Origin of the sequence: Micromonospora sp. NPDC049559 (genome assembly GCF_040676675.1) — a bacterium.
Classification (GTDB): Bacteria; Actinomycetota; Actinomycetes; order Mycobacteriales; family Micromonosporaceae; genus JBFAPK01.
This window is the reverse complement of the sequence record NZ_JBFAPK010000034.1, coordinates 1-57671: the sequence shown is the minus strand read 5'-3', so window position 1 is coordinate 57671 and position 57671 is coordinate 1. Positions and strand designations below refer to the sequence as shown.

50 protein-coding genes and 2 pseudogenes are annotated in these 57671 nt (G+C 73.3%); 29 read left to right on the top strand and 23 right to left on the bottom strand.

Annotated features, from left to right (window positions below):
* Nucleotides 1-160: 160 nt before the first annotated feature.
* Genes AB0J86_RS29410 through AB0J86_RS29400 form a run of 3 tightly spaced genes read left to right on the top strand, consistent with a single transcriptional unit; the run spans nt 161 to nt 2818 of the window.
* On the top strand, nt 161-967 hold the full coding sequence (locus AB0J86_RS29410) for an ABC-2 family transporter protein (protein ID WP_363860889.1): 807 nt from the start codon (nt 161-163) through the stop codon (nt 965-967).
* Nucleotides 960-1796 carry an ABC-2 family transporter protein gene (locus AB0J86_RS29405; protein ID WP_363860888.1) on the top strand — a complete coding sequence of 279 codons (837 nt, stop codon included), beginning with the start codon at nt 960-962 and terminating at the stop codon, nt 1794-1796. Before AB0J86_RS29410 ends, AB0J86_RS29405 begins: the two co-directional genes overlap by 8 nt.
* A gap of 2 nt (nt 1797-1798) precedes the next feature.
* Complete coding sequence (locus tag AB0J86_RS29400; protein WP_363860887.1) at nt 1799-2818, top strand: ATP-binding cassette domain-containing protein; 1020 nt, start codon at nt 1799-1801, stop codon at nt 2816-2818.
* A gap of 64 nt (nt 2819-2882) precedes the next feature.
* Here AB0J86_RS29400 and AB0J86_RS29395 read toward each other — a convergent pair whose 3' ends face one another.
* From AB0J86_RS29395 to nadA, 3 genes are all read right to left on the bottom strand, one after another.
* Nucleotides 2883-3485, bottom strand: a complete 603-nt coding sequence (locus AB0J86_RS29395; protein WP_363860886.1) for a DUF3043 domain-containing protein — start codon at nt 3483-3485, stop codon at nt 2883-2885.
* Nucleotides 3486-3715: 230 nt separating this feature from the next.
* Nucleotides 3716-5071 (bottom strand): UDP-N-acetylglucosamine 1-carboxyvinyltransferase, encoded by a 1356-nt coding sequence (gene murA, locus AB0J86_RS29390; protein ID WP_363860885.1) that lies wholly within the window; start codon nt 5069-5071, stop codon nt 3716-3718.
* A gap of 200 nt (nt 5072-5271) precedes the next feature.
* Nucleotides 5272-6486, bottom strand: a complete 1215-nt coding sequence (gene nadA, locus AB0J86_RS29385; RefSeq protein ID WP_363860884.1) for a quinolinate synthase NadA — start codon at nt 6484-6486, stop codon at nt 5272-5274.
* 89 nt (nt 6487-6575) lie between these two features.
* Here nadA and AB0J86_RS29380 point away from each other — a divergent pair, with 89 nt between their 5' ends.
* Entirely contained in the window at nt 6576-7721 is a 1146-nt protein-coding gene (locus tag AB0J86_RS29380; RefSeq protein WP_363860883.1) for a glycerate kinase, read from the top strand.
* A gap of 180 nt (nt 7722-7901) precedes the next feature.
* Here AB0J86_RS29380 and AB0J86_RS29375 read toward each other — a convergent pair whose 3' ends face one another.
* Nucleotides 7902-9326: an MFS transporter gene (locus AB0J86_RS29375; RefSeq protein ID WP_363860882.1), complete on the bottom strand. Its 1425-nt coding sequence runs from the start codon at nt 9324-9326 to the stop codon at nt 7902-7904.
* Between the two features lie 172 nt (nt 9327-9498).
* Here AB0J86_RS29375 and AB0J86_RS29370 point away from each other — a divergent pair, with 172 nt between their 5' ends.
* The 5 genes from AB0J86_RS29370 (at nt 9499) to AB0J86_RS29350 (ending at nt 14469) form a co-directional block, all read left to right on the top strand.
* Nucleotides 9499-9906 carry a MarR family transcriptional regulator gene (locus tag AB0J86_RS29370; protein WP_363860881.1) on the top strand — a complete coding sequence of 136 codons (408 nt, stop codon included), beginning with the start codon at nt 9499-9501 and terminating at the stop codon, nt 9904-9906.
* A gap of 107 nt (nt 9907-10013) precedes the next feature.
* Nucleotides 10014-10382 carry an iron-sulfur cluster insertion protein ErpA gene (gene erpA / locus AB0J86_RS29365; RefSeq protein ID WP_363860880.1) on the top strand — a complete coding sequence of 123 codons (369 nt, stop codon included), beginning with the start codon at nt 10014-10016 and terminating at the stop codon, nt 10380-10382.
* 284 nt (nt 10383-10666) lie between these two features.
* Nucleotides 10667-11644, top strand: coding sequence for a carbohydrate kinase family protein (locus tag AB0J86_RS29360; protein WP_363860879.1), 978 nt, complete (start codon nt 10667-10669; stop codon nt 11642-11644).
* Nucleotides 11641-12147 (top strand): ATP-binding protein, encoded by a 507-nt coding sequence (locus AB0J86_RS29355; RefSeq protein ID WP_363860878.1) that lies wholly within the window; start codon nt 11641-11643, stop codon nt 12145-12147. Before AB0J86_RS29360 ends, AB0J86_RS29355 begins: the two co-directional genes overlap by 4 nt.
* 429 nt (nt 12148-12576) lie before the next feature.
* The gene (locus tag AB0J86_RS29350) at nt 12577-14469 is read left to right on the top strand and encodes a Calx-beta domain-containing protein (RefSeq protein ID WP_363860877.1); all 1893 of its coding nucleotides are present in this window, start codon (nt 12577-12579) and stop codon (nt 14467-14469) included.
* A 164-nt stretch (nt 14470-14633) separates the two neighbouring features.
* Here AB0J86_RS29350 and AB0J86_RS29345 read toward each other — a convergent pair whose 3' ends face one another.
* Nucleotides 14634-14876, bottom strand: a complete 243-nt coding sequence (locus tag AB0J86_RS29345) for a sulfurtransferase TusA family protein (RefSeq protein WP_363860876.1) — start codon at nt 14874-14876, stop codon at nt 14634-14636.
* Nucleotides 14877-14931: 55 nt separating this feature from the next.
* Nucleotides 14932-16116 (bottom strand): aminotransferase class V-fold PLP-dependent enzyme, encoded by a 1185-nt coding sequence (locus tag AB0J86_RS29340; RefSeq protein ID WP_363860875.1) that lies wholly within the window; start codon nt 16114-16116, stop codon nt 14932-14934.
* Nucleotides 16117-16286: 170 nt separating this feature from the next.
* On the opposite strand from AB0J86_RS29340, the gene coxB reads away from it, so the two are divergent.
* Both coxB and AB0J86_RS29330 read left to right on the top strand, forming a co-directional pair.
* Nucleotides 16287-17234, top strand: coding sequence for a cytochrome c oxidase subunit II (gene coxB, locus AB0J86_RS29335; protein ID WP_363860874.1), 948 nt, complete (start codon nt 16287-16289; stop codon nt 17232-17234).
* A 10-nt stretch (nt 17235-17244) separates the two neighbouring features.
* Nucleotides 17245-17670 carry a cytochrome c oxidase subunit 4 gene (locus AB0J86_RS29330; protein ID WP_363860873.1) on the top strand — a complete coding sequence of 142 codons (426 nt, stop codon included), beginning with the start codon at nt 17245-17247 and terminating at the stop codon, nt 17668-17670.
* A gap of 351 nt (nt 17671-18021) precedes the next feature.
* Here AB0J86_RS29330 and AB0J86_RS29325 read toward each other — a convergent pair whose 3' ends face one another.
* The 5 genes from AB0J86_RS29325 to AB0J86_RS29305 form a co-directional block, all read right to left on the bottom strand.
* The gene (locus AB0J86_RS29325) at nt 18022-18342 is read right to left on the bottom strand and encodes a hypothetical protein (RefSeq protein ID WP_363860872.1); all 321 of its coding nucleotides are present in this window, start codon (nt 18340-18342) and stop codon (nt 18022-18024) included.
* 398 nt (nt 18343-18740) lie between these two features.
* Nucleotides 18741-19427: a DUF4142 domain-containing protein gene (locus AB0J86_RS29320; RefSeq protein WP_363860871.1), complete on the bottom strand. Its 687-nt coding sequence runs from the start codon at nt 19425-19427 to the stop codon at nt 18741-18743.
* A gap of 177 nt (nt 19428-19604) precedes the next feature.
* On the bottom strand, nt 19605-20663 hold the full coding sequence (gene trpD / locus AB0J86_RS29315) for an anthranilate phosphoribosyltransferase (protein ID WP_363860870.1): 1059 nt from the start codon (nt 20661-20663) through the stop codon (nt 19605-19607).
* Nucleotides 20664-20743: 80 nt separating this feature from the next.
* Nucleotides 20744-21154, bottom strand: a complete 411-nt coding sequence (locus tag AB0J86_RS29310; protein WP_363860869.1) for a hypothetical protein — start codon at nt 21152-21154, stop codon at nt 20744-20746.
* Between the two features lie 162 nt (nt 21155-21316).
* Nucleotides 21317-22279, bottom strand: a complete 963-nt coding sequence (locus AB0J86_RS29305) for a cytochrome c oxidase assembly protein (RefSeq protein ID WP_363860868.1) — start codon at nt 22277-22279, stop codon at nt 21317-21319.
* 109 nt (nt 22280-22388) lie between these two features.
* On the opposite strand from AB0J86_RS29305, the gene AB0J86_RS29300 reads away from it, so the two are divergent.
* The 5 genes from AB0J86_RS29300 to AB0J86_RS29280 all read left to right on the top strand — a co-directional run bounded on the left by AB0J86_RS29300 (nt 22389) and on the right by AB0J86_RS29280 (nt 28357).
* Nucleotides 22389-22988 carry a heme-copper oxidase subunit III gene (locus AB0J86_RS29300; protein WP_363860867.1) on the top strand — a complete coding sequence of 200 codons (600 nt, stop codon included), beginning with the start codon at nt 22389-22391 and terminating at the stop codon, nt 22986-22988.
* A gap of 74 nt (nt 22989-23062) precedes the next feature.
* Nucleotides 23063-23917 (top strand): cytochrome c, encoded by an 855-nt coding sequence (locus AB0J86_RS29295; RefSeq protein WP_363860866.1) that lies wholly within the window; start codon nt 23063-23065, stop codon nt 23915-23917.
* A 76-nt stretch (nt 23918-23993) separates the two neighbouring features.
* Entirely contained in the window at nt 23994-25064 is a 1071-nt protein-coding gene (locus AB0J86_RS29290) for a Rieske 2Fe-2S domain-containing protein (RefSeq protein ID WP_363860865.1), read from the top strand.
* A complete protein-coding gene (locus AB0J86_RS29285) occupies nt 25061-26680 on the top strand; it encodes a cytochrome bc complex cytochrome b subunit (RefSeq protein ID WP_363860864.1) in 1620 nt (539 codons plus the stop codon). The genes AB0J86_RS29290 and AB0J86_RS29285 overlap by 4 nt, the downstream gene beginning before the upstream one ends.
* Nucleotides 26681-26884: 204 nt before the next feature.
* Nucleotides 26885-28357 carry an MFS transporter gene (locus tag AB0J86_RS29280; protein WP_363860863.1) on the top strand — a complete coding sequence of 491 codons (1473 nt, stop codon included), beginning with the start codon at nt 26885-26887 and terminating at the stop codon, nt 28355-28357.
* A gap of 94 nt (nt 28358-28451) precedes the next feature.
* Here the strand turns inward: AB0J86_RS29280 and AB0J86_RS29275 are convergent, their stop codons facing one another.
* The 5 genes and pseudogenes from AB0J86_RS29275 to AB0J86_RS29255 form a co-directional block, all read right to left on the bottom strand.
* On the bottom strand, nt 28452-28739 hold the full coding sequence (locus AB0J86_RS29275) for an Lrp/AsnC ligand binding domain-containing protein (RefSeq protein WP_363860862.1): 288 nt from the start codon (nt 28737-28739) through the stop codon (nt 28452-28454).
* Nucleotides 28740-29087: 348 nt separating this feature from the next.
* Nucleotides 29088-29939 (bottom strand): sugar phosphate nucleotidyltransferase, encoded by an 852-nt coding sequence (locus AB0J86_RS29270; protein WP_363860861.1) that lies wholly within the window; start codon nt 29937-29939, stop codon nt 29088-29090.
* A gap of 215 nt (nt 29940-30154) precedes the next feature.
* A pseudogene (locus AB0J86_RS29265) lies at nt 30155-30661 on the bottom strand (NUDIX domain-containing protein); the annotation flags it as partial.
* A 54-nt stretch (nt 30662-30715) separates the two neighbouring features.
* Nucleotides 30716-32506: an HD domain-containing protein gene (locus AB0J86_RS29260; RefSeq protein ID WP_363860860.1), complete on the bottom strand. Its 1791-nt coding sequence runs from the start codon at nt 32504-32506 to the stop codon at nt 30716-30718.
* Nucleotides 32507-32638: 132 nt separating this feature from the next.
* On the bottom strand, nt 32639-34366 hold the full coding sequence (locus tag AB0J86_RS29255; RefSeq protein ID WP_363860919.1) for a DEDD exonuclease domain-containing protein: 1728 nt from the start codon (nt 34364-34366) through the stop codon (nt 32639-32641).
* Between the two features lie 202 nt (nt 34367-34568).
* Here AB0J86_RS29255 and AB0J86_RS29250 point away from each other — a divergent pair, with 202 nt between their 5' ends.
* From AB0J86_RS29250 to AB0J86_RS29235, 4 genes are all read left to right on the top strand, one after another.
* A complete protein-coding gene (locus tag AB0J86_RS29250) occupies nt 34569-36044 on the top strand; it encodes an NYN domain-containing protein (protein ID WP_363860859.1) in 1476 nt (491 codons plus the stop codon).
* Nucleotides 36045-36230: 186 nt separating this feature from the next.
* Complete coding sequence (locus AB0J86_RS29245) at nt 36231-36485, top strand: hypothetical protein (protein ID WP_363860858.1); 255 nt, start codon at nt 36231-36233, stop codon at nt 36483-36485.
* 362 nt (nt 36486-36847) lie between these two features.
* A complete protein-coding gene (locus tag AB0J86_RS29240; protein WP_363860918.1) occupies nt 36848-38107 on the top strand; it encodes a M48 family metallopeptidase in 1260 nt (419 codons plus the stop codon).
* A gap of 83 nt (nt 38108-38190) precedes the next feature.
* Nucleotides 38191-39318 (top strand): glycosyltransferase family 4 protein, encoded by a 1128-nt coding sequence (locus tag AB0J86_RS29235; RefSeq protein ID WP_363860917.1) that lies wholly within the window; start codon nt 38191-38193, stop codon nt 39316-39318.
* A 39-nt stretch (nt 39319-39357) separates the two neighbouring features.
* Here AB0J86_RS29235 and AB0J86_RS29230 read toward each other — a convergent pair whose 3' ends face one another.
* Nucleotides 39358-39741: a MerR family transcriptional regulator gene (locus AB0J86_RS29230; protein WP_363860857.1), complete on the bottom strand. Its 384-nt coding sequence runs from the start codon at nt 39739-39741 to the stop codon at nt 39358-39360.
* Between the two features lie 79 nt (nt 39742-39820).
* On the opposite strand from AB0J86_RS29230, the gene AB0J86_RS29225 reads away from it, so the two are divergent.
* Nucleotides 39821-41038, top strand: a complete 1218-nt coding sequence (locus AB0J86_RS29225) for an MFS transporter (protein WP_363860856.1) — start codon at nt 39821-39823, stop codon at nt 41036-41038.
* 267 nt (nt 41039-41305) lie between these two features.
* On the opposite strand, the gene AB0J86_RS29220 is transcribed toward AB0J86_RS29225, so the two are convergent.
* The 3 genes from AB0J86_RS29220 to AB0J86_RS29210 form a co-directional block, all read right to left on the bottom strand.
* On the bottom strand, nt 41306-43039 hold the full coding sequence (locus tag AB0J86_RS29220) for an Hsp70 family protein (protein WP_363860855.1): 1734 nt from the start codon (nt 43037-43039) through the stop codon (nt 41306-41308).
* Between the two features lie 83 nt (nt 43040-43122).
* Nucleotides 43123-44811: a bifunctional diguanylate cyclase/phosphodiesterase gene (locus tag AB0J86_RS29215; RefSeq protein WP_363860916.1), complete on the bottom strand. Its 1689-nt coding sequence runs from the start codon at nt 44809-44811 to the stop codon at nt 43123-43125.
* A 97-nt stretch (nt 44812-44908) separates the two neighbouring features.
* Nucleotides 44909-45718 (bottom strand): SAM-dependent methyltransferase, encoded by an 810-nt coding sequence (locus AB0J86_RS29210; protein WP_363860854.1) that lies wholly within the window; start codon nt 45716-45718, stop codon nt 44909-44911.
* A gap of 285 nt (nt 45719-46003) precedes the next feature.
* On the opposite strand from AB0J86_RS29210, the gene AB0J86_RS29205 reads away from it, so the two are divergent.
* Both AB0J86_RS29205 and AB0J86_RS29200 read left to right on the top strand, forming a co-directional pair.
* Nucleotides 46004-46564, top strand: a complete 561-nt coding sequence (locus AB0J86_RS29205; protein ID WP_363860853.1) for a thioredoxin domain-containing protein — start codon at nt 46004-46006, stop codon at nt 46562-46564.
* A 421-nt stretch (nt 46565-46985) separates the two neighbouring features.
* The gene (locus AB0J86_RS29200; RefSeq protein ID WP_363860852.1) at nt 46986-47423 is read left to right on the top strand and encodes a DUF4395 domain-containing protein; all 438 of its coding nucleotides are present in this window, start codon (nt 46986-46988) and stop codon (nt 47421-47423) included.
* A 163-nt stretch (nt 47424-47586) separates the two neighbouring features.
* Here AB0J86_RS29200 and AB0J86_RS29195 read toward each other — a convergent pair whose 3' ends face one another.
* From AB0J86_RS29195 to AB0J86_RS29185, 3 genes are read right to left on the bottom strand one after another with little or no spacing between them, the layout of a single operon-like run.
* Nucleotides 47587-48255: a response regulator transcription factor gene (locus AB0J86_RS29195; RefSeq protein WP_363860851.1), complete on the bottom strand. Its 669-nt coding sequence runs from the start codon at nt 48253-48255 to the stop codon at nt 47587-47589.
* Between the two features lie 7 nt (nt 48256-48262).
* Nucleotides 48263-49942: a GAF domain-containing sensor histidine kinase gene (locus AB0J86_RS29190; RefSeq protein WP_363860850.1), complete on the bottom strand. Its 1680-nt coding sequence runs from the start codon at nt 49940-49942 to the stop codon at nt 48263-48265.
* A 14-nt stretch (nt 49943-49956) separates the two neighbouring features.
* Nucleotides 49957-51756 (bottom strand): AMP-dependent synthetase/ligase, encoded by a 1800-nt coding sequence (locus AB0J86_RS29185; RefSeq protein ID WP_363860849.1) that lies wholly within the window; start codon nt 51754-51756, stop codon nt 49957-49959.
* 250 nt (nt 51757-52006) lie between these two features.
* Here AB0J86_RS29185 and AB0J86_RS29180 point away from each other — a divergent pair, with 250 nt between their 5' ends.
* The 6 genes and pseudogenes from AB0J86_RS29180 to AB0J86_RS29155 all read left to right on the top strand — a co-directional run bounded on the left by AB0J86_RS29180 (nt 52007) and on the right by AB0J86_RS29155 (nt 57532).
* Nucleotides 52007-52462, top strand: a complete 456-nt coding sequence (locus tag AB0J86_RS29180; RefSeq protein ID WP_363860847.1) for an SRPBCC family protein — start codon at nt 52007-52009, stop codon at nt 52460-52462.
* A 20-nt stretch (nt 52463-52482) separates the two neighbouring features.
* Nucleotides 52483-52875: pseudogene (locus AB0J86_RS29175) on the top strand (hypothetical protein); the annotation flags it as partial.
* Nucleotides 52876-53446: 571 nt separating this feature from the next.
* A complete protein-coding gene (locus AB0J86_RS29170; RefSeq protein ID WP_363860846.1) occupies nt 53447-54394 on the top strand; it encodes an ROK family glucokinase in 948 nt (315 codons plus the stop codon).
* Nucleotides 54395-54421: 27 nt separating this feature from the next.
* Nucleotides 54422-55153, top strand: coding sequence for an endonuclease/exonuclease/phosphatase family protein (locus AB0J86_RS29165; protein WP_363860845.1), 732 nt, complete (start codon nt 54422-54424; stop codon nt 55151-55153).
* 169 nt (nt 55154-55322) lie between these two features.
* Complete coding sequence (locus AB0J86_RS29160) at nt 55323-56723, top strand: NAD(P)-binding domain-containing protein (RefSeq protein ID WP_363860844.1); 1401 nt, start codon at nt 55323-55325, stop codon at nt 56721-56723.
* Nucleotides 56720-57532, top strand: a complete 813-nt coding sequence (locus tag AB0J86_RS29155) for an alpha/beta fold hydrolase (protein ID WP_363860843.1) — start codon at nt 56720-56722, stop codon at nt 57530-57532. Before AB0J86_RS29160 ends, AB0J86_RS29155 begins: the two co-directional genes overlap by 4 nt.
* Nucleotides 57533-57671: the final 139 nt, after the last annotated feature.

The window sequence follows — 57671 nt, the reverse complement described above, 5'->3', positions numbered from 1 at the left end:
GTCGCTCGCTCACGGGGTGTCACCTCGCCGGAAAATCTCGCTGCGCAGCCTGGGGTACCGGATACAGTCACCCGGCCCGGTCGCAGCGTGGTCGCGGAAGGAGGGTAACGGCGTGGGCTCAGTCGCCGCCACTGTGGGACGGCCCAACTGGAGAAACATTATGCCGTGGTTCCGGACATTTGCTGCGATAACCGGATCAGGGGTCCGTCGATACTCTACCTACCGCCAAGCGACAGTTGCCGGAGCTTTCACCAATACCGTCTTCGGTTTCCTCCGCTGTTACGTCTTCCTGGCCGTCGCGCACGGCTCCGGCGGCATGGCGGCCGGTTACGACGCGCCACAGCTCGCCACCTTCGTCTGGGTCGGGCAGGGGCTGCTCGCCGTCGTGCTCCTCTGGGGCTGGACCGATCTCGCCGACCGGATCCGCACCGGGGACGTCGCCAGCGACCTGCTGCGCCCGATCCATCCGGTGACCAGCTACCTCGCCACGGACCTCGGGCGGGCCGCCTACGCGGTGCTGACCCGCTTCGTACCGCCGGTGCTCACCGGGCCGCTCTTCTTCGACCTCTACCTGCCGACGCACTGGTCCACGGTGCCGCTCTTCGTGGTCTCCGTACTGCTCGCCGTCGTCATTTCGTTCGGTTGCCGCTACCTGGTCAACGCGGTCGGGTACTGGTTGGCCGACGTGCGCGGCCCGATGACCCTGTGGACGCTCGCGTCCGGGGTGCTGGCCGGGCTCTACTTCCCGCTGCGCTTCCTGCCGGACTGGGCCGTCCTGCTGCTGTGGGCGGCCACCCCGTTCCCGGGACTGCTGCAGACCCCGCTCGACGTGCTGGTCGAGCGGGATCCGCCGGCGACCCGACTCGGCCTGGTGGCGCTCCAACTGGCCTGGGCGGGGCTGCTCCTGCTGGCCTGCCGGGCGGTCCAGCGCCGGGCCGAGCGCCACCTGGTGGTGCAGGGTGGCTGAGCGCGGTACGGCGACGCGGGACGGGCCCGGCACGACCGCCGCGGCGTACCTGGCGCTGCTGCGCGGACAGGCCCGTTCCCAGGCCACCTACCGGACCTCGTTCGTCGTCGAACTCGTGGGCAACGTCGGCGCCACCGTCTTCGACGTCGTGACGGTGCTGGTGCTGTTCCGCGTCACCGGGACGCTGGGCGGCTTCGACGTGCGGGAGGCGATGCTGATGGTCGGCCTCTCCGCCGCCTCCTTCGCCACGGCCGACCTGACCGTCGGCAACATCGAGCGGCTCCGGCGGTACGTCCGCACGGGACTGCTCGACGCGGTCCTGGTCCGGCCGCTGGGCGCGCTGCCCCAACTGCTGCTGATGGACCTGCCGCTGCGCAAGGTCTCCCGGGCCCTGTTCGGGCTCGCGGTGCTCGTCGTCGCGGTCTCGTCGGCCCGGATCGACTGGACCGCCGGTCGGGTCGTGCTGCTCGTGGTGGCGCCGCTGGCCGGTACGCTCTTCTTCGCCTCGATCTTCGTCGGCTCGGCCACCCTCTCGTTCTGGTGGATCGACTCCGGGGAGATCGCGAACGCCTTCACCTACGGCGGGCGCGACTTCACGTCGTACCCGGTCACCGTCTACAGTGGCTGGTTCCGGACCGTCTTCGCGTACGGTCTGGGCTTCGCCTTCGTCGCCTACTACCCGGCCCTGGCGCTGCTCGGCCGGGCCGACCCGCTGGGCCTGCCGTCCTGGGTGGGCTGGGCCGCGCCGGCGGTCGCGCTGGTCGCGGCCGGGGGCGCCGCCGCCGCGTGGCGGGTCGGCGTCAGGCACTACCGGAGTACGGGGTCGTGAACATGTCCGGACGGCCGCCGTCCCCGCGCGCCGGGGAGCACGTCATCGAGGCCCGCGGGCTGCGCAAGGACTTCACGGTCCGGGTACGCGCCGGACGGCTGCGCCGCGAGCGGCGGGTCGTCTCCGCGGTCGATGGGGTGGACCTGACCGTCACCCGGGGCGAGATGCTCGGCTACATCGGCCCGAACGGGGCCGGCAAGTCCACCACCCTGAAGATGCTCACCGGCGTGCTGATGCCCTCGGCCGGTACGGTCCGGGTCTGCGGGCTGACGCCGGTGGCCCAGCGCACCCGGCTGGCGGCGCGGATCGGGGTGGTCTTCGGCCAGCGCTCGCAGCTCTGGTGGGACCTGCCGCTGCGGGACTCCTTCGCGCTGCTGCGGCACATCTACCGGGTTCCCGCGGCCGAGCACGCCGCCCGGCTGCGCCGCTGCCGCGACCTGCTCGACCTCGACGGCTTCCTGGACGTACCGGTGCGCCAGCTCTCGCTCGGCCAGCGGATGCGCGGGGAGCTGACCGCCGCGCTGCTGCACGGGCCGGAGGTGCTCTTCCTGGACGAGCCGACGATCGGCCTGGACCTGGTGAGCAAGCAGGCGGTCCGCGAGTTCCTCGCCGAGCTGGGGCGGTCCGGCGACACCACCCTGGTACTGACCACGCACGACCTCGCCGACATCGAGCGGCTCTGCCGGCGGCTGGTCGTCATCGACCACGGCCGGGTGGTGCACGACGGCACGATCGAGGAGCTGCACGCGCGGTACGGCTCGCGCCGGCTGGTCGTGGTCGACCTGGACGCGCCGCTGGCCGCGCCGCCCGAGCTGCCCGGCGCGCCGCTGCACCAGGCCGACGCGGAGGGGCGCCGGCTGGTCTTCGTCTGCGAGTCGGTGACCGCCGGCGAGGTGGTGGCGCGGCTGGCCGGCCTGGCGGCGCTGCGCGACATCTCCATCGTCGAACCGGACATCGAGGACGTGGTCGCCCGCCTGTACCGGGGCCCGGACTCCGCGCTGACGGCGCCCGGGGCGGACTGAGCGCCCGAGGCGGACCGAGCGGTCCGGGCGTCGCCGCGCCGGGCCGGTGCCGGCCGAACCGCCGCTAGACGGCGTCGCCGATCTTGACCTGCGGCGCGGGGGCGCGCATCCGGCGGAACGTGATGGACCGCATGATCGCGTAGAGGTAGAGCGACCCCATCCGCTGGTCCGTCTTGGGGAAGCGCTGGCGGACCAGCTTGCGGATCCGGCGGGAGATCAGCACCGAGTCGACCACCACGCCGAGCGCCAGGGCGCCCCAGAGCAGGTTCGAGGCGAGCCGGATCTCGGGCGGCATCGTGTTCGCCGATCCGATCAGCACGATCAGCGCGCCGCCGAAGAACCAGGTGCCGACCGTACGGCGGGAGTCGACCACGTCGCGGGCGAGCCGCCGCTCCGGCCCGCGGTCGCGCGGGCCGCCCTCCCGGCGGAACGTCTCCGACGCCTCGGCGCGCTGCGCCCGCCGCAGCTCCCGGGCCTCCTCCTTGGTGAGGGGCTTGGTGCTCACCGGCCGCCGACCCGCCGTCGGACGCTTCGGCGTCTCCACGCCGAGCTCTTTCTTGCTCGGCGTGTAGTTGCGGGGACGGGACGGGGCGGCCTCGTCGGTCGTCACCGGGGTGACGTCTTCCTCGACGAGCTCGGCGGGTTTACGGCGAAACAGCGACGGCACGAATGAAGGGTAGCGGGCGGACGACGCGCCCTGCACACCACGTACGCGGGCTCGTCCCCGCCGGGGGGCCGGAGCCCGCCGAGGGACGCGCAAATTCAGAGAAAGAGTGGCCAATCGCCGCGCGACAGCCACTCTTCCGCTGAATTTGTTCGGATCTTGGGGAGCGCCACCCGGGTCCGTCCGGATCTTGCAAGCGCCGCCCGGGGAACGCTGTCCGGGTCGGGTCCCCGCTACGGGCGCTCGACGTGGGCGCCGAGGCTGGAGAGCTTGTTCTCGAAGTCCTCGTAGCCGCGGTTGATCAGGTCCACCCCGTAGACGCGCGAGGTGCCCTCGGCCGCGAGCGCGGCGATGAGGTGGCTGAACCCGGCGCGCAGGTCCGGGATGACCAGGTCGGCGGCGTGCAGCTTGCTCGGCCCGGCGATGACCGCCGAGTGCTTGAAGTTGCGCCGGCCGAAGCGGCAGGGCGTACCGCCGAGGCAGTCGCGGTAGACCTGGATGGTCGCGCCCATCTTGTTGAGCGCCTCGGTGTAGCCCAGCCGCTGCTCGTACACCGTCTCGTGCACGATCGACAGGCCGCGGGCCTGGGTGAGGGCGACCACCAGGGGCTGCTGCCAGTCGGTCATGAAGCCGGGGTGGACGTCCGTCTCCAGGGCCACCGCCCGCAGCTCGCCGCCCGGGTGCCAGAAGCGGATGCCGCCCTCCTGGCCGGCGAAGCCGGCGCGGGGCGCGCGGGCGTCGGTGACCTCGTACTCGCCGCCGACGGAGCGGAAGACGTTCAGGAAGGTCATCATGTCCTGCTGCTCGGCACCGAGCACCTCGACGTGCCCCCGGGTGGCCAGCGCCGCCGCGGCCCAGCTCGCCGCCTCGATCCGGTCCGGGATCGGCCGGTGGGTGTAGCCGCCCAGCCGCGGTACGCCCTGGATCTCGATCACCCGGTCCGTGTGCACCTTGATGATCGCGCCCATCTTCTGCAGTACGCAGATCAGGTCGATGATCTCCGGCTCCACGGCGGCGTTGCGCAGCTCGGTGACGCCCTCGGCGAGGACGGCGGTGAGCAGCACCTGCTCGGTGGCGCCGACGCTCGGGTACGGCAGGTTGAACTTCGTACCGTGCAGGCCGCTCGGCGCGGTCAGGTGCATGCCCTCGGGGGTCTTGTCCACGACGGCGCCGAACTGCCGCAGCGCCTGGATGTGGAAGTCGATCGGTCGCGGGCCGATGTGGCAGCCGCCCAGGTCGGGGATGAAGGCGTGGCCGAGGCGGTGCAGCAGCGGGCCGCAGAAAAGGATCGGGATCCGGCTCGACCCCGCGTGGACGTTGATCTCGTCGGTCGGCGCGCTCTCGACGTTGGCCGGGTCGAGGATGAGTTCGCCGTCCTCCGCGCCATCTGTGATCTTCACCCCGTGCAGCCCGAGCAGGCCGCGGACGACCTCCACGTCGCGGATGCGCGGTACGTCGTAGAGCCGGCTCGGCTCGTCGCCCAGGAGCGCGGCGACCATGGCTTTGGAGACGAGATTCTTGGCGCCGCGGACCCGGATCTTCCCGTGCAGGGGAGTACCGCCATGTACGACCAGGACGTCGTCGGTCAACGCAACCTCCAGCGCGTCGATGTTGCTGGTGAGAGAGAGCCAGGGTGTCCACTTGTGCGGCTGCCCGAGCCGCGTCGGAGCGGCGCGCGGCTGGCTCGATGTCGCTCGGGCAGCATAGCCCTCTGTTACGAAAAAGCGTCGGTCACGCCGGAAAGCCCGCCATTAGAGGGCGAGTCCGGTGATTTTCCGTCGATTCCCCATCACACAACGTGATGGGCGCCCCGCGCTCCGGGGGCCGGCGTGGCGCCGGGCAGGGCGAGCATCTGGTCCAGCGCCGCCCGGGCGTGACGGGCGGTCTCCGGATCGACCGTGATCTGGTTGACGACCCGGCCGGCGACCAGTTCCTCCAGCGCCCAGACCAGGTGCGGCAGGTCGATGCGGTTCATGGTGGAGCAGTAGCAGACCGTCCGGTCGAGGAACATGATCTGCTTGTCCGGGTGGGCGTTGGCCAGCCGGCGCACCAGGTTGAGCTCGGTACCGACCGCCCACGCCGAGCCGGCCGGGGCGGCCTCGATGGTGGAGATGATGTACTCCGTCGAGCCGACGTAGTCGGCCGCCGTCACCACCTCGTACCGGCACTCGGGGTGGACCAGGACGTTCACGCCGGGCACCCGCATGCGTACCTCGTCGACGCTGCTGAGGGTGAACCGCCCGTGCACCGAGCAGTGCCCGCGCCACAGGATCATCTTGGCCTCCCGCAGCTGCTGGGCGGTCAGGCCACCGCCCGGTTTGTGCGGGTCGTAGAGCACGCAGTCGTCGGCGTCCAGCCCCAGCTCCAGCACGCCCGTGTTGCGGCCCAGGTGCTGGTCGGGCAGGAAGAGCACCCGCTGGCCCCGCTCGAACGCCCAGGTCAGCGCGGTCTTGGCGTTCGAGGAGGTGCAGACGACGCCGCCGTTGCGCCCGACGAAGCCCTTGATGTCGGCGGAGGAGTTCATGTAGGTCACCGGGACGGTCGACCCGGCCACGCCGGCGTCGGCGAGCACCTCCCAGGCCGCCTCGACCTGCGACAGCGCGGCCATGTCGGCCATCGAACAACCGGCGGCCAGGTCGGGCAGGACCACCCGCTGCGCGTCGCTGGTGAGGATGTCGGCGCTCTCGGCCATGAAGTGCACGCCGCAGAAGATGATGTACTCCGCCTCCGGCCGGGCCGCCGCCTCGCGCGCGAGCTTGAACGAGTCGCCGGTCACGTCGGCGAACTGGATCACCTCGTCGCGCTGGTAGTGGTGGCCCAGCACGAACACCTTCTGCCCCAGCGCGGCCTTGGCGGCGCGGGCGCGGGCGACCAGGTCCGGGTCGCTCGGCGCGGGGAGTTCGCCCGGACAGTCGACGCCGCGCTCACTGCCGGGGTCGCTGCCCCGCCCGAGGAGGAGCAGGGCGGTGGCGGTGTTCGACGGTTCAACCCAGGTTGAAGTCACGTACCCCATGATCCCACAGCCCGCTGCCCGCGCGGCGACGGAAGTTGTGGGCTGTCCCACGGTGCGTCACGACTGTCACACTGCCCTGCATGCGGATTCTGATCTGTCCGGACAAGTTCGCCGGGACCCTCTCCGCCCCCGAGGTGGCCGCGGCCGTCGCGGCCGGCTGGCGCGAGGCGGCCCCGGCCGACCAGATCGTCACCCGCCCGCTCGCCGACGGCGGACCGGGCTTCGTCGAGGTGCTCGCGACCGCGGTGGCGGGCCGGCGGATACCGGTACGCACGGTCGACCCGCTCGGGCGTCCGGCGGACGGGGAGATCCTGGTGGCCGGGGACGGGACAGCGGTCACCGCCTACGTGGAGAGCGCCCAGGCCTGCGGTCTGCACCTGCTGGCGCCCGAGGAACGCGACCCGAAGACCACCACCTCGTACGGGCTCGGGGTGCTGGTCGCCGCCGCGGTCGAGACCGGCGCGCGGCGGGTGGTGATCGGGCTGGGCGGCTCCGCCGTCAACGACGGGGGCGCGGGGATGCTCGCCGCGCTGGGCGCCGTACCACTGGACGCGGCCGGGCGCGCCCTGCCGTACGGGGGCGCCGCGCTGGTCGGCGTCGCCTCCCTGGACGGTGTGCCCCGGCTGCGCGACGTGACCCTGGTCGCGGCCACCGACGTGGACAACCCGCTGACCGGGCTGCACGGCGCCTCGAACGTGTACGGGCCGCAGAAGGGCGCCACCCGGGAGGACGTGCTGTTGCTCGACGGCGCCCTGGAGACCTTCGCCGCGGTACTGGAACGGGACCTGCCGTCCTGCCCGCCGGGGCTGGTCGGGCTGCCCGGGGGCGGTGCGGCCGGCGGGCTCGGCGCGGCGATCCTGGCCCTCGGCGGCCGGTGCGAGTCCGGTATCGAGCTGGTCACCCGCCTGATCGGGCTCGACGCCGCGTTCGACGAGGCGGATCTGGTGATCACCGGCGAGGGCTCGTTCGACCACCAGTCGCTGCGCGGCAAGGTGGTCGCCGGGGTAGCCGGGGCGGCCCGCGACCGGGGACTGCCGTGCGTGGTGCTCGCCGGCCGGGTCAGCGCGGGCCGGCGGGAGAGCGCGGCGGCCGGGGTGACCGAGTCGTTCAGCCTGGTGGACCACTTCGGCGGCGAGGAGCACGGCGGCGTGGAGCGGGCGATGAGCCGCCCGGCCGAGGGGCTGCGGGCGATCGCCGCCCGACTCGCCCCGCAGTGGAGCCGCTGACCCCGCCGGGCGGCTGGCGCTGAGCCGGCCGGGGTAGCGCGGCCGACCGGCGTGTCACGCACCACCCCGGCCGGGCGTGACACGGCCGGCGTGTCACGCACCGCCCGGCCGGCGTGCTGGACCGGCCGGTGGGTCGGCCGGGGTACGCACCGGCCCGACCGACCCACCGCCGTGCCGGCGCTACCGCTCGCCGCGCCGCGCCCCCGGGCCCGCGGCGGGAGCGAGCCCGCGCCGGTGCCGGCCGTGCCCGCGGGCCAGGCCCGCGACGCTGACCAGCAGGCCGACCAGGGCCACCCCGGTGACCAGCGCCAGGGCGGAGTGGAACGAGCCGGGCACCCGCCCGGGCGTCGGCGCGTCGCTGGCCAGGATGGCCGTGACCCCGGCCAGTCCGATCGCCCCGCCGATCTGGAACGCGGTCTGTACCAGTCCCGAGGCGAGCCCCTGCTCCTCGTCGCCCACCCCGTCGGTGGCCTGGATGTTCAGGGCGGCGAAGGTCAGCGCGAAGCCCGCGCCGATCAGCAGCATGGTGGGCAGGATCACCGTCGGGTAGTGCGGCTCCCCGTCGATGCGCAGGAAGATCAGGTACGCGGCGAGGAACGCCACGAAGCCGGCGGCGGCCACCCGGGCCGTGCCGAAGCGGTTGACCAGGCCACCCACCCGGGGCCCGCCGAAGGCCACCACGAGGCCGCCGGGGAGCAGGCCGAGCGCCATTTCCAGCGGCGACCAGCTGAGCACGTTCTGGATGTAGAGCGTGGCGATGAACTGGAACCCGATGTAGGCGCCGGTCACCGCGAGCGCGCTCAAATTCGCGCCGCGCAGCCGGGCGCTGCGCAGGATGCCGAGTCGCAGCAACGGGTGCGCGACCCGCCGCTCGATCGCCACGAACGCCGCGACCAGCGCCGCGACCAGGGCGAGGCTGCCGAGCGTACGGGCCGACAGCCAGCCGGCCGCCGGTGCCTGGACCACGGCGTACACGAGCAGCAGCAGCGCGGCGGTCGAGGTGGCCGCGCCCGCGAGGTCGTACCCGCGCCCGCCCCGGTGCGGGGCCCGCTCGCGCGGGATCAGCCGCAGGCCCGCCAGCAGGATGAGCACGGCGACCGGCGCGGGCAGCAGGAACGTCCACCGCCAGCCGGCCTCGGTGAGCAGCCCGCCGAGGATCAGGCCCATCGAGAAGCCGCTGGCGCCGCAGGCGGTGTAGACGCTCAGTGCCCGGTTGCGGGCCGGCCCCTCGTGGAACGTGGTGGTGATGATCGACAGGCCGGCCGGCGCGGTGAAGGCGGCGGCCACGCCCTTGACGAACCGGGTACCGATCAGCAGGGCCGGGTCGTCCACCAGGCCGCCGAGCAGCGACGCGGCGGCGAAGACGCCGATCGCCCAGAGGAAGATCCGTCGGCGGCCGAGCAGGTCGGCGGTGCGCCCGCCGAGCAGCAGCAGCCCGCCGTAGCCGAGCACGTAACCGCTCACGATCCACTGCAGGCTGCCGTTGGAGAGGCCGAGGTCGTGCTGGATCGAGGGGAGGGCGACGCCGACCATCGAGACGTCGAGCCCGTCGAGGAAGAGCGCACCGCAGAGAACGATCAGCGCACCCCAGAGTCGGGGAGTCATTCGGGGATCGCGGGCGGTGCCGGCATCCGCCGGCGCGGGTGGTGCCGCCGAGGTGGCGGCGGGTGCGGAAGCCGAAACAGACATGGCCAGCAACTTACTTGCGCATGCATCTAATGCACAAGCAAAAAATGTGTTTGCATTTCATTCACGCGCATGTGGTAGGGTGTCGGGCGTGTCCGGGGATGAGGGGTACGAGGACCTCGTCGCGGCGTGGCGGAGTCTGGCCAGCCGCTACGCGGCCTGCTCCTGCGCGCTCGAACGCGAGTTGCAGGAGCGGCACGGCATCGGGATGAGCGAGTTCGAGGTCATCGACCGGCTCGCCGGTCGCCCCGACTGCGGCCAGATGCGGATGCAGGAGCTGGCTGAGCAGGTGCACCTCAGCCAGAGCGCGCTCAGTCGAGCCGTGGCCCGCCTGGAGCGGGACGGGCTGGTCTGTCGCGAACTGTGCGCGAACGACCGGCGTGGCGTCTTCGTGACGTTGACGGACGCCGGGCGCGAGCGGTACGCCGCCGCCCGCCCCACCCAGCGGGCCGTGCTCGTCGAGACCCTGGGCCTCGCGGGCGCCGCTTCAGCCGGGTGAGCTGGGCCGCACCGACCTACAATCACAAGCAGGAGCATTGGGAATCGTCAGCCACGCGGTTAGCGTGGTTGGGCATAGACCGAACCAGCGCGCAGGGAGAATTCCACGTGACCAGTCCAGCGCAGACCGAGTCGACCGAGGCTAAGGCCCCGACCGCCGTCGTCCTCACCGACGTCGCGGCGCAGAAGGTCAAGGCCCTGATCGAGCAGGAAGGCCGCGACGACCTGCGGCTTCGGGTGGCGGTGCAGCCGGGCGGCTGCTCCGGCCTGCGGTACCAGCTGTTCTTCGACGAGCGCTCGCTCGACGGTGACATCGTCTCCGACTTCGGCGGCGTCGAGGTCGTCGTCGACCGGATGAGCGCGCCCTACCTCACCGGTGCGACCATCGACTTCGCCGACCGCATCGACGCGCAGGGCTTCACCATCGACAACCCCAACGCGCAGAACTCCTGCGCCTGCGGCGACTCGTTCCACTGAGCCGACCCGAAAAGCGTCGACCCTAGAAGCTCGGCGCCATGGCAAGCTCAGGGGCCATGGCAAGCTCAGGGCCATCGCTGGGACGCCGGTCACCCAAAGTGACCGGCGTGCCGGCGGTGGCCCTCGTGCTTTTTCGGCACTCCCGGTCCCGGTCCCGCCGATCAGGAAGATGACAACTCGCCGAACGGATGGCCTCGACCACGACTCGAACGGCGGTCGGTAGGGTAACCGGGCCGGTAGGCTGACCGGCGCCACGCTCCCGAAACCTGACCCCGAGGGCTGACATGAAGATCGCCGTAACCGGCTCGATCGCCACCGATCACCTGATGCATTTTCCCGGCCGGTTCGCTGATCAGCTGATCGCCGAGCAACTGCACCAGGTCTCGCTCTCGTTCCTCGTCGACGACCTGGTGGTGCGCCGCGGCGGGGTGGCGGCGAACATCGCCTTCGGCATGTCCCAGCTCGGGCTGCGTCCGGTGCTGCTGGGGGCGGTCGGCGCCGACTTCGCCGACTACCGCTCCTGGCTGGAGCGGCACGGGGTGGACTGCGACTCGGTGCACGTCAGCGAGGTGGCGCACACGGCCCGGTTCGTCTGCACCACCGACACCGACCTGTGCCAGATCGCCTCGTTCTACGCCGGGGCGATGAGCGAGGCCCGCAACATCGAGATCGCGCCGGTCGCCGAGCGCGTGGGCGGGCTCGACCTGGTGCTGGTGAGCGCCAACGACCCCGCCGCGATGCTGCGCCACTCACAGGAGTGCCGGTCGCGGGGGTACGCCTTCGCGGCGGACCCGTCGCAGCAACTCGCCCGGATGGAGGGCGAGGACGTGCTCGGCCTGATCGACGGCGCGGACTACCTGATGACCAACGACTACGAGAAGTCGCTGCTGCAGCAGAAGACCGGCCTCACCGACGCGCAGCTGCTGGAGCGGGTGAAGATCCGGGTCACCACGCTCGGCAAGCACGGCGTGGAGATCGCCGCCCGCGACGGCGACCCGATCCGGGTACCGATCGCCCGGGAGATCGAGGCCTCCGACCCCACCGGCGTCGGTGACGCCTTCCGGGCCGGCTTCTTCGCCGCGCTCTCCTGGAACCTCGGTCTGGAGCGCGCCGCGCAGGTCGGCTCGCTCCTCGCCACGCTCGTGCTGGAGTCGGTGGGCCCGCAGGAGTACGAGGTCCGCCCCGACCTGTTCGTAAAGGCCCTGGGCGAGTCGTACGGTGAGGCCGCCGCCGAGGACGTCCGGCCGCACCTGGTGGGGTGAGTCCGGTACTCGTCGTCTTCGCCGGGCTCCCCGGCGTCGGTAAGAGCACCCTCGCGGTCCGGCTCGGCGTGGCGTTGACCGCCCCCGTCCTGCCGGTCGACCCGGTCGAACGGGCGCTCGCGCGGCAGGGCATCACCGGACCCGCGGCGGGGCTCGCCGCGTACGGCAGCCTCGCCGGCCTGGCCGAGGTCCAACTGGACCTCGGCCTGTCGGTGATCGTCGACGCGGTCAACCCGGTCGCCTCCGCCCGCGCGCTCTGGGAGGACCTGGCCGCCCGCGCGCGGGTACCGCTGCGGGTGGTCGAGGTCTGGTGCGGTGACGAGGTCGAGCACCGCCGGCGGATCGAGCGCCGGTGGGACGCCGGCGCGGACCCCCTCGTACCGGACTGGGCGCAGACCCTGGCGCGCCGCGCCGAGTACGAGCCGTTCGTCGGCCCGCGGTTGGTGGTCGACACCGCGACCGCCGCCGACCCGCTGCCGAGCATCCTCGCGTATCTCGACTGATGACGTGGCCGGCCGGAATTGTCGGCGGATTTCCGGCCGTTCGCCCGAGAGCGCCGCGCGATTTCCACCGGGTGCGCCCTCGGAACGGACGGCCCGCGAATGAGTGAATTGTTCTCGCGTCGACGGGGGTGAGTATTCGCGCCCGTCCTACTCTCCCTTGTGGATAATGATCCGGCGCCCGGCCGTACCGTCGCTGAGCTGGATGTCGCCGGATGATCGGGCGGCCGGACCGCCCCCGAACGTCGCACGTCAAGGCGGCGGTACGGCGTTTCCTCTTGTCCGCATACGGACAACTTCCCGGCCCCGCGCCATATCGATGATGACCTTTGCCGGCGGATCGTCGCCGCGTTCGGCGGTCACGGAGATTCCGGCCGATCGGGCGGTGGCGCCACGCCGAGGAGAAACCGAGGCAAAGGGAGGAAGAACCCCGTGTCGTACCGTCCCAGATCTCTCCGCCGCCGGGCGCTCACCGCGCTGGCCCTCGCCGCCGCGCTGGCGGCCCCGGCCACGGTGACCGCCCGCCCGGCCGCCGCCGATCCCGGCGTCGAACCCGCCGACGTCACCATCACCCTCGGCCCCGGCGGATCGGCGGAGATCGCCAAGGTCGTGCACACCCCGACCGTGCCCCCCAAACCCGACCTGATCTTCGTCGCCGACACCACCGGGAGCATGGGCGGCGCGATCGGCAACGTCCGGGCCAACGCCGCCGACATCCTCTCCAGCGTGGTCGCGGCGCAGCCGCAGGCCCAGTTCGCCGTCGCCGAGTACAAGGACTTCACCGACCCGTACGCGTTCCGGCTCAACCAGGGCCTGACCGGGGACCTGTCCGCCGTACAGGCCGGGATCAACGCCTGGGCGGCGGCCGGCGGCGGGGACGTCCCGGAGGCGAACCTCAACGCGCTCTACGAGGTCTCCACCGGGGCGGTCACGTTCCGGCCGGACGGGACCCGGATCGCGGTGATCTTCGGCGACGCGCCGTCGCACGATCCGAGCGGCGGGCACTCCCTCGCCGACACGGTCGCCGCCCTGCAGGCCGCCGGGGTACGGGTGGTCGCCGTCGACGTCGGCGCGATGAACGCCTCCGGCCAGTTCACCACCATCACCTCGGCCACCGGCGGGCAACTGCTCAGCGGCGTACCGGCCGACGAGGTCGCCGACGCCATCCTCGCCGGGATCAAGGCGATCGAGGTCACCGTGACCCCGCAGGTGGTCTCCTGCGACGCGCCGCTGTCGCTGAGCTTCGCGCCGGCCAGCCGTACCGTGACCAGCGGTGCCGACGCGACCTTCACGGAGTCCGTGCAGCTGGGCGGCGGCGCGGCCGCCGGCAGCTACCACTGCGTGGTCGACTTCCTGATCGACGGGACCAGCCGGGGCTTCACCCAGCGGCTGACCGTCAACGTGCCGGGCCTGCGGATCGACGACGTGACCGTGAACGAGGGCGCCGGTTCCGCCACCTTCACGGTGACCCGTACCGGCCCGACGGACACCGCGGTGAGCGCCGCGTACGCCACCGCCAACGGTACGGCGGTCGCGCCGGCCGACTACGCCACGACCGGCGGTACGGTCAGCCTCGCGCCCGGCCAGACCACGAAGACCGTGACGGTCCCGGTGGTGGACGACGCGGTCGACGAGCCGGACGAGACCTTCACGGTGCGGCTCTCGGCGCCGGTCGGGGCCGCGCTGACCGATCCGACCGGGGTCGGCACCATCGTCGACAACGACCGGGACGGGACGTTCTCCTGCACCTCCACGGCGCTGCGGATCGCCGGCCTGACCGCCGGCCGGGCGAACCCGGACGACGTGCCCTGCGTCGACGACCACGAACAGGTGGCCTCGGCACAGCTCACCTCCGGCCTGGTCAACGTCCGGACCGGGGTGCTGGAGGCGGCCACCGACAGCCGGCCGGACCACCCGGCGGCGTCGGCCCCGGCGGCGGGTGACGCCGGCAGCGCGACGGCCCGGGTCGACTCCACCCGGATCACCGTGGCCGGGCTGGTCACCATCGAACTCGGCGTGATCCAGGCCTCCGCCTCGGCCACCTGCGCGCCGGCCCCCGGCGGCCTCGCCCCGGTCTTCGCCGGCTCGTCCACGGTGGCGAGCCTGAAGGTCAACGGCGTGCCGGTGACGGTCGGATCGGCCCCGCTGACCGTCCCGCTGGTCGTCGGATCGCTGCGGATCAACAGCACGGAGACCACCGCCACCACGATCACCCAGCGCGCCGTGGTGCTCGACACGCCGCTGACCGACGTGGTGATCGCCGAGGCCAAGGCGAACGTGGAGGGCACGCCGGCCCACCCGGCCGGCAACCCCTGCCGCGCCTGACCTTGGTCGGCCGGGTGTCCACGCGGGTCATGGCCGTCGTGGACACCCGGTCGGGAGGGCCCGCGATCGGCACGCGGGCCCTCCGCCCCGGTCGGTCGACGGGCGCGGTGGCCCCGGCCGGTGCCGTCGGCGCGGAGGCGGGTCGGGCGCGCCGGTCGCGGTCGTCAGTGGGCGCGGCGGACCTCGTACCCGGGTGCGCCGTCCACCGTGACGGCGCCGAGGAACTCCTGCCCGCGCATCCGGCACCAGGCCGGGATGTCGATCGCCGCCGCCGGATCGTCCGCGAGCACCCGGAGCACGGCGCCCACGGGCAACTGGGGCAGCCGGCGGGCCGCCTCGATCACCGGCAGCGGGCAGCGCTGACCCAGGCAGTCGATCACGGTGACGGCGGGGTCACGGCCGGTCATCGAAAGGGCCCTTTCTCCAGCTGGGCCAGATCGTACCCGCGCCCGCCGCTCGAACTCACAGGTCGGCCGCCCCGGCCTGCGCGCGCAGCTCGGCCACCACGCCCGGAAGCTCGGCCAGGAAGCGCTCCACCTCCGCCTCGGTCGTCTCCCGGTGCAGCGAGATCCGTACGTTGCCGTGCGAGAGCACCCCCATCGCCTCCAGCACGTGCGAGGGCCGCAGCGTGGAGGAGGTACAGGAGGAACCGGACGAGACCGCGAAGCCGCGCCGGTCCAGGGCGTGCAGCAGCGCCTCGCCGTCGACGTACAGGCAGGAGAAGGTGACCAGGTGCGGCAGCCGCCGGACCGGGTCCCCGACCACCTCCACGTCCGGTACCGTCGCCGCCACCACCGCGCGGATCCGGTCCACCAGCGCCGCGAGCCGGTCGGACTCCGCCGCCGCCTCCGCGGCCACCGCCCGCAGCGCCGCCGCGGCGGCCACGATCGCGGGCAGGTCCGGCACGCCGGGCGTACGGCCCGCCTCCCGCTCGTCGGCCGGGTAGGGCGACTCCCACCGGGTGCCCTTGCGGACCACCAGCAACCCCACGCCGGGCGGCCCGCCCCACTTGTGCGCGCTGGCGGTCAGGATCGACCAGCCGGGCGGCACGAAACCGGCCGGTAGCGCGGCATCCGCCCCGACCGGGAGGCGGCCGATCGACTGGGCGGCGTCGACGTACAGCGGTACCCCGGCCTCGGCGCACGCCCGGGCCGCCTCGGCGACCGGCTGGACCGTACCGACCTCGTGGCTCGCGCTGATCAGGGTGGCGAGCGCCACGCCCGGCGCGGCGACCGCCGCCGACCAGGCCGCCAGGTCGAGCCGGCCGAGCCGGTCCACCGGCACCGGGCGCGCCTCGCCGCCGGCCGCCGCGTGCCGTTCGGCCGCGTGCAGCACGGCGGAGTGCTCGATGGCCGAGTGGACCAGCACGTCGCCGGCGCGCCGGCGCCCGGCCAGGCCACCCAGCACCGCGGCGTGCGCGGCCGCCGTACCGCTGGCGGTGAAGGAGAGCTCGTCGGGGCGTACCCCGAGCACCTCGGCCGTGCTGGCCCGCGCCGCGTCCAGGAGCTGGCGTGCCCGGCGGGCCTGCGCGTAGAGCTTGCTCGGGTCGGCCCAGCCGTCTACGAGCGCGGCGAGGAGCGCCTGCCGGGCCACCGGGTGCGGGGGAGTGGCGGTGGCCGCGTCGAAATAGGTCGCGGTAACGGTCACCAACGAAACCTATCGCGGTACGGATCGGGCAAGATCTCCGTTGAGGGATACGGCACCCCCCACGGCCGTCCAGCCTGGGATGGTCGAGTAATCTGCGACCGTCGGTGACGCCTTTGCCGCCGGTGCTGACGATTCGGCAAACGGGCGGTGCGTTAAGGAGGCAGGACCAGGTGGTCGCAAGGGGTTCGGGAATACAGCCCACGGCCGGGAAGCGCAGCCCACGACGTGCTGCGGTGCGGCTGGCCGGGCTCGGCGTCGGTGGAACGGCGCTGCTGATCCTGCTCACCGGATGTGACGTCGGCGCGACGTTCTCGGGATTCGGTTGGCCGCAGGGGGGCATCACGCCTCAGTCGCACCGGATGTACGACCTGTGGATCGGCTCGGTCATCGCCGCGCTGGCGGTCGGTGTCTTCGTGTGGGGCCTGATTTTCTGGTGTGTGATCCGTTACCGCAAGCGCGGTGACGAACTGCCGGTGCAGACGCGGTTCAACATGCCGATGGAGTTCCTCTACACCATCGCGCCGATTCTGGTCGTGGCCGTGCTCTTCTACTACACGGCGATCGTGCAGACCGACGTCGACAAGGTGACCAAGAACCCCGACGTGACCGTCGAGGTCGTCGCTTTCAAGTGGAACTGGCAGTTCAACTACCGGGACGGGATCGGGCCGGACGCGCACACCGTCGCCTCCACGCTCGGCACCACCGAGGTGATCCCGATCCTGGTGCTGCCGACCGGTCGGAGCATCCGGATCGAGGAGACCAGCAAGGACGTCATCCACTCGTTCTGGGTGCCGGAGCTGCTCTTCAAGCGCGACGTCTTCCCGGGCAAGGTGCGCAACGTCTTCGAGGTCTCGAAGCTGGAGTCCGAGGGCGCCTACGTCGGCCGCTGCGCCGAACTCTGTGGCACCTACCACTCGATGATGAACTTCGAGCTGCGGGTGGTCTCGCCGGACAAGTACGACCGGTTCCTCGCGGCCAAGAAGACCGGCAAGTCGACCCAGGACGCGCTGTCGGAGATCGGTGAGGCCCCGCTGGCCGTCAAGACCAAGCCGTTCCAGACCAAGCGCGACGCGAACAACTTCAACCCGAGCAGCGCCAACGCCGGCGCGGGAAGCTGAGGTCGAGGCCATGAAGACCGAGTGGCGGATCTTCACCATCATCGCGGTGTTCCTGGCGTTCGCGGCCGTTCTCTACGCCTGGTGGACCGATGCCCAGCTCGGCCACGTCGACTGGGTCGGCTCGGTGGCGTTGACGCTCTCCTGCCTGCTCTGCGCGATGTGCGGCGGCTTCTTCTGGTTCGTCTCCCGGCGCATCGACCTGCGCCCGGAGGACCGGCCGGACGGTGAGATCGCCGACGGCGCCGGTGAGATCGGCTTCTTCAGCCCGGGCAGCTACTGGCCGTTCGGCATCGCCGTCGCCGCCACCATCGCCGGCCTCGGCCTGGTGTTCTGGCAGTGGTGGCTGCTCGCGACCGGCCTGGTCTCGGTGATCTTCGCCGCCTGCGGGCTGCTCTTCGAGTACTACTCCGGCACCCGCCGCACCGCGGAGCACTGAGGCCCCGGAGCAAGCTGCACGTTCGCGCCGCCGCCGATCCCCTCGGGGACCGGCGGCGGCGTCGTTTCCGCCCGGCTGGCCGGCACGTGCCCGGCGCTTCCGGGCCCGGATCTGTGACGCGCGAATCCGTGGGCCACACCTACCACCCGCATCTACGACCCGCACCTGCGACGGGCGGACCCGCGACTCGTCGGCCGGCCGTCCCGGTTCCCCAGGTCCGAGGGAACCGGGACCGCGCTCCTCCGGGGTCGTCCCGGAGGCGTTCTCACGACCGACCCGGCAGGCGTTCGACCGGCCCCGGCGGGTGTTGGACCGGCCAGACAGGCGTTCCCGCGACCGGCCCCGGCGGGATCAGGCCGCCCGGCGCTCCCGCGGCGCGCGACGACCGGCGCCGCCACGGGTACCGCCCGTCCGCTCGCGCCCCGGCGCCGCGACCGCGAGCGGCGCGACCACCAACGCGGTGCCGCAGCCCGTGCACGCCAGTTCGGGGCAGTCGGCGCCGTGCCCGTCCACGCAGGGCGGCGTCTCGAAGAGCATCTCGTCCGCACAGAGATCGCAGTAGAGCCGGACCTCGTGCCGCACCCGGCCACCCCAGCCTCGCACGCCCGTCGCCTCCTCCGTGTACGCCCGGACAACCTGGAAGGGGGAAATTACCCGGTTGTCATTTGACACGCTGCCATCATGCCCCGCCGGTACGACGGAATTGCACCGGTGTGTCGCGCGCGGACGTACCGTCGGCCAGCGGCCGCCCCGGGCGCCTTTGTCTCCCGCCCAGGCGGGCCCCGCCACACCCCGGCCGGCCCGTCTCCCGCCCCTGCGGGCCCACCTGGTCGTGACGTCCGGTCCATCTGGCCGCTGCCGGGGATTCGCCTCGCGTCGGTTGGGGCCTTCACCTGAACGTCAGCGGCGTTACCGGTCTCCGATAGCGCCTCTGACGTTCAGGTGAAGGTGTCTGAAGGTGGCGGCTGGGCGCAGGTTCGACTCCGTAGCCGGGCCATCCGGAGCGCGGGACGACACAGCGCCGCCGCTCCGCCCGGGTACGACGGAACGGCGACGCCCGTGAACAGGGCTCAGCTCACGCCCGGGCTGGGCGCGTTCGACGTCACGCTCGGGCCGGGCGTACCCGAGTCGCTCGGCGCGGGCGAGCCGGAACCGCTCGGCGAGCCCGACGGACCGGGGCTCGGCGTACCGGAGGGGCTCGGCGTCGGCAGCACCGAGGCACCGCCCGGTACGGGGATGTTCAGCTTCTTGGCGGCCGCGAGGAGCGCCTGGTGGTGCGACTGGACCAACGCGACGGTGTCCCGCGCCACCTGCTTGACCGACCCGTCCGAACCCGCGCTCAGCTCGGTCTGCGCGGCCTGCATCACGGCCACGTCCAGGGTGAGCTGGGTGGTGACCCACTGCCGGTCGAAGGCGTTGCCGTTCAGGTTCTGCTCCTGCGCCAGCCGGTTCTGCTGGTCGGTGGTCGGCGCGTCCGGCAGGGTCACGCCGGTGGAGGCGGCGGTGCTCTTCACGGTCCCGTCGAGCTTGGCGTGGTCGGTGACGAACCGGGCCCCGAGCGTCTGGATGGTCGCGTCGCCGCCGCGCTGCTCGGCGAGGTTCCCGGAGGTGATCTGGTACAGATTCACCTGGTGGATGGTCTCCAGGAACTGCGTGTCCTGGGCCGGAGGTGCGGCCGCGGCACGCATGGTGACGACCGGTGCCAGCCCGAACACGGCCAGTCCGGCGAGCAGACCCACATGCTTGAAGCCCAACATCTTTCTCCCCCCTCGGCTGGTTGACACTCGGGGGTACCCGGATGGACGGGGTCCACGCGGGCGGGGCGAAGCTCCGCGGTTCCGACCGGAGGCCGGTACCGGCCCCGGACGTGTCGTTCGTCCGGTTCGCCCGGTGGCGACCGCGCCGGCGGTGGCGGGCGCGCCGCCGGGGGCGGGCTACTCGGCCGACTTGGCGGCGCGCGCCACCTCGACCCAGCGCTTCAGGGTACGGGCGGCCGCGCCCGAGTCGACCGCCTCGGCCGCCCGGCGCAGACCCTCGCGCATCGCCTCGACCGGGCCGCCGTCCAGGTCGGCCTGGGTGGCCAGCGCGGCGGCGGCGTTGACCAGTACCGCGTCGCGCACCGGGCCGGTCTCGCCGGCGAGCAGCCGGTGGGCCACGTCGGCGTTGAAAGCGGCGTCACCGCCCCGCAGGTCGCCGGGGGTGGACCGGGGTACCCCGAGGTCCGCCGCGTCCGCCAGCGTTTCGCTCACCCGCCCCCGATGCGCGATCCAGAGCCGGGTCGGGGCGGCGGTGCTGAACTCGTCCAGCCCGTCCTCGCCGCGCATCACCAGCACCGAGTCGCCGCGCGCGGCGAAGACGTCCGCCATCACGCCCGCCATCCGCGGGTCGAAGCAGCCGACCGCGGCGGCCCGTGGGCGCGCGGGGTTGGTCAGCGGGCCGAGGAAGTTGAAGACCGTGGGTACGCCCAGCTCGCGGCGGGGCGCGGAGGTGTGCCGCATACCGGCGTGGAACCGGGCGGCGAAGCAGAACCCGATGCCGACCTCGGTGACGCAGCGCGCCACCCCCTCGGGGCCGAGGTCGATCGGTACGCCGAGGTATTCGAGCAGGTCGGCCGCGCCGCACGAGGAGGAGGCGGCCCGGTTGCCGTGCTTGACCACGCGTACCCCGGCGCCGGCCAGCACGATCGCCGTCATGGTGGAGATGTTGACGGTGTGCGCCCGGTCGCCGCCGGTGCCGACCACGTCCACCGCGCTGGCGCGTACCTCGTCGGGCAGCGCCACCGGCACGCCCCGGTTGAGCATGGCCTCGACCATGCCGGCCAGCTCGGCCGGACTCTCGCCCTTGGCGCGCAGCGCCAGCGCGAAGCCCGCGATCTGCGCCGGGGTGGCCGAGCCGGAGATGATCTCGTCCATCGCCCAGGCGGTGTCGGCGCTGGACAACTCCTCGGCGCGTACCAACGCGGTGAGCAGGTTGGGCCAGGTCCGTTCGCCCATGGTGGGCCTCCCGAGCGGGCGGTGGGGTTGGGGGTGGTTGGCGGTGCGGGCCCCGGGGGTGGCGCCTAGGCGGAGGGAGCCTAGGCGGAGGCGGTCGCCTCGCCCGCGTGCGCGCGCAGCAGACCGGCGACGGTCTGTCCGGTGGTCACCGGGTCGAGCGGGTGCACCAGGGTCGCGTCGACCTCGGCGTACGCGGCCAGCCAGCGGTCCGCGGCCCGGGCGATCACGACGCAGGTCGGCGGGGCGTCGGCGCGGTCGTCCTTGATCTGCCGCGCGAGGCCGATGCCGCCGGCGGGGGTGGCCTCGCCGTCGAGGAGCAGCAGGTCGATCTCGTAGTCGTCGACCAGCCGTACGACCTCGTCGTAGCTGGACGCCTCGACGAACTCCACCCGCAGATCGCTGGCCGGCCGGGTGCCGACAGCCAGTCGCATCCGGTCGCGCACCTGGGGGTCGTCGCTGTAGAGCAGGACGGTGTAAAGACGGTCGGTCATCGGTCGCAAGCTCCCACGTCGTAGCTGCGGCTGATCGTACCGGTCGCCGCTTCGCCGCCCGGCCCCGCCCGCGCACCCGGGGTTCGCGGGGCCCGGATCCTGGGACCGGGCGCCGTCCCCGGTCGCGCTCGCGGTGGCGCCCACCATCGCGGGCTCGGCCCGTCAGGCCTGCTGCGCGGGGCCGGCGGCGGCGCGTTCGCGGGCCTCCTGGCGGTCCAGTTCGCGGTCGATCCGGCGGGCCTCCCGCTCGGACTGGCGGATCCACTGCACGACGAGGACGCCCAGCATGATCACGCTGACGAACTCGCCACCGGCCCAGAGGACGCCGCCGGCGGTCTTCTGGTCGGTCCAGGGGTCGACCCAGCTCAGTTCCAGCGACGGGTACCAGTCCCCGCCGAGCAGGGTGGCGCTCTGCATGATCGTGAGACCGAGCACGGTGTGGAAGGGCACCGAGAGCAGCATCAGCAGCGCCCGGCCCGGGTACGGCCAGCGGCCCGGCAGCGGGTCGAGCCCGATCAACGGCCAGAAGAAGAGGCAGCCCGTGAGGATGAAGTGCGCGTGGGTCAGCTCGTGCGCGAACTCGTGTTCGAGCGTGAAGTGGTAGAGGCCGGTGAAGTAGAGCACGAACGGGTTCACCACGAAGATGGCGTACGCCACCAGCGGGAACGTGAAGACCTTGGCGAACCTGCTGTGCAGCACGGCCAGCAGCCGCCGCCGGGCCGGCAGCGGCAGCGTACGCAGCGCCAGCGTCACCGGCGCGCCGAGCGCCAGGAAGATCGGGGCCACCATGGCCAGCACCATGTGCTGGATCATGTGTACGGAGAGCAGCGTCGTGTCGTACGCGCCGAGGCCGGTGAGGGTGACCAGCGCGATCGAGCCGAGCCCGGGGCCGAGAAAGAGCGCGGTCCGGGCCACCGGCCAGCGGTGTCCGCGCGTGCGCAGTCGGTGTACGCCGTAGAGGTAGACCGCGGCGGCGAGGACGAGCAGCACGGCGAGCCAGTTGTTCAGCGACCACTCGGTGAGGATCGTCGCCACGGTGAGGGGCGCCCGCTCGACGCCTTCCGTCGGCGCGTGCGCGAGCGGCGTAATCGAGGTGAGGGCGGTGGCCGGATCGACGTGCAGCACGTATTTCAGGCTAGGCCAGGTCAAGTCGCGGGGGCCGGGCACCCCGCAATAGAGGTCAGTTTGGCCACCCCGCCGATCGGCTGCGCTGATCGGGGGCAATAATGACCGCGTGACTGCGGCCCTAGCTATTGATAAGAGCCGGATCCACTCCCTGACGCGCCCGAACATGGTCAGCGTCGGGACGATCGTGTGGCTCTCCAGCGAACTCATGTTCTTCGCGGCGCTGTTCGCGATGTACTTCTCCATCCGCGCGGCGGCGCCGGAGCAGTGGGAGAAGCACACCGAGGTCCTCAAAATCCCGTACGCGACCACCTTCACGGTGATCCTGGTGCTCTCCTCGGTCACCTGCCAGCTCGGTGTCTTCGCCGCCGAGAAGGGGGACGTGCACGCGCTGCGACGCTGGTTCAGCATCACCTTCGTGATGGGCCTGATCTTCGTACTCGGGCAGCTCAACGAGTACCGCAACCTGGTGCACGAGGGCGTCAAGATCAACGCTGATGGGTACGGGTCGATGTTCTACCTGACCACCGGCTTCCACGGGCTGCACGTGACCGGCGGTCTCATCGCCTTCATCATCTTCATGATCCGTACGACTATGGGCCGGTTCACACCGGCGCAGGCGACCTCGGCCATCGTGGTCTCGTACTACTGGCACTTCGTAGACGTGGTGTGGATCGCGCTGTACGCCATGATCTACTGGCTGCAGTGATCTTGGCGCTGTCACGTTTCGTGTCGCTGCCCCGTCCCTGAGACAAGGTCGAGAAACCGTTAAGGACACAGGCCATGACTTCTGACATCCCCCGGCCAGGCGACCGCCGTCGTGGCGTGCTCGCGCGGCTGCGCCGCGGGCGGTCCACCCCGCGCAGCAAGGGCCGTCGCCGCGTGGGCGCCGCGCTGCGGCTGCTGGCCGCGCTGACCCTGGCCGGCGGTGCCTACACCGTTTTCGCGCCCGGCCTACAGGCGCAGGACACGCCGCAGTTGTCCAGCGCCGCGCAGGACGGTAAGGCCCTCTTCGACACCAGCTGCGTCACCTGCCACGGTCGTAACGCGCAGGGCATCGAGGGTCGCGGACCGAGCCTGATCGGCGTCGGTTCGGCCTCGGTGGAGTTCCAGGTCGGCACGGGCCGGATGCCGCTGGCGCGCCAGGAGGCCCAGGCCGAGCGGAAGCCCCCGGTCTTCACCGACGAGCAGACCCGTCAGCTCGGCCAGTACATCCAGGAGCTGGGGGGTGGCCCGCAGATCCCGCAGGACGTGGACCACCTGGCCGCCGGGGGCGACGTGGCCACGGGCGGCGAGCTGTTCCGGATCAACTGCTCCTCCTGCCACACCTTCGGTGGTGGCGGCGGCGCCCTGACCTCGGGCAAGTACGCGCCCACCATCCGCAAGGCGACCGACCGCGAGATCTACGCCGCCATGCTGACCGGGCCGCAGAACATGCCGGTCTTCGGCGACAACCAGCTCCGGCCGGAGGAGAAGGCGGACATCATCGCCTACGTCCAGAAGAACCTCCAGGAGAACAACGATCCGGGTGGGTTCAACCTCGGCCGCCTCGGCCCCACCACCGAGGGTCTGGTGATCTTCCTGGTCGGGATCGTGGCGCTGATCTTCGCGAGCCTGTGGATTGCGGGGAAGTCGTGAGCGGACGCCAGCAGCACATCAGCGAACTCCGGGCGACCGAGCCTCATGCCGTCGCCGAGGGAAGTGAGAGGACGGCATGAGCACTCGTACGGAGACCGAGGGCATCGACCTCGACGACCCGAAGCTGTCGAAGTTCGACATCGTGCGGGAGGGCGCCCGCCAGGAAGACATCGAGATCGTCCACTACGAGCCGCAGTTCCCGGTGCCGGGGACCAAGGCGGAGCGGCGGCTGGTCCGTACCGTCGCGCTCTTCTTCCTGGTCACCGGCCTGGCGGCGACCGCCTTCCTGGCGGTCTACATCTGGTGGCCGTGGGAGTGGAAGCCCGGCACCGGCGCGGACAAGGTCTTCACGCCGCTGCTCGGCCTGTCGCTCGGCATCGCGCTGCTCTGCGTCGGCTTCGGCATCCTCACCTGGGGCAAGAAGCTGCTGCCCAAGGAGGTGTCGATCCAGGACCGGCACGAGGGCCCGCTCGACGAGCGGCAGAACAAGATCGTCGGTAACACGATCACCTACATGGCCGACGAGCTGGGCGTGAAGCGGCGCCCGCTGCTCGGCATCTCGCTGCTGGCCGGCCTCGCGCCGGTCGGCGCGGTCGCCGCGGCGCCCCTGATCGGTGGCCTGATCCAGCAGCCGCACAAGAACAACCAGATGTTCACCACCGGCTGGCACCCGAACAAGGACGGGCTCATCCGGCTCACCCGCCAGGACGGCACGCCGATCCGTCCCGAGGACGTCAGCCCGGGCGGTCAGATGACGGTCTTCCCCGGCATCGAGGACGGCGTGTCGAACAAGCACGCCGACTCGCCGACCCTGCTGATCCACCTCCGTCAGGAGGACGCGGACACCGCCCGCGCGGCGAACGACCGGGTGGGCAAGGACGCCTTCATGTGGGGCAACTACATCGCGTTCTCCAAGATCTGCACGCACGCCGGCTGCCCGGCGAGCCTGTACGAGCAGCAGACCAACCGTCTGCTCTGCCCGTGCCACCAGTCGACCTTCCTGATCACTGACAACGCCCGGCCGGTGTTCGGACCAGCCAACCGGAGACTGCCCCAGCTGCCGCTCACGGTGGACGAGGAAGGCTTCTTCGTGGCCAAGTCCGACTTCACCGAGGCCGTCGGGCCGGACTTCTGGGAGCGGCCGTGAAGCGCCGAAAAATCGATGTAGCAGCCCTTCCGGGCAAGGCCGCGGTCGAGGTCGAGGAACGGCTCCGGGTAGCCACCCCGCTGCGCGCGCTGCTCAACAAGGTCTTCCCGGACCACTGGTCGTTCCTGCTGGGCGAGATCGCGCTCTTCTCGTTCATCGTCCTGCTGCTCACCGGTACCTTCCTGACCTTCTTCTTCGAGCCCGCGATGACGGAGGTCACCTACACCGGCAGCTACGCGCCGCTGCGGGGCATGCACATGTCCGCCGCGTACGCGTCCGCCCTGGACATCTCGTTCGACGTCCGCGGCGGCCTGGTGATGCGGCAGATGCACCACTGGGCGGCGCTGCTCTTCGTCGCCTCGATCGTCGTGCACATGATGCGGATCTTCTTCACCGGAGCCTTCCGCAAGCCGCGCGAGCTGAACTGGGTCATCGGCGTCCTGCTCTTCTGGCTGGGCTTCCTGGAGGGCTTCACCGGCTACTCGATCCCGGACGACGGCCTCTCCGGTACGGGTCTGCGGATCGCCTCCGCGATCATGCTCTCCATCCCGGTGATCGGTTCCTGGGTGACGTCGTCGATCTTCGGCGGCGAGTTCCCGGGCGACATCATCATCAGCCGCTTCTTCATCGCGCACGTGCTGCTCATCCCGGCCATCCTGCTGGGTCTGATCAGCGTGCACCTCGGCCTGGTCTTCAAGCAGAAGCACACCCAGTGGCCCGGCCCCGGCCGGACCAACAACAACGTGGTCGGCGAGCGGATGTTCCCGCGCTACGCGATCAAGCAGGGTGGCTTCTTCATGATCGTGTTCGGGGTCATCGCCATGCTCGGCGGGCTGGCCCAGATCAACCCGATCTGGCTCTTCGGCCCGTACGAGGCATGGGTGGTCTCGGCCGCCAGCCAGCCCGACTGGTACGTCATGTTCCTCGACGGCTCGACCCGGCTCATGCCACCGTGGGCGATCAACATCCCGATCGGCAACGGGTACACGATCCCGCCGATCTTCTGGCCCACGGTGGTGCTACCCGGCATCCTGACCGTGCTACCGATGTTCTATCCGTTCATCGAGGCGCGGATGACCAAGGACCGGCGCAGCCACAACCTGCTCCAGCGTCCGCGTGACGTGCCGAACCGCACCGCGCTCGGCGCCATGGCGCTGGCCTTCTTCGTCGTGCTGACGCTCTCGGGCGCCAACGACGTGATCGCGGCCAAGTTCGCCATCAGCCTCAACGCGATGACCTGGATCGGCCGGATCGGGTTGCTGATCGCCCCGCCGATCGCCTACTACTTCACCTACCGGATCTGCCTGGGTCTCCAGCAGCACGACCGCGAGGTGCTGGCGCACGGCGTCGAGACCGGCATCATCCGGCGGCTGCCGGACGGCCGCTTCGTCGAGGTGCACCAGCCGCTGGCCGGCGGGCACGACGGCCACGCGGAACTCGACTACGTCGGCTGGGTCGTACCGAAGAAGATGAACCGGCTCGGGGCGCTCGGCCCGGCCATCCGGGGCTTCTTCTACCCGATCGAGAAGCCGGCCGAGGCTCCGGTCTCCCCGGGGCACCCGCCGGTCGAACCGGGTACGGAGCGCGAGGAGATCGGCAGCGGCTCCGGCCACTGACCGCTCGCCCAGTCACCACGTGGCGCTCGCCGGGGTCTCCCGGCGGGCGCCACGTTCGCGTTCGGCCGGCCAGGCGCCGCCGAGCGCCCTGCCAGCCGCCAGCCAGGCGCGCCGCCCCGCGAGCCGCCAGCCGGGAGCCGTCGGCTGCCGGTCGCGGGCGCGCGGCTTGACTTCGAGCGCGCTCCAGACCGTAGCTTTGCGATCATGACTGTTTCCACGTCGCCCGAGATCGCGCCCGGCGGGCTCAGCCGGCGCCGCCGGCTCCTGGTCCTCGCGATCTGCTGCGCCAGCATCGTGGTCGTGGTGATGGACGTCTCCATCGTCAATCTCGCGCTACCGGCGATCCGTCGGGACCTGGGCGCCTCGGTCGCCGGCCTGCAGTGGACCGTCGACGCGTACACCCTGGTGCTGGCCAGCTTCCTGGTGCTGGCCGGCTCCACCGCCGACCGGGTCGGCCGCCGGCGGGTCTTCCAGGTCGGTCTCGCCGTCTTCGGGCTCGGCTCGCTGCTCTGCGGCCTGGCGCCGAGCATCGGCTGGCTGATCGCGGCGCGGGTGTTGCAGGCGGTCGGTGGGACGATGCTCAACCCCGTGGCGATGGCCATCGTCGCCACCACGTTTCCCGATCCGGCCGAGCGGGCCCGGGCCATCGGCGTCTTCGGCTCGATGAGCGGCGTGTCGCTGGCGCTGGGTCCGATCCTCGGGGGCGCGCTGGTCGACGGCCTCGGCTGGCACTCCATCTTCTGGATCAACGTGCCGATCGTCGCCGCCGGGATCGTCGGCACCGCGCTCTTCGTACCCGAGTCCCGGGCCGCCCGGGCCCGCCGGTTCGACCCGGTGGGCCAGGTCCTGATGATCCTGGTACTGGCCGGCGTCGTCTACGCGATCATCGAGTCCCGTACGTCGGGCTGGGGCTCGCCGCTCATCCTCGGCCTGCTCGCCGTCGCCGCGCTCAGCGCCCTCGGCATCCTCGGCTACGAACGGCGCCGGGCCGACCCGCTGCTGGAACTGCGCCTGTTCCGCAGCGTGCCGTTCAGCTCGGCGATCCTGATGGCGCTCTTCGCCCTGTGCGGATTCAGCGCGTTCCTCTTCGTGACCACCCAGTACCTACAGGACGTGCGCGGCATGTCGGCGCTGACGGCCGGGCTGTGCCTGCTCCCGGTCGGTGTACTGGTCGTGGTGCTCTCCCCGCGCACCGGCCGACTGGTCGGCGCCCGCGGTCCCCGGCTGCCGCTGGTGGTCGCCGGAGCGGCACTGGCGCTGGGCGGCGCCGCCTCGCTCTGGCTGGGCCCGGCCACCCCGCTGCCGGCCGTGCTCGCGACCTACCTGTTGTTCGGCGTCTTCCTGGGCACCGTCAACCCGCCGATCACCAACACGGCGGTCTCCGGGATGCCCCGCTCGATGGCCGGGGTGGCCGCCTCGCTGGCCTCCGTCGGCCGGCAGACCGGCACCACCCTCGGCGTCGCCATCGCCGGAACGATCGTGGGGTCGGCCTTCGGCGGCCCGGCGGCGACCACCCGCGCGGCGTACGGCGTGTGGTGGCTGGTGCTCGGGCTCGGCGTCGGCGTCCTGGTCCTCGGGCTGCTCAGCACCGGGCGCTGGGCCCTTCGGACCGCCGGGCCGGCGGCGGCGCTGTTCGACGAGGTGGACCGGGGCGCCCGCGCGTCGTCGCCGCGCTGAGCGGTGGCCGGGCGGGCGCCCCGTCGGGGTCGCGGCGGTGGTCAGTCCGCGTCGCCGCGCTGAGCGGCGCTCCCGATTGGCGCGGCGGTGATGGTCAGTCCGCGTCGGCCAGGCCGATGGCGAACGCCTCTTCCAGGTCGTGCTGGGAGTAGGCCCGGAAGGCGATGTGCGACTCGGTCTTGATCACCCCGGGCACCTTCGAGATGCGACCGGCGATCACCTCGGCGATCTGGTCGAACTCGCGTACCCGGATCACGGCGATCAGGTCCACGTGGCCGGCGACCGAGTAGACCTCGCTCACCCTGGGCAGGGCGGCCAGCGCCTCCGCCACCTCGGGAATCGAGTCGGTGGCGCAGTCGATCAGTACGATCGCGGTGATCACGGACGGGCTCCTCTCGTCGCAGCCGTGGCTCATGCTAGTGCCGCGTTCGGCGAGCTTCTCGCCGTACCCGGTGTTGTCCGGTCGTCGTGGCCCGGGAACGGTGGCCGGCCGCGCCGGCGTCGGACGGCCGGCGGGCCCGGGCCGGCGGGCCGGGCCGGTGCGGCGGCACGGCCGACGGCGGGTGACCTACGGCCGGACCCGGGCGGGTCGCGCGGACCTTGGCGCGGATCGGCCCCTGTGGGGGCCGCTGGTTTCCAAGATCGCGGAGCCCGCTCTGCCCGATCCCTGTGACCGCCCGATCCCTGTGACCGCCCGATCCCTGTGACCGCCCGGTCACCCGACACCCTCTCAGCGGGGGGTGACCTGGACGGTGAGGTCGTGTCCGGCGCGGATCGCGTCGGTGAGGCGCTCGCCGGCCGCCACGACGCCGCCGGGCCAGACCACGGCCCGGGTGAGGTCGCCGTGCACCTCCGCGCCCGCGCCGACCACCGCCCGGTCGCAGGCGCCGGTCACGGTCGCGCCGGGATCGACCAGCACGCCGCCGCCGGCCGCGTGCAGGTTCGCCGCGAGGTAGTCGCCCGGGGTGCCGGTGTCCAGGTACGTCCCGTGGAAGCCGACCACCGTCGACTCGCCGGCGGCCTCGGCCGGACGCCAGACGGCGCGTACCAGGTCGCCGTGCTCGACGGGTAGCTCGCGGACCCGGTGCCAGGGCAGCAGCGACCAGCCGGCGAAGCGGTGCCCGCTGAAGCTGCCCGGCTCGTCCGGCCCGTCGATCGGCTGGCCGAGCAGGCGCACCCCGACGCCGTCCCAGCCGTCGAGCAGGGCGGCGATGTCGGGCCCCGGCGGAGCCTGCGGGTCGGCCAGGTACGCGTCGGCGTTGCCGACGAGCACCCCGCGCCCGTCGATCCAGTCCCGCAGGTTGGCCAGCCCGCCCGCGGTACCGAGCGGATCGCCCGGCTCCACCGAGAGGTGTGCCCGGTCCCCGACGTGTGTCACCACCTGGCTGCCCAGGTAACAGGCGTTGACCGCGACCCGGTCCGGGCCGGTGAGGCCGAGCCCCGCCAGCCGTGCCAGCACCCGGTCGAGCAGCGGTACGTTGCCGACCGGGCAGAGCGCCTTGGGCCGGTGTTCGGTCAACGGCCGCAGCCGGGTGCCCTCGCCGGCGGCGAGCACCACGGCACAGATGTCGGGCGCGCTCACCGGCCCGGCCGGTCAGCGCCGGCGCCCGCGCCGCCGCCACTGCCCGCCTCGCCGCTGCCCGCCTCCGCGCTGCCGCCCGCTGCACGCCTACCCGCCTCGCCGGTGGCCGCCTCCGCGCGGCCCGCCTCGGCGACGCCCGTGCCGCCCGTGCCCGCCCCGCCGGCCGCCGTCTCGCCCGCGGCTGTCTGGGCGGCGGCTGTCTCGGTGGCGGCTGTCTCGCCGGCCAGGGGGCCGATGCCGTAGTAGGCGAGCAGCTTTGCGGTCGCCCGGGTCAGCCGGGGCAGCTCGTCGAGGCGGTGCCAGGCCGCCTCGTACACCTCCGCGCCGTCGACCACGAACTCGCTCGTGGAGGCCGGTACGCGGGCCGTGAAGACGACGTCCACCCACCCCTTGGCGTGGACGATCGCGTTCGGTACGGCGGGCGCCAGCTCGTGGGGCGCGAGCCGGATGCCGGACTCCTCGTGCAGTTCCCGGGCGGCGCCCACGATCGGGTCCTCGCCGCGTTCGAGGAGCCCGGCCGGGAGGCTCCAGCCGGTGCCGGGCGGCTGGCGCAGCAGCAGCAACCGGCCGGGTTCCGGCGCCTCGGAGTCGTGCACCAGGGTCACCGCGCCCACGATGTACTTCGGTACGGCCATCCGGACCAGCCGCCGCCGCACCGGTTGGGGAAGGCGGTAGAAGACACCGTAGGCGAAGGCTCGGACGGCCGAGCGGCGGTTGGTCACAGGGTCAGGCTAGAGGTCGTCCGGCGCGCGGATCGCGGCCGGGGCGATGTCGTTTCACTTGCGGTGGTCGACCAGCGCGATGAGCTGCTCCACCACGGCGTCGGGCTCGATCGTCCGGTCCACGACCGCGACCAGCATCGTCTCCAGGTCGGGGTAGCCCAGCTCCTCGGCGAGCTGGCGCAGCGGCAGTTCGCTGGCCAGGCCCCGGTCGTGCTTGCGCAGGATGAGCCCGATGGTGGCGCGGCCGAGGCGTACCTTGTCGGCCAGCGAGATGGCCGGCTCCTGGTGCTCGGCGAACCACCGGTTGATCTGCATCTGGGCGTGCGGCGACTTCACGAAGCCGAGCCACTCCTTGCGCGGCCCCGGCGGGGCGACCGCGATGTCGAACTCGGTGTGGCCGTCGGCCTCGGTGAAGATCTCCACCACGTCGCCGTCGTCCAGCTCGGAGCCGAGCGGGGCGAGCCGTCCGTTGATCTTGGCGGCCAGGCAGTGGTCGCCCCGCTCGCGGCCCAGCTCGTACGCCAGGTCCACCGGGGTCGAGCCGGCCGGCAGGACGACCTGGCGGCCCTCGGCGAAGACCTGGATCTGCGACTCGGCGAGGTCGCAGCGCAGCGACTGGAGGAACTGGTTCGGGTCCGCGGTCTCGGGCTCCCAGTCGAGCACCCGGCGCAGCCACTCCAGCTGCTCCGCGTGCCCGGTGCTGGTCCGGCCCGGCTCGGGGAACCGGAAGTCGGCCGCGACGCCGTACTCGGCGGTGCGGTGCATCGCCTTCGTGCGGATGAGCACCTCGAGGATCTGCTGGTCCGGGCCGACGACGCTGGTGTGCAAGGACCGGTAGAGGTTGTTCTTCGGCGAGGCGATGAAGTCCTTGAAGCGGCCGGCGACCGGGCGCCAGAGCCGGTGTACCGCGCCGAGGGCGGTGTAACAGTCGGTGTCCGGACCGTCCACCACGATCGCGATCCGGGGCAGGTCCACCGGTACCGCGTGGTTGCCCGCGATGGTGTCCTTCCAGATCGAGTAGAAGTGCCGGGGTCGGGGGGCGATGGTCGCGACGATCTTGTCGCGCCGCAGCGCCCCGCGCGCCTGCGTGATCACCGACTGGAGGTAGCCCGCCCAGCCCGACCGGGCCTTGACGTGCTCCTTGATCTGGGCGTACGCCTCGGGTTCGAGGTGCTCCAGCACGACGTCGTCGAGTTCGCGCTTGAGCGCCTGGATGCCGAGCCGGTCCGCGAGCGGTACCAGGACCTCCTGGGTCGCACGGGCGATACGGGCCCGGGAGGCGGGCGAGCGGGCGCCGAGCGTACGCATGTTGTGCAGCCGGTCGGCCAGCTTGATGATCAGTACCCGGACGTCCTTGCCGGCCGCGAGGATCATCTTGCGGATCGTCTCGGCCTCGGCGGCCTTGCCGTAGAAGGCCTTGTCGAACTTGGTGACCCCGTCGACCAGCAGCGCCACCTGGGGTCCGAAGTCCTCGTCGAGCGCCTGGAGCGTGTAGTGGGTGTCCTCGACCGTGTCGTGCAGCAGCGCCGCGACCAGGGTGGTGGTGTCCATGCCCAGGTCGGCGCAGATCTGCGCGACCGCAAGCGGATGCGTGATGTACGGGTCGCCGCTCTTGCGGAACTGTCCCCGGTGCATGCTCTCGGCGATGGTGTAGCCGCGACGCAGCACGCCGGTGTCGGCACCCGGGTGGATGGACTTGTGGGTGCGGGTCAGGCAGGTGACGGGATCGTCGTCCGGAGAGGGGCGGGAGAGCAGGGACCTGAGGCGTCGCGCCAGCGGGAACTCGGTCGGCTGAGGCAACCGGGCGGCCCCGAGGGCGGCGCCGTGTCCGGCGTCGACATCCACCGCGGGGACACCTCCTCACCCAACTCCCGAGCCCGGGGAAGGACCCCGTGCGCGAGAGCAAGCCACGAATCGGGCAGGACTGCACTTCTCTAACAGCCTAAGCGAGCGGCCGTCGTCCGATCGGCCACATGCTCATGTGCGTTCGGACGATAGTTGGTGTCCGGCGGCGGCTTCGGCCCGCGCGAGGAGGTCCCGGAACCGCGCCGCGCCCCGTACCGGCGAGGCCCAACCCGAGGAGGCGTCCACCAGCCGGGTCTCCGGTCGCTCCAACCAGGACAGGATCCGTTCCGACTCCTCGGCCGAGGCGTTCGGCACCGGGCCGTGGCCGGGGCCCACCGTCTCGGCCGTGCGGCGGACCAGGTCGAGCACCGGGCGCGGCGGCACGCCGGGGCGGGCCATTCCGGCCCCGGCCAGCCGGCCGTGCCGGACCAGGGCGATCTCCCAGCCGCCGTCGGCGGTGCGGCGCGCCGCGGCCAACTCGGCGATGCGGGCCAGCCCCAGCAGCCGCTGCATCCGTACGGCCGCGCGCAGCACCGCCGCGAGCCGGGTACGCGCCACCGCCGCCTCCTCGTACCGCTGGTCGCCGGAGAGCGCCGAGATCCGGGCGAGCAGCGCGTCGACCACCACCTGCGGGTCGGCGCCGGCCGCCGCGCGGAACGGTTCGGCCGCGCGGGCGTCGTACTCCTCCGGAGAGATCCGGTGCTCGCAGGGTGCCGGGCAGCGGCCCAGCTCGGCCAGGGCGCAGGCCGGCATGGTGCGGCGCGGCGAGAGCCGGTGGGTGCACTGGCGCAGCGGCAGCGCGTCGTAGACGCCCGCGGCGGCCAGCTCGGCGGCGCGGCGCGAGCCGAACGGACCGAGGTACGCCTCGTCGCCGGCGCCGAGCTCCCGCACCACCGAGAGCCGCGGGTACGCCTCCGTGGTCAGCTTCAGCCAGACCGCCCGCTCCGGGTACTTCGAGCGCCGGTTGTACGGCGGCGCGTGCGCCGCGATCAGCCGCAGCTCCCGGACCTCGGCCTCCAGCGCGTGCGCGCACTCGACCGCCTCCACCCGCTCGGCGGCGGCGAGCATCTCCGACATCCGGGCCCGCTTCTCCGCCGCCGTGAAGTAGCTGCGTACCCGGGTGGCGATGTCCTGCGAGGTGCCGACGTAGAGCGGCCGGTCGTCGGCGGCGCGGAAGATGTAGACCCCCGGCACCCGGGGCAGCCCCTCGGCCAGGTGCCGCTTGCGCCGCTGGGTCGGGGTGACCGCCCTGGCGAACTCGATCGCGTCCCCGAGCGTCTGCACCCCGTGGCCCGCCAGTCGGGCGATCAGGCCGTGCAGCACGTCGACGGTGGCCTGCGCGTCGTCCAGCGCCCGGTGGCTCGGCTGCCGGACGGTACGGAAGAACGCGGCAAGGGTGCCGAGCTTGCGGTTGGGCACCTCGTCGCGGGTGAGCGCCCGCCGGGCCAGCGCGGCGGTGTCGAGCACCCGCGGGTTCGGCCAGGCGTAGCCGTGCCGGGCGCAGGCGGCCTTGAGGAAGCCGACGTCGTAGGGGGCGTTGTGGGCCACCAGGACGGCGTCGCCGAGGAACTCCAGGAAGCTGGGGAGCACCGCCTCGATCGGGGGCGCCGGCGCGACCATCGCCTGCGTGATCCCGGTCAGCACCGTGATGAACGGCGGCACCGGCTCGCCCGGGTTGACCAGCGTGGCCAACACCCCCAGCTCCTCGCCGCCGCGCACCTTGACCGCGCCGATCTCGGTGATCCCACCGCCGTCGGGGGCGCCGCCGGTGGTCTCGAGGTCGACCACCACGAAGGTGGTGAGGTGCAGCGGCTGGGCCGCCTCGGCCGCGCGGCCGCCGGACTCCGCGCCCGCCAGCAGCCCGTCGAGGGTGCCCTGCAGGTATTCGGGTTGTGCCACGACCAGGCACGCTACGGACCGGGTACGACACATCCTCACCACTGGTCCCGTCCGTCCCGCGCCATCCGTCGCCAAGTCGTCGCTCAGCGTGATGGGGTGCCTACGAAGAGAGATCATTTGAGTCGTGGAGCGATCCGGGGGCCGGCGGTGGGAGACTTGACCCATGCCCCTCACCGATCCGTCTGACGGCCGCCTCCCCGGCGAGGCCGCCGCCACGCCCGCCGGCGGAGCGGACGGTGCCGGGCCCGAGACGGCCGAGACCTCCGATCCGTCGCACGCCCCCGAGCAGGACCCGGCCGCCGATCACGACCTCGCCGCCGACCACGACTCGGCCCCCGAACCCACACTGCCGGAGCCGGTCCGTCAGCGCATCGTGACCCTCGCCGCCGCGGTGCTCACCGCGCTGCCCGGCGACGAACTGCCGGTCCCGCTGCGGCGGGTGGCCCGGTTCACACCCAACCGCCGGGCCCGGCTCGGCGGACCGGCCATCGCGGCGCAGCTCAGCGCCGACCCGCTGTTCCGGCAGCGGGTCGCCGCCCGGGTGCTCACCGAGGCGGGGGAGCTGGGCGCCGCGGTCGTCGAGGGCGCCGCCCCGGCCGCCGCCGACCCGGTCGAGGTCGCCGCGCTCGCCTACCTGGTACGCCCGCCGGGGTGGCGGGAGCTGGTCGAGGCGGCCGGCGCGGAGGTGCGCGCCGAGGCGGACCAGGCTCTGGTCGCGGAGGCGATCCGCGAGGCCGAACAGCGGGCCGCCCGGGCCGAGCACGACCGGGCGGTGGCCCGGGTGGAGGCCGACAAGCTCCGCGACGAGCTGGCCCGGGTCCGGGAGGAACTGGGCCAGCTGCGCGAGGAGGCCCGGGTGCTGGGCCGCACGCTGCGCGAGACGCAGGCCCGCGAGCGCAAGGCGACCGAGATGCTCGCCACCGAGAAGGGGCGGGCCGCCCGCGCCAACGCCGACCACGACGCCGAGCTGCGTCGGCTGCGCGCCCGGCTGGCCGAGGCCGAGACCGTCGCGGGCGCGGCCCGGCACACCGCCCGGGAGGCGCGTTCGGTCGACGACGCCCGGCTCTGGCTGCTGCTGGAGACGATCGGCCGGGCCGCGGTCGGGCTGCGGCGGGAGCTGGCGCTCGACCCGGCCGACCGGCTGCCGGCCGACTTCGTGGCCGAGGCGTACGCGGACCAGCCACCCCAGTCGGGCGCCGCCACCGCGGCCCGCGCCCGCGACACCGACGACCCGGCCCGCCTGGACGAGCTGCTCGCCCTGCCCCGGGCCCACCTGCTGGTGGACGGCTACAACGTGACCAAGCGCGGCTTCGGCGAGATGTCGCTGGAGCAGCAGCGCAAGCGGCTGATCACCGGTCTCGGCGGGATCGCCGCGCAGACCGGCGACGAGGTGACCGTCGTCTTCGACGGCGCGGAGCGGGTGCACGGACTGCCGCCGGCCCCGCGCGGGGTGCGGGTGCTCTTCAGCCGCAAGGGCGAGACCGCCGACGACCTGATCCGCCGACTGGTCCGGGCCGAGCCCGCCGGCCGGCCGCTCGTGGTGGTCTCCTCCGACCGCGAGGTCGCCGACGGGGTACGTCGGCACGGCGCGTACCCGCTCGGCGCCGACGCCCTGCTGCGCCGCCTCTCCCGTTCCTGACGGTTCCGTCCGTCGCGTTCCGTGTCCGGCGGGCGCCCCGCCGGCGCCCGCGTCGCTGGTCTTGTCGTACCCCTGTCCTAGCGTCGATGTAACCGACGGTGGCCGGGCTGCGACACGACCGCCTCCCGGGTGCCGGAGGGGACGTCGACGCGGTGCGCCGGCGTACCGCCGAGGAGTGGAGGCACCATGCTGATCGACTGCGACAGCTGCACCGTGCGGGGCGCCGCCTGCGCCGGGTGCATGATGAACGCCCTGGTCACCGAGCCGCCCCGAACGCCGCAGCGGGACGGACCGGGGCACGACACCCGGCTCACCGGCGCCGAGCTGCGCGCCATCGAGACGTTCGCCCGCGCCGGCTTCGACGTGGAGGTGCTCGGGCAGAGCGGGGGACCGGCGCTGCGCCCGGCCCGGCGGCCGCACCGCCGGCACCACGTGGCCTGACGCCCCCTCGCGGGCCGGCCCGCTCCAAGCCCTTCCTCGCTCGCCCGCGCCTTTCCGGCCCGCTGTGCTCCGGCCCGCTGTGCTCCGGCCCGCTGTGCTCCGGCCCGCCGTGCTCCGGCCCGCCGTGCTCCGGCCCGCCGTGCTCCGGCCCGCCGTGCCCATGCCTTCCTGGCGCGTGCCCACATCTCTGCGGCCCGCCGTGCTTCCGGCTCGGCCTGCCGCGCCGGTGGGCCGGCCGCCGACGCGTCGCGGGCCATAGGATGGGCCGGCGCCGACGCGGGCGATGCGGCCGGGCGGTGCGGCGCAGGGCGACGACGGGAGGAGTGACCGGGCATGACCGGGCAGAGCAGGGGCGGGACGGCGTGACGCCGCGCGGCTGGGCCGTCGTCACCCTCGCCGGGCTCGTGGTCGCGCTGGCGGTCACCGCGCTGCTCCTGGTGCCCTGGCACCGGCCTCCGGCGCCCCGCGCCGACCAACTCGCCGCCCTCCGGACGCTGCCCGCCGCCGAGGTGGCCCGCGGCCGGGCGTTCCACGCCGACCTGCGCCCCGGCAGCTACGGCGCCCTGGCGATCGGGCTGCTCGCCGCGCTGGTACTCGGACTGACCCCGCTGGGGGCCCGGCTGGTCGGGCTCGCCGGCCGCCCGTTCGGCGACCACTGGATCGCGCAGGCGGTGCTCGGCGGGCTCGCCGTGCTGCTCGTCGCCGACCTGGTCACCCTGCCCTTCTCCGCCTGGCGGCACACGGTGCTGGTGCGGTACGGGCTCTCCACGCAGGGCTGGGGCGGCTGGACGGCCGACCTGCTCAAGTCGTACGCGGTCAGCGCCGTCATCGGCGCGGCGGCGCTGCTCGGCTTCTACACGGTGACCCGGCTCGCGCCGCGCTGGTGGTGGGCGCTCGGGGCGGCCGGCGCGGCGGCGCTGGTGGTGCTCCTCTCGTTCATCCTGCCGGTGCTGGTCGAGCCGGTCTTCAACAGGTTCACCCCGATGGAACCGGGACCGCTGCGCACCGAGCTGACCGAGCTCGCCGCCCGGGACCGGGTACCGGTACGCGACGTGCTGGTGGCCGACGCGTCACGGCGTACCCGGGCGGTCAACGCGTACGTCTCCGGCCTCGGCCCGACCCGCCGGATCGTCGTCTACGACACGCTGCTGCGCGAGGCGTCGCCGCAGGAGGTGACCAGCGTGGTGGCGCACGAACTGGGCCACGCCAAGGACCGGGACGTGTTCACCGGCACGCTGACCGGCGCCCTCGGCGCCGCGGCCGCGGTCGTCGCCCTCTACCTGCTCGGTTCGTGGGGCGGGCTGCTGCGGGCCGCCGGGGTGGACTCGATCGCGGCACCCCGGGCGCTGCCGCTGATGATCGCGGTGGTGACGGCGGTCGGCCTGGTGGCGGGGCCGGCGCAGGCCCTGGTCTCCCGCCGCGTCGAGGCACGGGCCGACGCGCACGCGCTCGCGCTGACCGGCGACCCCGCCGCCTTCGAGGCGATGCAGCGCCGCCTCTCCACCGTCAACCTGGCCGACCCGGATCCGCCCCGCTGGGAGTACCTCTACTCCGCGTCCCACCCGTCCACCGTGGAGCGGATGGCCGCCGCCCGCGCCTACGCCAGGGAAGCCGGCAAGTGAACCGCACCGAACCGGGACCGGACGGGCCCGCGAGCGTACCCGCCCCGGCCCAGGCACCGGACGGCACGACCGCCGGACGGACCCTGCTGGTCACCAACGACTTCCCGCCCCGGCTGGGCGGGATCCAGTCCTTCGTGCACCAGCTCGCCCTCGGCCAGCCGCCCGGCTCGCTGCTGGTCTACGCCTCGACCTGGCCCGGAGCGGAGAAGTTCGACGCCGACCAGCCGTTCGAGGTGGTCCGCGAGCCGACGAAGATGCTGCTACCGACGGCCCGGGTCGCCCGGCGGGCGGTGGAACTCGCCAAGGCCCACCACTGCGACACCGTCTGGTTCGGCGCCGCCGCGCCGCTGGGGCTGCTCGCCGGCCCCCTGCGGCAGCGGGCCGGGGTCGAGCGGGCGGTCGGGCTGACCCACGGGCACGAGATCGGCTGGGCGGCGCTGCCCGGGGCACGCGCGCTGTTGCGCCGGATAGCCCGGCAGAACGACGTCCTCACCTACCTGGGGGAGTACACCCGGGTACGCCTGGAGCGGGTCCTGGGCGGGCTGACCGAGCTGCGCCGGCTCGCGCCCGGGGTGGACGTCGAGGCGTACCACCCGGGGGTCGACGGCGGACCGGTCCGGGCCCGGTACGGGCTGGCCGACCGGCCGGTGGTGGTCTGCGTCTCCCGGCTGGTACCCCGCAAGGGCCAGGACGCGCTGATCCGGGCCCTGCCCGAGCTGCGCCGCCGGGTACCGGACGCGGCGCTGCTCGTGGTCGGTACGGGCCCGTACCGGGCGACCCTGGAGAAGCTGGCCCGCCGGGTCGGCGTCGAGCGCGACGTCGTCTTCACCGGTCCCGTGCCCGGCGCCGAACTGCCCGCGCACTACGCGGCCGGCGACGTGTACGCGATGCCGTGCCGCACCCGCCGGCGCGGCCTGGACGTGGAAGGGCTGGGCATCGTCTATCTGGAGGCCTCGGCCTGCGGGCTGCCGGTGGTGGCCGGCGACTCGGGCGGCGCGCCCGACGCGGTCCGGGAGGGGGAGACCGGTTACGTGGTCGACGGGCGCGACCTCGCGCGGCTCACCGACCGGCTCGCCACCCTGCTGACCGATCGCGAGCTGGCCCGGCGAATGGGTACCGCCGGACGCGCCTGGGTGGAGCGGGAGTGGCGCTGGGAGACCCAGGCCCGGCGGATGACGGAGCTGCTGGCGGACCGGGCGTCACGGGCGTAGCGGCTGACGGAGCTGCTGGCGGACCGGGCGCCCCGGGCGTCACGGCGTTGTGGCGGCCTGGCGGTCGCCGGCGCGTACCGCGTCGAGGTATTCCGCCACCGCGTCCCGGTTGCGGGTCAGGCAGGCGATCCGCTCGGTCATCCGGTCGCGTTCCCGCTCCAGTGTGGCGAGCATCTCGGGGGTGGCGTCGGAGAAGTGGATCACCCGTGGTTTGTCCAGGCACGGGAGGATCTGCTTGATGATCCGGGTCGGCAGCCCGGCCTCCAGCAGCCCCCTGATCTGCAACACCCGGTCCACGAACCGCTCGTCGTAGCTGCGGTAGCCGTTCGCGCAGCGGTCTGCGACGATCAGTCCCTGCTCCTCGTAGTAGCGCAGCAGACGCCGGCTCGTGCCGGTGCGCTTCGAGAGTTCGCCGATGCGCACGCCGTCACCTCGCTCTTCCCGCCGTACGGTGAACCCGGCTTGACCATCACATAAGTGTGAGGGTTTGAGCATACGCGGCATGCGTAACCACACCCTCGAACCGGCCGGCGCGCAAGCCGCCGACCAGCGCCGACGGCTTCCGCTGTCGGCGCTGTTGGCGCTGGCCACGGCCGTCTTCATCACCAGCCTGACCGAGACGCTGCCCGCGGGTGTCCTGCCCGCGATGAGCGCCGACCTGGGCGTCGGCGAGTCGGCCATGGGGCAGTCCGTGACGATCTACGCCGTCGGTACGGCGCTTACGGCGATCCCGCTCACCGCCGCCACGGCGGGCTGGCGGCGCAAGCGGCTGCTGCTGACGGCGGTGGTCGGCTTCGCCGCCGCCAACACCGTTACCGCGGTCTCGGCGAACTTCCCGCTGACCATGGTCGCCCGGTTCGTCGCCGGGGTGGCCGCCGGGCTCGCCTGGGCGCTGCTGGCCGGGTACGCCCGCCGGCTCGTCCCCGTCGAGTCGCAGGGCCGGGCGATCGCGATCGCGATGACCGGGATCCCGGTCGCGCTGTCGCTCGGCGTACCGGCCGGCACCTTCCTCGGCCAGGCGTTCGGCTGGCGGGTGGCGTTCCTGGCCATGAGCGCGCTCACCGTCGTCCTGATCGTCTGGACCGTGGCGGTGGTGCCGGACCAGCCCGGCCAGCGGGCGGGCGGCCGCAGCCCGATGCTGCGGGCCGTCACCGTGCCCGGCGTGGGCGCGGTCCTCTTCGTCACGCTGGTCTTCGTACTCGCCCACACCATCCTGTACGCGTACCTCGCCACCTTCCTCGACCGGCTCGGCATGGGCGACGCCACCGACCTCGTGCTGCTGGTCTTCGGCGTCGCCTGCCTGGTCAGCATCTGGATCGTGGGCGCGCGGATCCACCGGCACCTGCGGTCGCTCACCATCGCCAGCACGCTGCTCGTGGCGGTGGCGGCGGGCATCCTGGCGCTGTCGTCCGGCAGCACCACCCTGGTCTACCTCGCGGCGGCGCTCTGGGGGCTCGGCTGGGGCGGCGTACCGACGCTGCTGCAGACGGCGGCGGGCGACGCGGGCGGCGACGCGGCGGATGCGGCGCAGGCCATGCTGGTCACGCTCTGGAACGCGGCGATGGCCGGTGGCGGCGTCGCCGGGGGCATCCTGCTCGACTCCCTCGGCGCCGACTCGTTCCCGTGGACCGTGCTGTTGCTGCTGGTCCCGGTGCTGGTCGTGGTGGTCGCCGCGCGGACGCACGGCTTCCCCGCCGCGCCGCGCGCCGGCCGGGCCTGACCCGCGCGGGATCGCGTCTGCCGCCTGGGCCTGGCCTGTCCGGGATCGCGTCTGCCGCCTGGGCCTGGCCTGTCCGGGATCGCGTCTGCCGCCTGGGCCTGGCCTGTCCGGGATCGCGTCTGCCGCCGCCCGCGTGCCGGCCGGGCCTGACCCGTTCGGGATCAGGGACGCCACCGGCGCGCCGTCCCTGATCTCGTCCGTCCTCGGCCCTGCCACGGGTCTGCCCGGTCGGCGCGCTCGGCAGTTGCGCCGCGTGGCGAAGGTTCGTCAGGCCCGCGGTGCCCGGGCGTCCTGCTTCGCCGAGCGGGCCGGGGACGCCAGGGCGAGTAGCAGGTAGCCGCCGGCGCTCACCAGGCTGCCGAGGCCGGGGGCGGACCCGATGGCGGGCGGACTGGGCATGGCCATGAAGGCGAGGAACGCCAGCGCGACCAGCACGACGGAGGACAGCAGGGTCCACCGGGGCGGCCGACCCGGTCCGTTGCCCGCCGCCGCGATGGTGACCACGGCGATCGCCATCGCGGCGGCGGCCAGCAGCAGGCCCAGCCAGTGGGCGTAGAGGTAGCGCCACAGGTCGAGCGGTTCGCTGGGCAGGCCCGTTCCGGCGTGCGCGGCGACCTCCAGGTACCCGACGTCGACGTGGCCCTGCCCGGTGTAGGTCCGGATCCAGGGCAGGCCGAAGAAGCCGACCAGCATCGCCAGGGCGGCCGCCGCGACGGTCACCCAGCGCACGGCCGGCGGGGTACGGCCGGCGCCGCCCCGGTCGCCCGTACCGGTGAACGAGTCCGCCAGCGCCGCCCGAGGCGAGGCCGGGCGTTTCACCGGCGGCGAGCCGGGTGACGGCGAGCCGGGTGACGACGGGGGACCGCCCGGCGGCGGCGGAGAGGCGGGTTCCGGCGGAGCGGTGGGCTCCGCCGGATCGTCCATCGTGGACGGGCCGGTCGGGGCGACGAGCGCGCCGTGCGCCACCACGATCTCGGGCTGTTCGAGCACTACCGGCGCGATCCCGCCGACGCGGTGCAGGGTGGTGGCGACCAGCGGAACCCGGGAGGCGCCACCGACCAGGAAGAGCCCGGCGAGCTGGGCCGGCGCCACCCCGGCGGTACGCATCACGTCGACCGTGAGTTGCGCCGTGGCCAGCAGCCGGGGCTGGGCAAGCCGCTCGAACTCCTCCCGGCCGACCAGCACCTCCTGGTCCACGAAGGGCGCGTAGAGCGTGGCGCTGGTCTGGCGGGAGAGGATCTCCTTCGCGGCCCGGGCGTCGTCCCAGAGGGTCCGGAAGGCCCGGCGCTCCTCCGGGCTCGCGGGACTCTCCAGTCGGCGTCGCGCGGCCGGATCGTGCCGCTCGATTACCGCTGCCACCCGTTCGACCAGCAGCGCGTCGAGGTCGATCCCGCCGAAGTCGTCCTGCCCGCCGATGCCGCGTACCTCGAACCCGTCCGCGCCGCGGGCCACCACGCTGACGTCGAGGGTCCCCGCGCCGAGGTCGTAGACGACAACCTGGCTCCCGGGCGGCACCTGGTGGCCGAGCAGGGTGGTGAAGTACGCCGCGGCGGCCACCGGCTCCGGTACCAGGGTCGGAGCCGGAAGTCCGGCGTGGACGGCCGCCTCGACCAGCACCCGCCGGCGCGTCGGCCCCCAGCCCGCCGGGTGCGTGAGCACCACCGACGTGACGCGCTGCCCCGCCGCCCGGGCGGCCTCCTCGGCGACCCGGCGCAGCGTCGCGGCGATGGCGTCGCCGACCGGTACGCCGACCCCGCCGAGCAGCAGTTCCGCCTCGCCGACCCGGCGCTTCGGGGTCGGCTCGTACCGGTCCGGCCCGCTGCGGGCACCCCGCACCGCGTCCTGACCGGTCAACAGCTGTCCGCCGGGGCCGAGCTGCACGGCGGAGGGCAGCAGCGGTGACGCGTCGAAGAGCAGCTGCTGGGTCCGGCCGTCCGGCCACCGCAGCACGGCCACCGTGTTCGAGGTGCCGTAGTCGATGGCGAGTCGCACGACCAGCACTATGCCACCATCGAGATCACATCGCCCGGGTCGTGCCGTGCGGCTGACCGGAAAGCCGCAGGCCGCCGGGGGAACCGTCGCGGTCAGGCCGCCGTGACGGGGAGTTGGCGGAGGTGTTCGGTGATCCGCGACGGCGGCGCGGGCTCGCCGAAGTGCCAGCCCTGCCCGGCGTCGCAGCCGATCGCGCGCAGCCGCTCCGCCTGCCCGGCGGTCTCCACTCCCTCGGCCGTGACGGTGAGGTCCAGCGCGTGCGCCAGCGAGACCAGCGTGGCCACGATCCGCTCGTCGGTGCGGCTGGCCGGCTCGCTCGCCGGCGCGCGCAGTCCGGCCACGAACGAACCGTCCACCTTCAGCTCGTGCACCGGGAGGTTACGCAGGTAGGCGAGGTTCGAGTAGCCGGTGCCGAAGTCGTCGATCGCGATGCGTACGCCGAGGTCGGCCAGGACCCGCAGGGCGCGTACCGGCTCGCCGGTGGCGCTCATCATGGCGCTCTCGGTGATCTCCAGTTGCAGCCGGTCGGGCGGCAGCCCGGTCTGCTCCAGCAGGCCGGCGATCTCGTCCACCAGGCCGGCGCCGCGTACCTGCCGGACGGCCAGGTTCACGCTGACGAAGGGGGCCGCCGGGCTGAGCCGGCTCCACTCCCGCGCCTGGCGGCAGGCCTCGGCCAGCACCCACTCGCCGAGCCGCACGATCAGGCCGGTCTCCTCGGCCAGCCCGATGAAACTGTCCGGCCGCAACGTCCCCAGCTCCGGGTGGCGCCAGCGGACCAGCGCCTCGACCCCGCGTACCCGGCCGTCCGCCAGCGAGGCGAGCGGTTGGTAGTCGAGGTAGAACTCGCCCCGCTCCAGGGCGGCGGGCATCGCGGCGGAGAGGGCGTACCGGCGTACCTCCCGCTCGTTGCGCTCCGGGTCGAACACCGACCACCGGCCCCGGCCCGAGGTCTTCGCCCAGTGCAGGGTGATGTCGGCCGCGCGCATCACGTCGCCCGGGGAGGTACCGGCCACCGGTCCCTCGACGATGCCGATGCTCGCCGAGACGGTGATCTCGTGACCGCCGACCAGCGACGGCGTGGCGATCGCGGCCAGGGCCGCGTCGGCGACCTTCAGTACGTCGTCCGTGCAGGTGGTCTCCTCGACCAGGATGACGAACTCGTCGCCGCCGAGCCGGGCGACGAGGTGGTCGGCGACGGCGTGCCGCAGCCGCTCGGCCACCGAGACCAGCAGCAGGTCGCCGACCTGGTGCCCACGGGTGTCGTTGACCTCCTTGAACCGGTCCAGGTCGACGAAGCAGACGCCGAGGCGGGCGTCGGGCCGCGCCGGGCGGCTGATCGCGGCCGTGAGCCGCTCGGTGAAGAGCGTCCGGTTGGGCAGGTCCGTCAACGGGTCGTGGGTCGCCTGGTGGCGGAAGCGGGCCTCGCTCTCGCGCAGCGCCCGTTCCGCCTGGTACCGGGCGACCATGCCGGCGCGCCGGATCGACTCCTGCTCGTCGAGGGTGCGGTTGCGCAGGGCGCGGGCGTAGCCGGTGGCGACCGTGGCCAGCAGCCGGGCCAGCCGGTCCTGCATGTCCTCGCCGGAGAGCCCGAGGTCGCGCAGCAGCCGCAGGTGGATGACCTCGATGGTCCGGCCGAGCCCCTCCGCCGAGGCGATGTGCGCGGCGACGAGGTCCCCGCCGACCTGGTGCCCGACGCGCAGGTCGAACGGTTCGGCCTGCAGCGCCTCCGCCAGGCGTACCGTCAGGTCGCGCAGCAGCGCTTCCAGCTGCTGCTGGGTCATCGGCAGGTAGCTGGTGCCGGTCACCGCCTTGGCCCAGGCGCGGGCGAAGGTGGCCGGGCCGGGTCGGGGCGCGGCGGGGACGGCCTCGTTGCCCTGGTCAGTCACCGAGCCGTCCCACTCCACCCATGAAGACGGCGCGATGCGCGTCCTCGGTGCTGTCCAAGGTGTCCGGTCGCCAGTGGGGTACCCAGACCACGCCCGGGTCGAGCAGGTCGAACCCGTCGAAGAGGTCGGTCAGCCCCTGGCGGGTACGCATGAAGAGCGGGTTGTCGGTGCGCCGGTAGACCCGGTGGGCGTCCTCCCGTTCCCCGTCCGTACGACCGTCGTCGGTGGCCTGGGACAGCACGAGGTAGCTGCCCGGGGCGAGCGCACGCCGGATGCTGGCCAGGATCCCGCGCGGGTCGTCCGAGTCCGGGATGAAGTGCAGCACCGCGACCACGATGACCGCGATGGGCTCGTCGAAGTCGAGCAGCTCGCGTACCTCGGGGTGGTTGAGGATCCGGTCGGGCCGGCGCAGGTCCTCCTGCACCACGGTCGCCCCGCTGACGCCGTACAGGATCTCCCGGCTGTGCGCCACGGCCACCGGGTCCACGTCGACGTAGACGACGCGCGCGTCGGGCTCCACCCGCTGCGCGATCTCGTGCACGTTGCCGACCGTGGGGATGCCGGAGCCGATGTCGAGGAACTGCCGGATGCCGGCACCGGCGAGGTACTGCACCGCGCGGCGGAGGAAGGCCCGGTTGGCCTGCGCCATCAGCGGGGCGTCGGGCACGGCGGCGATCATGGCTTGGGCGGCGGAGCGGTCGACCGCGAAGTTGTGCGACCCACCCAGGTAGTAGTCGTACATCCGGGCCACGCTGGGCCGTTCGATGTCGATGCTCTCCGGTGCCCACTCCGGCCGCCGCATACTTGCCCCTCTTGTCGACAGCGTGTTGGTTTGTTGACCGTCCGGTGTTCCCCGGTATTCTGCCCGCCCGCTGCCGTCGTAGCCAGACCACGATCAGGCGCCGCCGGCCCCGCCGGGGGCGCGGGACGCCGCCGGCCGGCGGGAAGAAGCGATGGTACGGCGGAAAGAAGCGCCCGTACGACCGGAAGAACGCGACGGGGGAGAAGCGCCGGTACGGCGGAACGGGGCGGCGGCGGCCCCGGTGGCGCTGGTCGGCGCCACCGGCGGCGTGGCAGAGTGGGCACCGTGGAAGGTCCCACGCTGGCCGGGGCGCTGGTGGTCGTGGCCGTGCTCGCGGTCGCCACCGGATTCGGGCTCTGGGGCCAGCGGCGCGACGGCCGGTTGCGACCGGTCGCCGGCCCGGAACCCGTTGGCCCGGAACCCGTTGTTGGCCCGGCACCCGTTGGCCTGGCGCCGGCCCGACCCGGGACGCCGGCTTCGGCTCCGGCCGGGCCCGCGACGCCGACGCCGGTAGCGGCCCCGGTCGAGTCCGGCGTGCTCGCGGGGCTGGGCGTCGAGCCGGGCGTACCGGCCACCCTGGTGCAGTTCTCGTCGGCGTTCTGCGCCCCCTGCCGGGCCACCCGCCGGATGTTGGACGAGGTGAGCGGGTTGCTGCCGGGCGTACGGCACGTGGAGGTCGACGCGGAGAGCCACCTCGACGCGGTCCGGGCCCTCGACATCTGGCGTACGCCGACCGTGCTGGTGGTCGACGCCGACGGCCGGATCGTCCAGCGGGCCGCCGGGGTTCCCACCAAGGCCCAGGTCGTCGCCGCGCTGGCGCCCCTGCTCTCCGGCGCCCGCCCATGAGTCGCCGTACGCCCCGCGCGAGCGGCTCGGTCGTCGTTCGGTCGAGCGGCGTGCGGTCGAGCGGGGGAGTGCGCCTGACCCGGCGCCGCACCGTCGACCACGGCCACCTCTGCGTCAGCCTCTGTCGCTAGGCACGCCTGTCGCGCACCGCCATTCGCCGCGCGGCCACCGGTTTCCGCGCCGGCCGCTGCCGTGGCCTCCGTTTTCTCGGCGGCTGCCACCACGGCCGGGCCCCTGGTAGCCACGCCACTGGCAGCCCGCCCCGGTAGCCACGTCCGGCGGCCTCGCCCGCCACTGACAGCCCGCCCGGTAGCCACGCCACTGGTAGCCACGCCGCTGGCAGCCGCGCCTCCGGTCGCCGCCCGTCCGGTGGCCGATCCGCCCGTCTCCGGTCCCGTCGCCCTCCCGTACAGGGGTAACCATGCTTGTCGATCCTCGTGGGCCGCGCTTCGCCGCCGCCCTCACCACCGTCGTCCTGGCCCTGGTCCTGATCACCGGCTCCGGCTGGCTGGCGCTGGCGCAGGCGGTGGTCTTCGCCGTCACGGCCGCCGACCCGCGTCGCGGCCCGTACGGGCTGCTCTTCCGCGCGCTGGTCCGGCCGCGCCTGAGCCCGCCCGCGGAGCTGGAACCGGTGGCGCCGGTCCGGTTCGCGCAGCTCGTCGGGCTGGCCTTCGCCCTGGTCGCCGCGGTCGGCTACCTCGGCGGCGCGCCGGTGGTGGGCGTGGTGGCCGGCGCCGGCGCGCTGGCGGCGGCGTTCCTCAACGCGGCGTTCGGGCTCTGCCTGGGCTGCGAGGCGTACCTGGCGATCCGGCGGCTCACCGGCCGCGCCGTCCCCGCCCGCGTCCCCTCCGGGCGTTAGGACGGGAACCCGCGTCCCCGGCGGCGCCAGGACGGGAAACGGTGGCCGTCCCCGGACAGGGACGGCCACCGTTCGCCGGATACGTCGTCGATCGCCCCGGGGCCCGCGGAACCGACCTGGTGCGAGGGCCGGCCGGATCCGGTGCGGGTCCGGCCGTCCGGGCTCAGAACTTCGGGGCGTCGGGGGCTTCGAGCAGGCCGAGCCGGAGCGCGGTCATCAGGGCCTGGGCCCGGTTGGCGGCGCCGAGCTTCTCGTAGAGCTTCGAGATGTGGGTCTTCGCGGTCGACTCGCTGACGAAGAGCTGCTTGGCGATGCCCGCGACGCTCATGCCGTCGGCGAGCAGCCGCAGCACCTGACCCTCGCGGGGGGAGAGCTGCGGGCCGGACGGGGCCAGCCGGCGCTTCATCGCCTCGGCGAGGTCCGCGGCGGTGAACGCGCTGGGGGAGGAGGCGGCGTGCCGGGCCGCGGCGACGACCTCGTCGGCGGGGGCCGTCTTCGGTACGAAGGCGCTCGCCCCGGCCTCCAGCGCGCCGAAGAGCTGGTCGTCACCGGCGTACATGGTCAGCACCACGATGCCCATGGTGGCGCTCGACTTGCGCAGGGCGCGCGTCGCCTCCAGGCCGCTGCCGTCGGGAAGGCGGAGATCCATGATCACGACGTCGGGCTGCAGGGCGCCGGCCTGCCGGACCCCCTCGGCCGCCGTGGCGGCCTCGCCGACGACCTCGAACTGCCGGTCCCGCTCGAACGCGTGCCGCAGGCCCTTGCGAATCAAGTCGTGATCGTCAACAAGCAGGACCTTGGTACGAGCTGTCGGTGTGGGGCTGGTGGTCATGCTCGGGTTACTCCCCTTCTGGTGCGGTGACGCTATCGCGCACGCTATCGCGCCGGGGCGAGCTCCCCAGAACCACCGCGACGGTCGTGCCGCTCGGCTCTCGTGGTCGGATCTCCAACCGGCCTCGGATACGTTCCGCTCTCTCCGCCATGATCGCAAGACCGTACCGCCCGTCGGGGCGCTGGTCAGCGATGCCCTGACCATCATCCGACACTTCAATTTCCGCAAATGGCGGATCGACGGCACAGGTGACCCACAAATTACTCGCTCCGGCGTGCTTTCGAGCGTTGGTGACCGCCTCCTGGGCGATCCGCAGCAATTCCGCTTCGGTCGCGGCGGGCAGCCGCGCGGTCGATTCGTCGAGCGACAGATGCACCCGCAACCCGCCGGAGGCGCCGACGGTACGGGCGTACTCGGCGATCGCCGCGGCCAGCCCGCCGTGCCGGTCGACCTCGCTGCGCAGCTCGAAGAGGCTCAGCCGCAGCTCCGTGATCACCCGGGTCACCTCGCCGCGCAGCGTACGCAGCTCCTCGGCGGTCTCCTTCGCCTCCTCGGGCAGGGTGGCCAGCGCGTTGTCGATGCCGTACCCGACCATCACCAACTCCTGCGCGACCCCGTCGTGGATCTCGCGGGCCAACCGCTGCCGTTCCTCGTTCGTGGCGAGCGAGCGCACCTCGTCGAAGAGCAGCGCGGCCTCCAGTCGCAGCGCCGCCGGGCCGGTCAGCGCCGTGACCCGGGCCACCACCGGCGGCGGGTAGGCGTTGGCCACGTCGGCCTCCAGGGTCACCAGCCCGACCGTACGGACCCCGGCGACCAGCGGTACGACCAGCGCGGAAACGTCCCCGCCGGCGTGTGAGCGGGCCTGTGACCGGTGCGCGGTCTGCGGCTGCTGGCTGGCCCAGGCCTCGGCGATGGCGGAGTCGGCGTCGAGCGTGGTCTCCCAGTCGACCCGTTCCACACCCATCTGGGCGAGGACCACGAGCCGGCCGCCGCCGCTGGCGGAGAGCACGGCGGCCCGGTCGGCGCGGGCCACCACCCGCAGCTCCTCCAGCAGGTGCTCGGAGATGCCGCCCGGGTCGAGGGTGGCGCCGGGGAGCTGCCGGGCGACGCTGCGCAGCTGGGTGAGCAGCCGGGTCGCCTCGGCGTACGGCTGCGGCCGGCTCTCGCCGCGGACCTGGATGATCCGCTGGATCGTGCCGGCGGCCACGGTGCCGACCAGGGCGAGGACCAGCCACTGGAGGCAGACGGCGAGGTAGCCGAGCTGCCCGATCTGCGGCCGGTCGGTCAGGAAGGCGCCGCTGAGCGCGAGCGTGACCGCCGCGATCACGACCAGCACGACGCCCTCGGTGGAGCGCCGCCGCATGGCGGCCACGGTCAGCGGTACGGCCAGGTACGGCAGGATGGCCGAGGCCCCCCAGCCGCCGTTGATCATTGCCGCCGCCGCCACCTGGCTGGCCGCCAGCCCGACGATGATCACCTCGGCAACCCGCCCCAGCGGCCCGAGAATCCGGTGCTCGGACGCGACCAGGGCCGGGATGCCGGCGGCGGCGAGCAGCGCGATCCAGCGCAGCTGCCCGACGTCGTGCGTCGCGATCAAGCTGAGTACGGCCACCAGCGCGAGCATGACCAGGCGCGAGGCGGCCGCCAGCGGATGCGGGTGGGGCCGGGCGGATGTGGAGGCGGGCACCTGACGGATGGTAGTCAGCTCTTGTAGATATCGGCGATTTCCGCAGCGTATGTCTCATGCACGACGGCCCGCTTGACCTTCAGCGACGGGGTCAGTTCCCCGGCCGCCTCGGTCAGATCCCGGGGCAGGATGCGGAAGGTCTTGATCGCCTCGGCCCGGGAGACCCCCTCGTTGGCCGCGTCGATCGCCTCCTGCACGCCGGCCTTCAGCTCCGGGTCGTCGCGCAGCTGCTCGACCGTGGTGCCGGCCGGGTGGCCGTGCTCGGCCAGCCACTTCGGCCAGGCGTCCTCGTCGATGGTGACCAGCGCGGCGATGAACGGCTTGCCGTCGCCGATCACGACGCACTGGCTGACCAGCAGGTGGCCCCGGACGGCGTCCTCCAGCACGGCGGGGGCGACGTTCTTGCCGCCCGCCGTTACGATGATCTCCTTCTTCCGGCCGGTGATGCTCAGGAACCCGTCGTCGTCGAGCCGGCCGAGGTCGCCGCTGTGGAACCAGCCGTCGCCGGTGAGCACCTCGGCGCTCGCCTCGCGGTTGTTCCAGTACCCGCCGAAGACCACGTCGCCCTTGAGCATGATCTCGCCGTCGTCGGCGATCCGGACGGTCACGCCGGGCAGGGGCCGGCCGACGCTGCCGATCCGGGTGGCCGACGGCAGGTTCACCGCGACGGCCGGGGAGGTCTCGGTCAGGCCGTACCCCTCCAGCACGGCGAGGCCGATGCCCCGGAAGAAGTGGCCCAGCCGGGGGCCGAGCGGGGCGCCGCCGGAGATGGCGTGCCGGCAGCGCCCGCCGAGGGCGGCGCGCAGCTTCCGGTAGACCAGCAGGTCGAAGACCCGGTGCCGCAGCCGCAGCCCCAGTCCCGGCCCCGACGGGGTGTCCAGCGCCTCGCTGTACGCGACCGCCACCCGCTCGGCCTGCGCGAAGATCTTGGCCTTGCCGTCGGCCTGCGCCTTCTGCACCGCGCCGTTGTAGACCTTCTCGAAGACCCGGGGTACCGAGAGCAGGAAGGTCGGCTGGAACTCCTGCAGCTCGGGCACGAGGTTCTTGACGTCGGCGGTGTGGGCCATGGTCGCCCGCGCCTGCACCACGCCGATCTGGATGAGCCGGGCGAACGAGTGCGCCAGGGGCAGGAAGAGCAGGGTCGAGGCGCCGGCGTTGAACAGGTGCGGCAGCACCGGGATCGCGTTGCAGATGTCGGAGAGCATGTTGCGGTGGGTCAGGGTGCAGCCCTTCGGGCGTCCGGTGGTGCCGCTGGTGTAGATGATCGTGGCGCAATCCGAGGACTTGACCGATTTGCGCCGTACGTCGATCTCCGCGGCGTCGACCGGCTCGCCCCCGGCGACCAGCGCGGCCACCCCGCCGTCCTCGATCTGCCAGACCTGCCGCAGCTCCGGCAGCCGGCCCCGGATCTTGGCGAGCTTCCCGGCGTGCTCGTCGTTCTCCAGCACCACCGCCCGCGCGCCCGAGTCCGCGAGGATCCACGCCATCTGCTCGGCGCTGGAGGTCTCGTAGATCGGTACGGTCACGGCGCCGGCCGCCCAGATCGCGTAGTCGACCAGGGTCCACTCGTACCGCGTCCGGCTCATCAGGCCGACCCGGGTGCCCGGCTCGATCCCCGCGGCGACCAGCCCGCGGGCCACGGCCACCACCTCGTCGCGGAACTGCCGGCAGGTGACGTCCACCAGCCCGCCGTCCGGCCCGCGCCGGACGAACTGCACCGTCTCCGGCGCGGTTTCGGCGTTGTCCCAGACCGGATCGGTCAGGGTGGCGTTGTCGCCGACGGTGACAACCGGGGGTACCGAGAACTCGCGCACCTGCACTCCCTCGTGTTCGCACTGGCCGCCGGCCCGCCGGGTTCGCCGGGTTCGGCCATTCGAACCTACCGGCGTCCCGGTCGGGCCGCTCAGCCGGGCGGCCCGACCCGCCGGGCGAACCGGGCGTGACGATCCGGGCGGGCGGGCGCGGCGTCACGATCCGGGCGGTCGCGGCGTCACGATCCGGGCGGGCGCCGCCGGACCGAGCCGCCGCGTCGCGCGGCGCCATCGACGCGGTAGCCTGCCCAGCATGGCGGACTCCTCCACCCAGTCGATCGTCATCGACGCGCCCCCGGAGCGGGTGGCGGCGGTGATCTGTGACTTCGCGAGCTACCCGGAGTGGGCGGAGGCGGTCAAGCGGGTCGAGGTGCTGGAGGAGTACGAGGACGGCTACGCCAGCCAGGTCCGGTTCACACTCGACGCGGGCGTGCTCGCCGACGAGTACACGCTGGTTTACGAGTACGCCGAGGACATCTCCCGGATCGAGTGGCGCCTGGAGGGGCCCTCCCGGATGCAGAAGTCGCAGACCGGGTCGTACGACATCGAGCCGAACCCGGACGGCACGTCGACGGTGACCTACACGCTCGAGGTGGAGCTCTCGGTCGGGATGCTGGGGATGTTCCGCCGCAAGGCCGAGAAAATGATCATGGATAATGCGTTGAAGCAGCTCAAGCGCCGGGTAGAAACCCAGAGCGCGGCGCTGTGACGCGGGCGGAGGAGCCGGGCATGGCAGGCATCGATCCGGGTTCGGCCCGCGAGGAGGCCGAGCGCCTGGTCGCCACGGCGCTCGCCGCCGCGCGCCTGGCCGCATCCGGGCACAACCCGATCCGGTCGCACCCGCTCGGTCCGCTGGGTGACGTGATCTCCGGCTGGCTCGGCCCGGTCTCCGGCCCGACGGCCGCCGGGGGCGGATCCACGGCCGCCGGCGGCGGCGGGAGTTCCGGCGGCTTCGCCACCGGTGACCCCGAGTGCTGCGTCTGCCCGATCTGCCGGGTCATGGCCGCGCTGCGCGACCCGAGCCCCGAGTTCGCCGAGCGGCTCGCCACGGGGGCGGGCGACTTCGCCGCCGGGGTGGCGAGCCTGCTGCGCGCCCTCGCCACGGCCAACCCCCGCCCCACCGCCGACCAGGACGCCTGGGGCCCGGCCACCCGCGCCGCGGCCGGGTCGGACGGCGCGGACCCGGCAGCGCGCGCCGCCGACCAGGACGCCTGGGGCCCGGCCACCCGCGCCGCGGCCGAGCCGGACGGCGCGGACCCGGCAGCGCGCGCCGCCGACCAGGACGCCTGGGGCCCGGCCACCCGCGCCGCGGCCGGGTCGGACGGCGCGGACCCGGCCGCCGAGGCGAGCGCCCCGGCGCCGAGCGACGGCACCTGGCGGGACACCCCCGGTAGCAGGCATGATTCAGAGCCGGAACCGGAGCCGGACGTCTGGGCGGCCGCGACCCGTGCGGACAGCGACGTCCCGCCGGCCCGGTCCGCGGAGGCGACCGCGGTTGCGGTGCCGGCCGAAACCGGCCCGGCGGCCCACCGGGCCGAGGTACGTCCGGTGGTGCCGGCGACGCGGGCGCCGGCCGCCCCCGAAGGCGACGGCGCGCGAGGCGACGGGGCCTGACCAGACACCAGCCGTACCGCCGGTGGCCGGGTGCCACCTGGTGGCGGTAGGCGCAGCACAGCAGAGGGGAGCGGCAGCGGTGACGCTGACCATCGGAGTCGACGTGGGTGGCACCAAGGTGGCCGCCGGCGTGGTCGACGTGAGCGGGAACGTCCTGGCGGAGACCCGCCGGGACACGCCCGCCGACGACGTCGCCAAGACCCGCGACGTCATCGTCGAGGTGGTGCAGCAGTTGGCCGCCGGCCGGGAGATCGAGGCGGTCGGCATCGGCGCGGCCGGCTGGATCGACGCCAGTCGCTCGAAGGTGCTCTTCGCCCCGAACCTCGCCTGGCGGGACGAGCCGCTGCGCGACCACGTCCGGTCGGCGGTCGGGCTGCCGGCGATCGTGGAGAACGACGCCAACGTGGCGGCCTGGGCCGAGTTCCGGTACGGCGCGGCCCGGCACGCGGACGACTCGATGATCATGTTCACCATCGGTACCGGGGTCGGTGGCGGCATCGTCCTCGGCGGCGAGCTGGTACGCGGCGCGCACGGCGTCGCGGCGGAGCTGGGCCACATGCTGGCGGTACCGGACGGGCACCCGTGCGGCTGCGGCCGGCTCGGCTGCATCGAGCAGTACGCCAGCGGCAGCGCCCTGGTCCGCTTCGCCCGGGCCGGCGCACGGCAGGAGCCGCAGCGGGCGGAGGGGCTGCTGAAGCTGGCCGGCGGCGACGTCGAGGCGATCACCGGTCCGCTGGTGACCGCGGCGGCGAAGTCCGGCGATCCGGTCTCCACCGAGGCGTTCGCCCAGCTCGGCAAGTGGCTCGGCATGGGCCTCGCCGACATGGTGCAGATCCTCGACCCGCAGGTACTGGTGATCGGCGGCGGCGTCGTCGACGCGGGTGACCTGCTGCTCGGCCCCACCCAGCGGTCCTATGTGGACGCCCTGGCGCAACGTGGCAGACTGCCGGTGGCCGAGGTCCGGCCGGCGGAGTTGGGCAACACCGCCGGGATGATCGGCGCCGCCGACCTGGCGCGGCGACGGTAGTCCACGGCGACGAGCGAGGGGTGGGCCGTGACGCGGGCGCAGCCAGCCGGGAACGACAGCACGGGCGTACGGCTGCGGGTGCTGTCGTACAACATCCACGGTCAGCGTGACGACGTGGCCGCGCTCGCGGCGGTGGTCCGCGACGCCGAGCCCGACGTGGTGATCGTGCAGGAGGGACCGCGCCGGTTCCGGTGGCGGCACCGGTGCGCCGCCCTGGCCGACCGGCTGGGTCTGGTGGTGGCCGCCGGCGGGCTGCCGTCGCTGGGCAACCTGCTCCTGACCAGCCTGCGGGTACGGGTGCACCGGGCCTGGTACCGGCAGTTCCCACTCACCCCGGGCCGGCACATGCGGGGCGCCGTCTTCGCCGAGTGCTCGGTCGGTGTCCCGCGCGCCCGCTTCGTGCTGGCCGGTTCGCACCTCTCCACCGATCCCGCCGAGCGGCCCGGCCAGGCCGCCCTGCTCAAGCGGGACCTGGGCGAGTTGGACCAGCCGGTGATCGTGGGCGCCGACCTGAACGAGAACTCGGGCGGCGCCGCCTGGCGGACCATCGCCGACGGGCTCACCGACGCCGCGGCGGCCGCCGGCCGCACCGACCGGTACACCTTCCCCTGCGCCGCGCCGCGCGACCGGATCGACGCGGTCTTCGTCGACCGGCGGATCGAGGTCGTCGACTACGACGCGGTGGACACCGAACAGACCCGCCGGGCCAGCGACCACTTTCCGGTCCTCGCCGACCTGGTGCTGCCGCCGTCCCGCTGACCCGGGTCCCCGGCGATTCCCGGTCCGGTGGTGGGGTCGGAAGGCCCGGCTTGTCGACGGGTGAAAATCGGTGCCCGCCGACCGCGTCGTGGGCTGGACAAAGGATGACGAAAGTCGAGAGGATGCGGCAGCCACGTCGGCACTCGTGCCCGATAAGGAGAATTCTTCGGTGTCCACCTCCACCGACCCTGACAGCCCCGACAGCGCCGCGACCTTCTGGCGGGACGGGCGCCCGGTCTACGACCGGGGTGACACGGTCTGCGTCATCGGCGCCGGCGCCAGCGGGCTGACCGCCATCAAAAACCTCAAGGAGCACGGCTTCGGCGTCGACTGCTACGAACGGGAGACCAGCGTCGGTGGCGCCTGGAACTGGCGGCACGACCGCAGCCCCGTCTACGCCAGCACCCACCTGATCTCGTCCAAGCCGCTCTCCCAGTACCCCGACTTCCCGATGCCGGACTCCTGGCCGGACTACCCGCACCACAGCCAGCTCCTGTCCTATCTAGAGCGGTACGCCGACCACTTCGACCTGCACCCGCACATCTGGTTCGGCACGGAGGTGGTACGCGTCGAACCGGCCGAGGGCGAGCGCTGGGACGTCACCACGCGCAGCACCGGCGGGTACGGCGCCGAGCGGACCTCCCGGTACGCGGCCGTGGTGGTGGCCAACGGGCACAACTGGTCGCCGAAGCTGCCCGGCTACGAGGGGCTGGACGACTTTCGCGGCCAGATCATGCACTCGTCGGCGTACAAGGACGCGACCCAGCTGCGCGGCAAGCGGGTGCTGGTGGTCGGCGCCGGCAACACCGGCTGCGACATCGCGGTCGAGGCGGGACAGCAGGCCGCGAAGGTCTGGCACTCCAGCCGGCGGGGCTACTGGTACGCGCCGAAGTACCTGCTCGGCCGCCCGGCCGACCAGGTCGGCGACCAGGCGCTGGCGCTGGGCCTGCCGCTCTGGCTGCGGCAGTGGCTGTTCCAGCGGATGGTGCGGCTGACCGTGGGCGACCTGACCCGGTTCGGCCTGCCCCGCCCCGACCACAAGCCGTTCGAGACCCACCTGATCGTCAACAGCCAGCTCGTCTACTACGTCGGGCATGGCGCGATCACCCCCGTACCGGACATCGCCCGGTTCCGCAGCTACAGCGTGGAGCTGACCGACGGCAGCGAGATCGAGCCGGAGCTGGTGGTCTTCGCGACCGGGTACCTGCCGAGGTTCGAGTTCCTCGCCCCGGAACTGCTCGGCACCGACTCCTCCGGCCGCCCCACTCTCTACCTCAACACGTTCCCGCGCCGGCATCCCACCCTCGCCGTGGCGGGCCTGCTCCAGTCCGACTCCGGCATCTTCCCGCTGACCCACTGGCAGACCGTGATGATCGCCCGCTGGCTCCGGCTGCGCGAGACCGCGCCGGAGCGGGCCCGCGAGATCGGCGCCCGGATCGAGGCCGACGCCGGGCGGCGCTGGAACCCGGCCAAGGTCAAGGAGAGCACCCGGCACTGGTTCGAGGTCAGCCACCTCGACTACCTGCGGGCGGTCCAGCGCACCCTCGACGACCTGGAGGTGGCCCGATGAGCCCCCGTACGCGGATCGTCCGGTCGCGGGACTGGGCTCACCCGGTGCCGCCGGTACGTCGGGAGGTGCTGACCGCCACCCCGGAGGTGGCGGAGGAGAAGCCGCCGGTGCTGTTCGTACCGGGCTTCGGGCACGGCGCCTGGGCGTTCGCGGAGCACTGGCTGGAGCACGCCGCGGGGCGGGGCTTCCCGGCGCACGCGGTGAGCCTGCGCGGCCACGGCGGCAGCGCGCCCGCGCCGGGCGCCACCCTGCGGGCGTACGTGCACGACGTGGTCCAGGTGGCGGCGAGCCTGCCCCGGCAGGCCGTACTGGTGGGGCATGGCGCGGGCGGCCTGGTCGTGGCGCACGCGCTGGCGCGGTACCCGGCCCGGGCGGGCGTACTGGTGGCGCCGGTGCTGGGCGGCTGGGGCACGCTGGGCGCGGCGCTGCGCCGCAACCCGGCCGGCACCCTGCCGGCCGTCGTCGGCGGTCCGCTGCGCCTGAGCCGCCGGCAGCTGTTCAGCCGCGAGCTGCCGAACGCGACCGCGAAGACGTACCTGGAGCGGCTCGGACGGGCCGGCAAGCGGGCGCAGTGGCAGCTGCTCACGCACCGGGAGCCGGAGGCGGCGGTGGGCAACCCGCCGGTGCTGGTCCTCGGCAGCCCCGACGACCGGGTGGTGCCGCCGTCGGCGCTGACCCGGGCGGCCCGGCGCTACGGCTCGGCCCCGCTGCTCTTCCCGGGGATGGGCCACGACCTGATGCTCGACGCCCGCTGGCGGGAGCCGATCGACGCCATCCTCGACTGGCTCGACAAGGACACCCCGGTCTGACGCCGTCCGCCCGGCCGGGGGGGGCCCCCCCCGCCCCCCCCCCCCCCGGGGGGGGGGGGGGGTGGGCGGAGAGCCGGTTGCGATTTGGCGGCGGGAGGGACAACGGCGGAAGTGAAAAACCCCCCAACCGCCCGGTGGA

Coding starts and splice junctions, on each gene's coding strand:
- trpD (WP_363860870.1), bottom strand. CDS start 20,663: ATGGGCGAACGGACCTGGCCCAACCTGCTCACCGCGTTGGTACGCGCC.
- AB0J86_RS29200 (WP_363860852.1), top strand. CDS start 46,986: ATGCTTGTCGATCCTCGTGGGCCGCGCTTCGCCGCCGCCCTCACCACC.
- AB0J86_RS29210 (WP_363860854.1), bottom strand. CDS start 45,718: ATGCGGCGGCCGGAGTGGGCACCGGAGAGCATCGACATCGAACGGCCC.
- AB0J86_RS29310 (WP_363860869.1), bottom strand. CDS start 21,154: ATGACCGACCGTCTTTACACCGTCCTGCTCTACAGCGACGACCCCCAG.
- AB0J86_RS29345 (WP_363860876.1), bottom strand. CDS start 14,876: ATGACCGGCCGTGACCCCGCCGTCACCGTGATCGACTGCCTGGGTCAG.
- AB0J86_RS29180 (WP_363860847.1), top strand. CDS start 52,007: ATGGCGGACTCCTCCACCCAGTCGATCGTCATCGACGCGCCCCCGGAG.
- AB0J86_RS29375 (WP_363860882.1), bottom strand. CDS start 9,326: ATGACTCCCCGACTCTGGGGTGCGCTGATCGTTCTCTGCGGTGCGCTC.
- AB0J86_RS29400 (WP_363860887.1), top strand. CDS start 1,799: ATGTCCGGACGGCCGCCGTCCCCGCGCGCCGGGGAGCACGTCATCGAG.
- AB0J86_RS29320 (WP_363860871.1), bottom strand. CDS start 19,427: ATGTTGGGCTTCAAGCATGTGGGTCTGCTCGCCGGACTGGCCGTGTTC.
- AB0J86_RS29295 (WP_363860866.1), top strand. CDS start 23,063: ATGACTTCTGACATCCCCCGGCCAGGCGACCGCCGTCGTGGCGTGCTC.
- AB0J86_RS29380 (WP_363860883.1), top strand. CDS start 6,576: ATGCGGATTCTGATCTGTCCGGACAAGTTCGCCGGGACCCTCTCCGCC.
- AB0J86_RS29330 (WP_363860873.1), top strand. CDS start 17,245: ATGAAGACCGAGTGGCGGATCTTCACCATCATCGCGGTGTTCCTGGCG.
- AB0J86_RS29410 (WP_363860889.1), top strand. CDS start 161: ATGCCGTGGTTCCGGACATTTGCTGCGATAACCGGATCAGGGGTCCGT.
- AB0J86_RS29215 (WP_363860916.1), bottom strand. CDS start 44,811: ATGACCCAGCAGCAGCTGGAAGCGCTGCTGCGCGACCTGACGGTACGC.
- AB0J86_RS29245 (WP_363860858.1), top strand. CDS start 36,231: ATGCTGATCGACTGCGACAGCTGCACCGTGCGGGGCGCCGCCTGCGCC.
- AB0J86_RS29280 (WP_363860863.1), top strand. CDS start 26,885: ATGACTGTTTCCACGTCGCCCGAGATCGCGCCCGGCGGGCTCAGCCGG.
- AB0J86_RS29155 (WP_363860843.1), top strand. CDS start 56,720: ATGAGCCCCCGTACGCGGATCGTCCGGTCGCGGGACTGGGCTCACCCG.
- AB0J86_RS29290 (WP_363860865.1), top strand. CDS start 23,994: ATGAGCACTCGTACGGAGACCGAGGGCATCGACCTCGACGACCCGAAG.
- AB0J86_RS29360 (WP_363860879.1), top strand. CDS start 10,667: ATGAAGATCGCCGTAACCGGCTCGATCGCCACCGATCACCTGATGCAT.
- AB0J86_RS29225 (WP_363860856.1), top strand. CDS start 39,821: ATGCGTAACCACACCCTCGAACCGGCCGGCGCGCAAGCCGCCGACCAG.
- AB0J86_RS29195 (WP_363860851.1), bottom strand. CDS start 48,255: ATGACCACCAGCCCCACACCGACAGCTCGTACCAAGGTCCTGCTTGTT.
- AB0J86_RS29250 (WP_363860859.1), top strand. CDS start 34,569: ATGCCCCTCACCGATCCGTCTGACGGCCGCCTCCCCGGCGAGGCCGCC.